This is a genomic window from Pseudomonas sp. A-RE-22 (assembly GCF_019956035.1).
Taxonomy (GTDB): domain Bacteria; phylum Pseudomonadota; class Gammaproteobacteria; order Pseudomonadales; family Pseudomonadaceae; genus Aquipseudomonas; species Aquipseudomonas brassicacearum.
The window spans coordinates 401,461-444,565 of sequence record NZ_JAHBCZ010000011.1; the positions used below are offsets into that span (position 1 = coordinate 401,461).

The window sequence follows — 43,105 nt, forward strand, 5'->3', positions numbered from 1 at the left end:
CCCAAGACCACCGAACAGGTCCAGGCCATCGTGCGCTGGGCCAACGCGCACAAAATCGCGCTGGTGCCATCGGGCGGACGTACCGGGCTTTCCGCCGCAGCCGTGGCGGCCAACGGCGAAGTGGTCGTGTCGTTCGACTACATGAACCAGGTGCTCGACGTGAACCTCACCGACCGCACCGCGGTCTGCCAGCCTGGCGTGGTCACCGAACAACTGCAGAACAAGGCCGAAGAACACGGCCTCTACTACCCGGTAGACTTCGCTTCGGCCGGTTCCAGCCAGATTGGCGGCAATATCGGCACCAATGCCGGCGGGATCAAGGTCATTCGCTACGGCATGACCCGCAACTGGGTGGCGGGCATGAAGGTCGTCACCGGCAAGGGTGACCTGCTGGAGCTGAACAAGGACCTGATCAAGAACGCCACCGGCTACGACTTGCGGCAGTTGTTCATCGGCGCCGAGGGCACCCTGGGCTTCGTGGTCGAAGCCACCATGCGCCTGGACCGTGCGCCGAAAAACCTCACCGCCATGGTGCTCGGCACGCCGGACTTCGATTCGATCATGCCGGTGCTGCACGCCTTCCAGGGCAAGCTGGACCTGACCGCCTTCGAGTTTTTCTCCGACAAGGCCCTGGCCAAGGTCCTCGGTCGCGGCGACGTGCCGGCACCGTTCGAAACCGAGTGCCCGTTCTACGCCCTGCTGGAATTCGAAGCCACCACGGAGGAAGTCGCCAACCACGCCCTGGAAACCTTCGAGCATTGCGTGGAGCAAGGCTGGGTGCTGGATGGCGTGATGAGCCAGAGCGAAACCCAACTGCAGAACCTGTGGAAGCTGCGCGAATACATCTCCGAAACCATCTCCCACTGGACGCCGTACAAGAACGACATCTCGGTAACCGTCTCCAAGGTTCCGGGTTTCTTGCGGGAAATCGACGCAATCGTCGGCGAACACTACCCGGACTTCGAAATTGTCTGGTTCGGCCACATCGGCGACGGCAACTTGCACTTGAACATCCTCAAGCCGGAAAACCTGAGCAAGGATGAGTTCTTCGCCAAATGCGCGACCGTGAACAAATGGGTCTTTGAAACCGTCGAGAAGTACAACGGCTCGATTTCCGCCGAACACGGCGTGGGCATGACCAAGCGCGACTACCTGACCTATAGTCGTTCACCTGTGGAAATCGAGTACATGAAAGCGGTGAAGGCGGTATTCGACCCGAACGGCATCATGAACCCGGGCAAGATTTTCGCGATTTGACGCCTAAAAACACCTGATGAATCCCAGAAGCAGGAGTCGGTAATGAGCTATCAGCACCAGTATGTCGACGGTACACGTATTCATTTCCCGGTAGGGAAAGTGGTGTGCATTGGCCGTAACTACGCCGAACATGCAAAGGAACTGGATAACCCGGTGCCCACCGAACCCTTGCTGTTCATCAAGCCGGGCAGTTGCGTGGTACCGCTGGAAGGCGGTTTCAGCATTCCTGCCGACCGTGGCTCGGTGCACTACGAGGCGGAAATCGCCGTGCTGATCGGCAAGCCGCTGTCCACCAAGCCCAGCGTTGAAGAAGTACTGGACGCGATCTCCGGCTTCGCCCCGGCCCTGGACCTGACCCTGCGGGACAAGCAGGCCGAACTCAAGGCCAAGGGCCTGCCGTGGGAAGTGGCCAAGTCCTTCGACGGCGCGGCGGTGCTCGCACCGTTCGTGTCGAGCGGCACCTTTGCCGACCTGGCCGACATCCCCGTTCGCCTGACCATCAACGGTGAAGTGCGCCAGGACGGCAACAGCAGCCTGATGCTCAACCCCATCGTGCCGATGATCCAATACATGGCCGGCTGCTTCTCGCTGCAGGCCGGCGACGTGATCCTCACCGGCACCCCGGCGGGCGTCGGGCCGCTGAATGCAGGCGATGAACTGGTACTGGAGTTGCCGGGGGCGAGCCGCTTCGAAGGCAGCGTTCGTTAACGGCTACACCTGCGCCCCCCCTGTGGGAGCGAGCTTGCTCGCGATGAGGCCATCACATCCAGCATTGATGTTGGCTGATACACCGCTATCGCGAGCAAGCTCGGCTCCCACAGGGGATGGGTTGAGTTCCACCCCATCATTTATCGTTTTTTTCACATGCCATCCGGATAATTCCTGGGAATGCGGCATCTGAGCCAGCCACTCCCCTAGCCGAATTTTCTGGAACGCATTCCCCGATGGCCAAACCCCAAGCACTGTCCGCCACCAAACCTGCCCGCCGCTCCCGCTTCGCCCTGCCCTGGTATGCCTGGTCGCTGCTGGCGGTGGCCGCTGCCTATGGCCTGGCGTTTGCGATGCATTGGGACGACCGCGGCCTGCTTTGGCTATCGGAACGCTTCCAGAGCCCAGCCGAGCGCCAGGCGAGCATCTGGCTGCCAGACTACCGCGCCGTGATCGACGCCAAGCCACTACCCGGCATGGAGAAGGACGAGGCGTCTGACGTGACCTACAACCCGCAGACCAAGACCCTGTTCGCCGTCATGGGCAAAAACCCGTTCCTGGTGGAACTGACCCTGCAAGGCGATGTGCTGCGCAAGATGCCGTTGGTGGGTTGGAGCAACCCCGAGGGCGTGGCTTATATGGAAAACGGCCTGCTGGCGATCACCGACGAACGCAATCACACGCTGACCATCGTCCACGTTGGTGTCGATACCCGCGAACTGAACAACGCCGACTTCCCCCACTATGATCTCGGCCCATCCAAGAACCAGAACAAAGGGTTCGAAGCGATCGTCTGGGACCCACGCAACCAGCAACTGGTGCTCGGAGAGGAACGCCCGCCAGCGCTGTTCACCTGGAAAAGCGATGGCAGCCAGTCGCTCAAGGGCGACAAGCAGATCCATGTCAGCAATGAACTGGACCTGCGCAACCTCTCGGCACTGGCGATCGATCCGCGCACCGGGCACATGCTGGTGCTTTCGGCCGACTCCCATCTGTTGCTGGAACTGGACGAAAAAGGCGAGCAGGTCAGCTTCATGACCTTGCTGGGCGGCTTCAACGGTTTGAAAGACACAATCCCTCGTGCCGAAGGCGTCACCGTCGATGAGGCCGGCAATATGTACATGGTCAGCGAGCCGAATCTGTTCTATCGTTTCGAAAAACAGCGCTGACAGCACTAACTCTGTGGGATAAATCTTCCTTCGTTGTAGGGTGTGGCACACAGCCATTAAGCTTCAGTTCAGGCAGCCGTGGTATTTCCACGCACCTGTTCTTATCCGAGCCCACCCTGACATGCGTCGACTCGCCCGCCCAAAACCCTTGATCCTGATACTGCTGACGCTGGCGCTGATCTTCCTGATCGCCGCTGGCCAGCACCTGCGCCTGTTCGAGCGCGCCTGGTTCAACGTCAACACCCTCTTCAAACCCATCAACGAGCAAGCCATCGCACTGGACCAATACCAGGTCACAGTCGAGGCACAGGTAATCGAAGGCTTGAACGATGACGTTTCGGCGCTGACGTTCGATCCGGTACGCAAGAGCTTGTTTACAGTTACCAACCAGAATTCCGAGCTGATCGAGCTGTCACTCGATGGCAAGATCCTGCGGCGCATTGCCCTGATCGGCTTTGGCGATCCGGAGGCGGTGGAATTCATCAGCGAAGACATCTACGTCATCACCGACGAGCGCCAGCAGCGGCTGATCAAGATTCGCCTGGAAGACGACACCCAATTCCTCGACGCCGCCGAAGCCGAACAGATGACCCTGGGCGTGCATATGAGCGGCAACAAGGGGTTCGAAGGACTGGCCTACGATTCGGTGGGCAAACGCCTGTTCGTGGCGAAGGAACGCGACCCGATGCTGATTTATGAAGTGCATGGGTTTCCTCACCACAATCCGGAAAAGTCCTATGCAGTTCATGTGATCAACAACCCCCAGCGCGATGCCGGGCTGTTCGTACGCGACCTCTCAAGCCTGCAATACGACGAACGCAGCGGCCATTTACTGGCGCTGTCCGAGGAGTCGCGGTTGATTATCGAATTGGATATCGACGGCCGGCCATTGAGCACGCTGTCGTTGAGCAAGGGCCGCCAGGGCCTGCAAAAAACCGTGCCCCAGGCCGAAGGCCTCGCCATGGACGACGATGGCAACCTGTATCTGGTGAGCGAGCCGAATCTGTTCTACGTGTTCAAGAAGTCACAACCTTGATCCACTTACCCTGAACTACCAAAAAAACCCAATGTGGGAGCGAGCTTGCTCGCGATAGCGGTGTATCAGCCATGAAGGTATCGACTGACATACCGCCATCGCGAGCAAGCTCGCTCCCACAGGGTCCGGTGTTGAATCCAATAACTGATCGCCCGGTTTATTCAGCCCGCAGGGTCTTCACCCCTTCAGGGGTCCCCAGCAGCAGCACATCCGCCGGACGCGCGGCGAACAAACCGTTGGTGACCACGCCCACGATGGCGTTGATCTGGCTTTCCAGTTCCACCGGGTTGGTGATCTGCAGGTTGTGCACGTCGAGGATGATGTTGCCGTTATCGGTCAGCACGCCTTCGCGATACACCGGGTCGCCGCCCAGCTTCACCAGTTCGCGGGCCACATGACTGCGGGCCATCGGGATGACTTCCACTGGCAATGGGAACGCGCCAAGCACCGGCACCAGTTTGCTGGCGTCGGCGATGCAGATGAAGGTCTTGGCCACGGCCGCGACGATCTTCTCGCGAGTCAGGGCCGCGCCACCGCCCTTGATCAGGTTCAGGTGCGCGTCGCTTTCGTCGGCGCCGTCGATGTAGAACTCCAGGTCGCTCACGGTGTTGAGCTCGTACACCGGGATCCCGTGGCCCTTGAGGCGCGCGGCGGTTGCTTCGGAGCTGGCGACCGCGCCGTCGAACGCGCCCTTGTGTTGCGCCAGCGCGTCGATGAAGCAATTGGCCGTAGAGCCGGTGCCAACCCCGACGACGCTCTTGTCATCCAGCTTCGGGAGGATGAGGTCGACGGCGGCCTGGGCCACGGCCTGTTTGAGTTGATCCTGGGTCATGCGGGCTCCGAAAGCGGGCAGGAAGTAAAGAGGGCCGCGAGTATAACCCAACAAAACCTTGGGATTCGTGTGGTCGCCCAGCTAAAAGCCGGGTTAGACTCCTTGGCCCTGCCCAACCCGCTCAGTGATGCTTTCCGATGCTTGAACAGTACGTCAAAAAGATCCTCACCTCGCGCGTTTACGACGTTGCCGTAGAAACCCCGCTGCAGACCGCTCGCCAGCTCTCCGAGCGGCTGGGCAACAGCATTTTGCTCAAGCGCGAAGACTTGCAGCCGGTGTTCTCGTTCAAGATTCGCGGGGCCTACAACAAGCTGACCCAGCTCAGCGACGAAGAGCGCGCACGCGGCGTGGTCACGGCTTCGGCAGGCAACCACGCCCAGGGCCTGGCCCTGGCGGCCAAGGTGCTGGGCGTCAAGGCCACCATCGTGATGCCCAAGACCACCCCGGAAATCAAGGTCGAAGGCGTGCGCTCACGTGGCGGCAAGGTGGTGCTGCACGGTGACTCGTTCCCCGAAGCCCTGGCCTATTCGCTGAAACTGGTCGACGAAAAAGGCTACGTCTACATCCACCCGTATGATGATCCCCACACCATTGCCGGGCAGGGCACCGTGGCGATGGAAATCCTGCGCCAGCACCCGGGACGCCTGGATGCGATCTTCGTCCCGGTGGGCGGTGGCGGGCTGATTGCCGGGATCGCGGCCTACGTGAAATACCTGCGCCCGGACATCAAGATCATCGGCGTCGAGCCGGACGATTCCAATTGCCTGCAAGCGGCGATGGCCGCTGGCGAGCGCGTAATCCTGCCGACCGTCGGGCTGTTCGCCGACGGCGTCGCCGTGGCGCAGATCGGCCAGCACACCTTCGATATCTGCAAGCACTACGTGGACGAAGTCATCACCGTCAGCACCGACGAGATCTGCGCGGCCATCAAGGATATCTACGACGATACCCGCTCGATCACCGAACCTGCCGGCGCCCTGGGCGTGGCCGGGATCAAGAAGTACGTCGAGTCACGAGGCATTAGCGGCCAGACCCTGGTGGCCATCGACTCCGGCGCCAACGTCAATTTCGATCGCTTGCGCCACGTTGCCGAACGCGCCGAACTGGGCGAGGGCCGCGAAGCGATCATCGCCGTGACCATCCCCGAGAAACCGGGCAGCTTCAAGGCGTTCTGCGAAGCCGTCGGCAAGCGCCAGATCACCGAATTCAACTATCGCTACAACACCGGCAGCGAAGCGCACATCTTCGTCGGCGTGCAGACCCATCCGGAAAACGACCCGCGCAGCGCGCTGATCGCCAGCCTGACCGAACAAGGCTTCCCCGTGCTGGACCTGACCGACAACGAACTGGCCAAGTTGCACATTCGCCACATGGTCGGCGGACATGCGGCACATGTCATCGACGAAGTGGTACTGCGCTTCGAATTCCCGGAACGACCGGGTGCGCTGTTCAACTTCCTCAACAAGCTGGGCGGGCGCTGGAACATCTCGATGTTCCACTACCGCAACCATGGCGCGGCGGATGGCCGTGTAGTCGCCGGGCTGCAGGTGCCGCACGATGAGCGCCACCTGGTGCCGGCCGCCCTGGAAGAAATCGGCTACCCGTACTGGGATGAAAGCGATAACCCGGCCTATCAACTGTTCCTGGGTTGATAAAGCCGGGCTAGGCTGTGAGCAAGACTTGAGGAAAATCCAACAATGGAAACATTGACTGCGCTGAAGATCGCTCACGTCATCGCCACCGTACTGCTGCTGGCGGGTGCCCTGGGGCTGGCCGTCTGGGTCTGGCGCACGCGCCGCAACGGCGATGCCACGGCGGCGGCGCGCACGCTGCAACGTCCGCGGCTGTTCATCTGGCTGGTGATGATCCTGGCACTGGCAAGCCTGCCCTTCACGGGCTGGTGGATGGTGCATCAGGTTGGCTGGTCGCTGGGGCAGACCTGGCTGCTGGCTTCCAGCGTGCTCTACACCGTGGCGGCGCTGGCGGGGTTCTGGCTGGTGGTGCGACTGAACAAATTGCGCAAGACGCCGGGAGGTAGCGGGAAGTTTACCTTTGCCTTGGCGCTGTTCAGCGTTGTCTGCTTTATCGCCATTGCGGGGTTGATGGGGGCCAAGCCGGTTTAAGACCTGGGACCGGGTTGGCTTCATCGCGAGCAAGCTCGCTCCCACAGGGGATTTGCATCGATCGCACAACCCCTTGTGGGAGAGAGCTTGCTCGCGATAGCTGTTTCAGCCGCGCAACGAAATCACCGGCCAACCCCGCTTCTGGGCCTCGGCCCGAAGGTTCGGATCCGGATCCACCGCCACCGGATGCGTCACCACCTCCAGCAGCGCCAAGTCATTCATCGAGTCGCTGTAGAAATAGCTGCCGTCGAGCGAATGCCCGGTTTCTTCCAGCCAACGATTCAGCCGGGTCACCTTGCCCTCGCGAAAGCACGGGACATCCGTGCTGCGCCCGCTGTAGCGCCCGTCGATCATCTCGCACTCGGTGGCGATCAGGGTTTCGACGCCCAGGCGCTCGGCAATCGGCCCGGTGACAAAGCGGTTGGTGGCGGTGATGATCACCAGCTTGTCGCCGGCGTCACGGTGCTTTTCCAGCAATTCTATGGCCTGGGGCAAGACGATCGGCTCGATGCAGTCGCGCATGTAGTCCAGGTGCCACTGGGCCAGCACGTGCATTTCGGTACGACCGAGAATTTCCAGGCAAAAATTCAGGTACTCGGCGTTGTCGAGCTTGCCGGCCAGGTAATCCTGGTAGAACTCGTCGTTGCGTGCCTTGTAGGTCACAGCGTCCAGGAAACCGCGCTCGCACAGGTAATCGCCCCACGCGTGGTCGCTGTCGCCGCCCAGCAATGTGTTGTCCAAGTCGAATAAAGCCAGCCGCATTGCAGTTACTCGCTGAAAAATCTGAAGAAAGGCGTCCAGAATACGGACTTTTCACAAGAGTGCACATAAGCTAGGCGGGCTCGTTGCTGCTTTCACAACCTTTGTGGAACAATGCGGCGACATGCGTTTGCGAGGTTGTTGCCGTGATCGACCCCGATGGTTTCCGCCCCAATGTGGGGATCATTCTTACGAATGATGCAGGGCAGGTGCTATGGGCTCGCCGTATCAATCAAGACGCCTGGCAGTTTCCCCAGGGCGGGATCAACCCCCAGGAGACGCCGGAAGAGGCCTTGTACCGCGAGTTGAACGAAGAAGTGGGGCTTGAGCGAGAAGATGTCGAAATACTCGCCTGCACCCGAGGCTGGTTGCGCTATCGTTTGCCGCAACGCCTGGTCAGGACGCACAGCCAACCGCTGTGCATCGGCCAGAAGCAGAAATGGTTTCTCCTGCGCCTGATCTCCAACGAGCAGCGGGTGCGGATGGATTTGACCGGTAAACCGGAGTTCGATGGCTGGCGCTGGGTCAGCTATTGGTATCCGTTGGGCCAGGTGGTGACATTCAAGCGCGAAGTGTACCGACGCGCTCTCAAAGAGCTTGCCCCGCGCCTGCTGACGCGCGACTGACGACGGAGTTCGACCCCGAGCCATGCTCAATACGCTGCGCAAGATCGTCCAGGAAGTTAACTCCGCCAAGGATCTCAAGGCGGCGTTGGGGATTATTGTATTGCGTGTCAAAGAGGCCATGGGCAGCCAGGTCTGCTCGGTCTACCTGCTGGATCCCGAGACCAATCGTTTCGTGCTGATGGCCACCGAGGGCTTGAACAAGCGCTCCATCGGCAAAGTCAGCATGGCCCCCAATGAAGGCCTGGTCGGTCTGGTCGGCACACGCGAAGAACCCCTGAACCTCGAAAACGCTGCGGATCACCCGCGCTACCGCTACTTTGCCGAAACCGGCGAAGAGCGCTATGCCTCGTTCCTCGGCGCACCGATCATCCACCACCGCCGCGTTGTCGGCGTGTTGGTCATCCAGCAAAAAGAACGCCGCCAGTTCGATGAGGGTGAAGAAGCCTTCCTCGTGACCATGAGCGCACAACTGGCCGGGGTTATCGCCCACGCCGAGGCCACCGGCTCGATCAGCGGCCTGGGTCGACAGGGCAAGGGCATCCAGGAAGCCAAGTTCGTCGGCGTACCGGGTTCACCGGGCGCGGCGGTGGGCACGGCGGTGGTCATGTTGCCGCCCGCCGACCTGGACGTGGTGCCAGACAAGACCATCACCGATATCGACGCCGAATTGGGCTTGTTCAAGACCGCCATCGAAGGCGTGCGCGCCGACATGCGCGCCCTGTCGGCCAAGCTGGCGACGCAGTTGCGCCCTGAAGAGCGCGCGCTGTTCGACGTTTACCTGATGATGCTCGACGATGCCTCCCTGGGCAGCGAAGTGACCACCATCATCAAGACCGGCCAGTGGGCCCAGGGCGCACTGCGCCAGGTGGTGACCGACCACGTCAACCGTTTCGAACTGATGGACGACGCCTATCTGCGCGAGCGGGCCTCGGACGTCAAGGACCTTGGCCGCCGGTTGCTGGCCTACTTGCAGCAAGAGCGCCAGCAGACCCTGGTCTACCCCGACAACACCATCCTGGTCAGCGAAGAGCTGACCCCGGCCATGCTCGGCGAAGTGCCCGAAGGCAAGCTGGCGGGGCTGGTCTCGGTATTGGGTTCGGGCAACTCCCACGTGGCGATCCTGGCCCGGGCCATGGGCATCCCGACGGTGATGGGCCTGGTGGACCTGCCGTACTCCAAGGTCGACGGCATCCAGATGATCGTCGATGGCTACCACGGCGAGGTCTACACCAACCCCAGCGACGTGCTGCGCAAGCAGTTTGCCGATGTGGTCGAGGAAGAAAAGCAACTGTCCCTGGGCCTGGATGCGCTGCGGGACCTGCCGTGCGTGACGCTCGACGGCCACCGCATGCCGCTGTGGGTCAACACCGGCCTGCTGGCCGACGTGGCCCGGGCGCAGAAACGTGGCGCCGAAGGTGTGGGCCTGTACCGCACCGAAGTGCCGTTCATGATCAACCAGCGCTTCCCCAGCGAAAAGGAACAGCTGGCGATCTACCGCGAACAACTGGCCGCGTTCCACCCGCAACCGGTGACCATGCGCAGCCTGGACATCGGCGGCGACAAGTCCCTGTCCTACTTCCCGATCAAGGAAGACAACCCGTTCCTCGGCTGGCGCGGTATTCGCGTGACGCTCGACCACCCGGAAATCTTCCTGGTCCAGGCCCGCGCCATGCTCAAGGCCAGCGAAGGCCTGAACAACCTGCGCATCCTGTTGCCGATGATCTCCGGCACCCATGAACTGGAAGAAGCCCTGCACCTGATCCACCGGGCTTGGGGCGAGGTGCGCGACGAAGGCACCGATGTACCGATGCCGCCAGTGGGCGTGATGATCGAGATTCCGGCGGCGGTGTACCAGACCAAGGAACTGGCGCGGCAGGTGGACTTCCTGTCGGTGGGTTCCAACGACCTGACCCAGTATCTGCTGGCCGTGGACCGCAACAACCCGCGGGTCGCGGACCTGTACGACTACCTGCACCCGGCGGTGCTGCAAGCCTTGCAGAACGTGGTGCGTGATGCCCATGCCGAAGGCAAGCCGGTGAGCATCTGCGGCGAAATGGCCGGCGACCCGGCGGCGGCAGTGCTGCTGATGGCGATGGGGTTCGACAGCTTGTCGATGAACGCCACCAACCTGCCGAAAGTGAAGTGGATGCTGCGCCAGATCAACCTCAGCAAGGCCCAGGAGTTGCTCGCGGAGGTGATGACCATCGACAACCCGCAAGTAATCCACAGCTCCTTGCAACTGGCGCTGAAGAACCTTGGGTTGGCGCGGATGATCAATCCGGCTTCGAACAAGACCCTCTGACCCCTATCGCGAGCAAGCTCGCTCCCACAGGGGATCTCGGTTGTTCACAAAATATGTGTTCACTGAAGATCCACTGTGGGAGCGAGCTTGCTCGCGATGAGGCCGGCAATCACACAGCAAAAACTAAACCCTGACTTCCACCTCCCCCAAATGCCCCCCATGCGGCCCGAAACTGCGCTCGACCATCTGCCGCGTCCCGTCGGCATGGACAATCAGCGCCGTACTGGCCCGCGTCCCGTAGGCCGGGCTGGCGATGAACACACTCGATAGCAGCATCTCGGTCGCCACTCCCACCCCCGTATCAGGCAGCTCAGCCACCGAAGCAGGTTGCGGGTCGTTCAACAGCGTAAGCAGTGCCTCGGGCCGCGGATCGTCCAGCACTTCGCCCAGCGCCGCGCGGGCCTTGAGCAACTTGGGCCAGGGCGTGTTCAGCCCAGCGTTCGACAAGCCATAGAGCCCCTCGCCCACCCGCTGCGGCTGGGCATCGCGGGCGTTGTGGTGCCAGAGCTCGACGCCATCGCCGAGCAGCAGGTTGAACCCACCATACTCGCTGGCGCGGGGCACGATTTCGCTCAAATACTCGGCAATCGACAGATTTCCGGTCAGAAACCGCGCCACCAGTTCGCCACGCGACTTGAATGCCGGCAACTGGCCCGGGTCACGGATGTTGGTCAGCGCCGCAAAGCGCCCCTCGGCGCCAATGCCGAGCCAGGTGCCGCCGGCCTCCAGGTCGCGCCCGGCATGCACATGGGGCGCATCAGGCCACTGGGCCACGGGCAAGGTCGGCCGGGCATAGAACTCGTCGCGGTTGGCCGCCACGATCAGCGGCCGGGCATGGCCGGGTCGCCAGGCAAATACGATCAGGCACATCAGGTTGTCCTGTTTAAAAATGAAGCTGAACGACACCGCTTTTGTGGCGAGGGGATTTATCCCCTCGCCACAGGGACAGCGATCATTAGCCACTCTACTCACACATCCATCATGCATCCATCGCCTTCAGTGGAGCCAGGGACCATGGATCCGTTACCATGCCGCTCTTATTTCGGGGATGGGTGGGGAGACGCTGGTGGAATTTGTGCTCTATCTGCTGCTCGGCGCCTGCGCCGGCGTGTTGGCCGGGTTGTTCGGCGTGGGGGGCGGGATCATCATCGTCCCGGTGCTGGTGTTCAGTTTCACCCTGCAGGGCTTCGACCCGCAGGTGTTGACGCACCTGGCCGTCGGCACCTCGCTGGCATCAATCATCTTCACCTCGGTCAATGCCGTGCGTGAGCACCAGCGCAAAGGCGCGGTGCGCTGGCCGATTTTCGCCTGGATGACCGTCGGGATCCTGATCGGTGCCGGATTCGGCGCGATCACCGCCGAAGCGATTTCCGGCCCGCACCTGCAAAAGATCATCGGCGTGTTCGCCCTGATCGTTGCCGTGCAACTGGCCCTGGACTTCAAGCCCAACGCCAGTCGCAGCGTACCGGGCAAGGCCGGACTGACCCTGGCCGGCACGGTGATCGGCTGGGCCTCGGCGATTTTCGGCATCGGTGGCGGTTCGCTGACCGTGCCGTTCCTGACCTGGCGCAGCGTGCCGATGCAGCAAGCGGTCGCAACCTCATCGGCCTGCGGACTGCCCATCGCCGTGGTCAGTGCTTTAAGTTTCATGATTCTGGGCTGGCACGATCCGCTGCTGCCGGCCCATAGTCTCGGTTTTGTGTATTTGCCGGCGCTGCTGGGCATCGCCCTGACCAGCATGGTCTTCGCCCGCTTCGGTGCGCGGCTGGCCCATCGCCTGTCGCCGCGCTTGCTCAAGCGGCTGTTCGCCGCCCTGCTATTCTGCGTCGGCTTGAGTTTCCTGCTCTGACGCAATCCTGGCTTAATCCCGAGGTGGCAGCGTCGCCCGGGTATTTTTGACGTTTACGAGGAATATCAATGCTGCCTTACCCGCAGATCGATCCGGTGGCCCTGGCCATCGGCCCGCTGAAAATCCACTGGTACGGCCTGATGTACCTGGTCGGCATCGGCGGCGCCTGGTTGCTGGCGTCGCGTCGGCTCAACCGTTTCGACCCGACCTGGAACAAGGAAAAGCTCTCCGACCTGGTGTTCTGGCTGTCCATGGGCGTGATCGTCGGCGGGCGCCTGGGCTACGTGCTGTTCTACGACCTGAGTGCGTACCTGGCCAACCCGACGCTGATCTTCGAGGTCTGGAAGGGTGGCATGTCGTTCCACGGTGGGTTCATCGGCGTGATGCTGGCGGCGTTGTGGTTCGGCAAGCGCAACAACAAATCGTTTTTCGAGCTGATGGACTTCGTCGCGCCGATGGTGCCGATCGGCCTGGGCGCCGGGCGCATCGGCAACTTCATCAATGCCGAATTGTGGGGCAAGCCGACCGACGTGCCGTGGGCGATGATCTTTCCGCCGTTCAGCGATCCGGCGCAGCTGCCGCGCCACCCGTCGCAGCTGTATCAGTTCGCCCTCGAAGGCGTGGCACTGTTCCTGATCCTCTGGCTGTTCTCGCGCAAGCCACGGCCAACCATGGCGGTGTCGGGCATGTTTGCGCTGTTCTACGGGATCTTCCGTTTCATCGTTGAATTCGTCCGCGTACCGGACGCCCAGCTCGGCTATCTGGCGTGGAACTGGCTGACCATGGGCCAGGTGCTGTGCCTGCCGATGATCGTCGGCGGCCTGGCGCTGATCTGGCTGGCTTATCATCGTGCGCCGGCTGCGGCGGCCAAGGTTTAAAATTCGAACCCCGGGGCGCTGGCCCCGGGTTCAAGGACACAGGTAACCCATGAAGCAATATCTCGATCTGGTGGCCCACGTCATCAAGAACGGCACCAAGCAAGCCAACCGCACCGGTGTGAACACCATCAGCTTCCCCGGCGCCATGCTGCGCTATGACTTGAAAGACGGCTTCCCAGCCATCACCACCCGCAAGATGGCCTTCAAATCGGCCATCGGCGAGATGTGCGGCTTCCTGCGCGGCGTGAACAATGCCGCCGAATTCCGCGCCCTGGGCTGCAAGGTCTGGGACCAGAACGCCAACGAAAACGCCCAGTGGCTGGCCAACCCGTTCCGCCAGGGCGAAGACGACCTGGGCGAGATCTATGGCGTGCAATGGCGCAAGTGGCCGGCCTACAAACAGATCCCCCTGAGCAACCCGGCGGCCATCGAGCAGACCCTGGCCCAGGGTTACCGGAAGATCGCCGAAGGCGAAGAAAACGGCCAGGCCTACGTAGTGCTGTACAAGGCTATCGACCAGGTTCGCCAGTGTGTCGACACCATCATCAAGGACCCGGGCAGCCGGCGCATCCTGTTCCACGGCTGGAACTGCGCCCAGCTCGATGAGATGGCCCTGCCGCCGTGCCACCTGCTCTACCAGTTCCACCCGAATGTCGAGACCAGGGAAATCTCCCTGACCCTCTATATCCGCTCCAACGACCTGGGCCTGGGCACGCCGTTCAACCTCACCGAAGGCGCCGCGCTGCTGAGCCTGATCGGTCGCCTGACCGGCTATACACCGCGCTGGTTCACCTATTTCATCGGCGATGCCCACGTCTACGAAAACCACTTGGACATGCTCAACGAACAGCTCACGCGCGAGCCGTTCCCGATGCCCAAGCTGGTGATTTCCGAGCGTGTGCCGGAATTCGCCAAGACCGGTGTGTACCAGCCTGAGTGGCTGGAGCTGGTGGAACCGAGCGACTTCTCCCTCGAAGGCTACCAGCACCACGCGCCGATGACCGCGCCGATGGCGGTCTAAAAGAATCCCACCATCACTCCTGTGGACGGGCCTGTGGGAGCAAAGCTTGCTCGCGATGGAAACGCCTCGATCCGTCAGAAGATCGCGTTATCGTTCATCGCGAGCAAGCTTTGCTCCCACAGGATCGCACCAAGCTTTGCTCCCACAGGCTCGCTCATAGGCGGCTCTGTGTACTCGAATTGGCGGCAAGGGCTCAATGCCCGTGGCTGCGCCCCACATGCGAATGCTCCACCTCCGGCGCCACCGCTCCACTGACTTCCAACCGCTGCAAGATCCCGCATTGATCCAGGTCCGGCCCTTCACCGCAGCGATGGCGTAGGTCGATCAGTTGCGTCTGCAACGCCAGCAGGCCGTCGATGCGGGCCTTGACGTGTTGGATGTGTTCGTCGATCAGCGCGTTGACGCTTTCGCACTGGTCCTGGGGGCTGTCACGCAGGGCCAGGAGGCTGCGGATTTCTTCCAGGGTCATGTCCAGGGTCCGGCAATTGCGGATGAACGTCAGCCGCTCGGCATGGGCCTGGGTGTAGACGCGGTAATTGCCGTCGCTACGGGCCGGTTCCGGCAGCAAGCCTTCGCGCTCGTAGTAACGGATGGTTTCGACCTGGCAGTCGGTGATTTTCGCCAGTTCCCCGATCTTCATGCTGCGGCCTCCCAAATAGGTGCTTGACCCTATAGTGGCTACAGGGTCTTTACTGCGCAACAGACACTTTTCACGGACGTCACCCGATGAGCGATTCCCTTCACATCCACAAACCCGACCACGGCCATGACCACGGGCATTCCTGCTGCGCATCGAAAGCAGTCCCGTCGCAGGTCATCCTCGACAAAACGCCGACGGACGGTGCGCGGCTGAGCAGTTTCCGCATCGAAGCCATGGACTGCCCCACCGAACAGACGCTGATCCAGAACAAGCTCGGCAAGCTCGAAGGCGTGCAGCAACTGGACTTCAACCTGATCAACCGCGTGCTGGGCGTGACCCATGATTTGCCTAGCGACGCGCCCATCATCAAGGCCATCGAATCCTTAGGGATGCAGGCCGAGCCGATGACGCCAGGCAAAGAGAAAGCCAACCCTGACTTGCCCGCCCCGGCCAAGCCCTGGTGGCCGCTGGCGCTGTCCGGCGTGACGGCCCTGGGTGCCGAGTTGATCCACTTCACCAACGCCGCGCCAAACTGGGTGGTCGCGCTGGTGGCGTCGGTGTCGATCCTCAGCGGTGGCCTGGGTACCTACAAGAAGGGTTGGATCGCCCTGAAGAACCGCAATCTGAACATCAATGCCCTGATGAGCATCGCCGTGACCGGCGCCGTGCTGATCGGCCAATGGCCGGAAGCGGCGATGGTGATGTTCCTGTTCACCGTGGCCGAGCTGATCGAAGCCAAATCCCTCGATCGGGCGCGCAACGCCATCAGTGGCCTGATGCAGATGGCCCCGGAACAGGCCACCGTGCAACAGGCCGATGGCAGCTGGCAGGCGCAAGACGTAAAAGTCATCGCCCTCGGTGCGCGGGTACGGGTTCGCCCGGGCGAAAGGGTTGGCCTGGACGGCGACGTGGTCGCCGGTCGTTCGACCATTGACCAGGCACCGATCACGGGCGAGAGCCTGCCGGTGGAAAAAACCATCGGCGACAAGGTATTTGCCGGCACCATCAACCAGGCCGGCGAATTGGAATACACCGTGACCGCGGCGGCCGACCACTCCACCCTGGCGCGAATCATCCACGCCGTGGAACAGGCCCAGGGCTCCCGCGCGCCGACCCAGCGCTTCGTCGACCAGTTCTCGAAAATCTACACCCCGGCGGTGTTTGTCCTGGCCCTGGCTGTAGCCATCATCCCACCGCTGTTCATGGGCGCGGCGTGGTTCGACTGGATCTACCGGGCGCTGGTGCTGCTGGTGGTCGCTTGCCCGTGCGCACTGGTGATTTCCACCCCCGTGACCATCGTCAGCGGCCTCGCCGCCGCTGCGCGCAAAGGCATCCTGGTCAAGGGCGGCGTGTACCTGGAGGGCGGCTACAAGCTCGACTACCTGGCCTTGGACAAGACCGGCACGATCACCCACGGCAAGCCGGTGCAAACCGACTATGTGGCGCTGGACCCGAGCGTGGAAACCACCGCTCCGGCCCTGGCCGCCAGCCTCGCTGCCCGCTCCGACCACCCGGTTTCCCGGGCGATTGCCAACGCGGCTGTGGATAAACCACTGACACAGCAGGTTGTGGATAACTTTGAGGCGCTTGCCGGGCGCGGCGTGCGCGGCGACATCGGCGGGCAGACTTATCACCTGGGCAATCACCGCCTCGTGGAAGACCTCGGCCTGTGCTCCCCCGAACTGGAAGAGAAACTCTTCGCCCTGGAAAAACAAGGAAAGTCCGTGGTGCTGCTGCTCGACGCTACACGCCCCTTGGCGCTGTTTGCCGTGGCCGACACCGTGAAGGACTCCAGCCGCGAAGCCATCCGGCAACTGCATGACCTGGGCATCAAGACCCTGATGCTCACTGGCGACAACGCCCACACCGCCGACGCGATTGCCGCGCAGGTAGGCATGGACCAGGCTCGGGGCGACCTGCTGCCCGAAGACAAGCTGCAAGCCATCGAAGCGTTGTACGCCCAGGGTCACCGCGTCGGCATGGTCGGCGACGGCATCAACGACGCCCCGGCCCTGGCCCGTTCGGAAATCGGTTTCGCCATGGCGGCGGCCGGCACCGACACGGCCATCGAAACCGCCGATGTTGCCTTGATGGACGATGATCTGCGCAAGATCCCGGCTTTCATTCGCCTGTCGCGGCAGACTTCAAGCATCCTGAAACAGAACATTGCCTTGGCGTTGGTGATCAAGGCGATCTTCCTCGGGTTCACCTTCGCCGGGTTCGCCACCATGTGGATGGCGGTGTTCGCCGACATGGGGGTGAGTTTGCTGGTGGTGTTCAATGGGCTGCGGTTGTTGCGCAAATGAAGCGCTCAGGGGGCTGAAAGGACGCCTCGCGAGCAAGCTTTGCTCCCACAGATCTTTGCGAATACAGAATCTGAATTCACCACGGATCTGCTGTGGGAGCAAAGCTTGCTCCCACAGTTGGATCTTTGTGAAGACAGAACTTGAATCACCACATATCTGCTGTGGGAGCAAAGCTTGCTCGCGATGGGCTGCACAGCAGCCCCCATGATTTAACGCCAACTCAATCGCGCTTCGGCTCGCGGATCTTGTACCAGGCCACATACAGCGCCGGCAGGAACAGCAGCGTCAGTAGCGTCGCGATGATGATCCCGCCGATCATCGCATAGGCCATCGGCCCCCAGAACACTTCCCGGGCGATCGGGATCATCCCCAGGCTCGCCGCAGCCGCCGTGAGCAGGATCGGTCGGCGTCGGTGCTCGGTGGCTTCCACCACGGCATCCCAGGGCTCGTAGCCGTCACGTTCGTATTCATCGATCTGGGTCACCAGGATCACCGAGTTACGGATAATGATGCCAATCAACGCGAGGATCCCCAGGATCGCCACGAAGCCCATGGGCGTGCCCGTCGGCACCAGCGCCAGCACCACGCCGATCAATCCGAGAGGCGCGACGCTCGCCACCAGGAACAGTTTCTGCACGCTATGCAGCTGGATCATCAAGAAGGTCGCCATCAAGAACAGCATCAACGGCACGACACTGGCGATCGGCCCTTGGGCCTTGCTGCTCTCTTCCACCGTACCGCCCGTGGCGACCTTGTAGCCCACTGGCAGGCCGGCAGCGAACTTGTCGATGGCCGGTTGCAATTGCTTGACCAGGTCGGTGGGCTGGATCTCGTCGCGCACGGCAGCCTTGATGGTGATGGTCGGCTTGCGGTCACGACGCCACACCAAGGGTTGCTCCAGTTCATAGCGCACCGTGGCGAACGCCAGCAACGGAATCGAAATGCCGCCCGGGGTGACGATTTGCAGGTTCTGCAGGGTTTCCGGCGAACCACGCTCGGCATCTTCGGCACGGCCGACCACGTCGATCAGGTAAATATCGTCGTTGACCTGGGTCACGGGCGAGCCGCTGACGATGCTGTTCATCAGCCTGGCCACATCATCGGAAGACAAGCCCAGCTGCCGCGCCTTGTCCTGGGCGATGTCGATGCGCAGCACCTTGCCCGGTTCGTTCCAGTCGTAAATGATTTCGCCAATGTGCGAGTTCTTGTCCAGCTCGGTGGCCAGTTCGATCGCATGCTTGCGCACCTGGTCGATGTCCTTGCCGCTGACCCGGTACTGGATCGGCCGGCCCACCGGAGGACCCATTTCCAGGGCCTGCACGTAGCTGCCAATCCCGACGAAATCCTCACGCAGACGCTTTTGCAGGCGCTCGGTGAGCGCCGTGCGCGACTCCAGGCCCTTGCTGACAATCACCAGTTGCGCGTAGTACGGGTTCTGCAGTTGCTGGTCCAGCGGCAGGTAAAAGCGAATCGCGCCTTCGCCGATGTAGGTGCTCCAGCGCTCGATGTCCGGGTCGCCCTTGAGGGTCGCTTCCAGGCGATCGACCGCCCGGCGGGTCTCGTCCATCGAGGCGTTCTGCGGCAGGTTGAGGTCCACCAGGATTTCCGGCCGATCCGAGGACGGGAAGAATTGGTTCTGCACAAAGCGCATGCAAAACACCGACAGCACGAACAGCAGCACGGTAATGCCGATGGCCCACCAGCGATTGCGCATCGCCCACAGCAGGCCGCCATTGAACGCCCGGCCGATCCGCCCCGGCTCGGCGCTGTGGGGTTTCACGTTGGTGCTGAGGATGTGCACGCCGATCACCGGGGCAAACAACACCGCGACGATCCATGACACCAGCATCGCCACGGCGATGACCGCGAACAGGGTGAAGGTGTACTCACCGGCGGAACTGGCGTTCAGGCCGATGGGCACGAAACCGGCCACGGTCACCAGGGTCCCGGTGAGCATCGGGAACGCTGTCGAGGTATAGGCGAACGTCGCGGCCTGGTCCTTGCTGTCGCCTTTTTCCAGGCGCGTGACCATCATTTCCACGGTGATCATCGCGTCGTCCACCAGCAGGCCGAGGGCGATAATCAACGCACCGAGGGAAATCCGCTGCATGGTGATGCCGCTGTATTCCATGAACAGGAAGACCATCGCCAGCACCAGCGGAATCGAGCAGGCCACCACCAGTCCGGCCCGGACGCCGAGGCTGACGAAGCTGACGACCAGGACGATGATCACCGCCTCGAACAAGGCACTGGTGAAGCCGCCGACCGCCTCTTCCACCACTTCGGCCTGGTCCGACACGGTATGCACGCCAACGCCTACCGGCAGGTCAGCGGTCAGCTCGCTCATGCGCGCATGCAACGCCTTGCCGAAATCCTGGATGTTGCCGCCCTTCTTCATTGCGATGGCGAGGCCGATGGCCGGCGTGCCGTTGAAACGGAACATCGGTGTGGCGGGGTCGACGTAACCGCGGCTGATGTCGGCGATGTCGGCCAGCCGATAGAAGCGGTCATTGAGCCGCAGGTTGACGTTGGCCAGGTCTTTTTCCGACTGGAACTGCCCGGACGTGCGCACGGAAATCCGCTCGGGCCCGGCGTCGATGACCCCGGCCGGGGTCACGGCGTTCTGGGTTTGCAGGCTTTGCACGACTTGGCGCTGGTCGATCCCCAGGGCGGCGAGTTTGCGCGTGGAAAAGTTCAGGTAGAGCACTTCGTCCTGCTCACCCACCATCTCGACCTTGCCCAGGCCCGGGACGTCATGGATCTCGGCGCGCACCTGTTCGACGTAGTCGCGCAACTGGCGCATCGACAGGCCGTCGCCAGTGAAGGCGTACACCGAACCGTAAACATCGCCGAACTCGTCGTTGAACCCGGGCCCTTGCAGGCCGTCAGGAAAATCGCCGCGAATGTCGTTGATCTTCTTGCGCACCTGGTACCAGATCTCGGGGATTTCCTTGGCCCCGGTGGTGTCGAGCAGGTACACGAACACCGTCGATTCTCCCGGTCGGGTGTAGCTTTTGACGTAGTCGAGGGAATCGAGCTCTTCGAGTTTTTTCTCGATGCGATCGGTGACCTGCCTGAGGGTTTCTTCCTGGGTCGCGCCAGGCCAACGGGTCTGGATGACCATGGTCTTGATGGTGAACGATGGGTCTTCTTCGCGCCCCAGGTTCATGTACGAAAACACGCCCATCAACAATGCCACGAACATCAGGTACCAGACGAACGACTGATGCCGCAGGGCCCATTCGGACAGATTGAAAGGCCCTTTCATCGTGCTTCCTCGTCGAGTTTCACTTTCTGCCCCGGCTGGAGACTGTTCACCCCGGCGCTGACCACGCGATCGCCGGCCTTGATGCCGTTGGCCACCAGCACGGAGCTGGCCGAACGTTCGAGAATCCGCACGTCACGGGGCGAGACGGTCTGGCTGTGCGGGTCGACCAGCCAGATCCGCGCCTTGCCGTCGATCTCTTGCAACGCGCTGAGTGGAAGCTCGATGCGCGGTTCGATGGTCGAGCTCAGGGTCACGCTGATGGCCGTGCCCAGGCGAAAGCCTGGCGGCGTATCGGCCAATGTCAGGCGCGCGCGGCGGGTGCGGGTGGCGCTCTGGGCCTGGGGTTCGATCTCGCGCACGGTGGCGGTGGTATGGATGCTCGGGTCCAATTGCGCGGCGACCTCGAACACCACGTCCGCGGGCAGGCGCTCGACCAGACCGGCCGGCAGGTCGATCACTGCCTCCTTGATGTCCGGGCGGGCCAGGGTCACCACTTGCTGGCCGGCGGTGACAACCTGCCCGGCTTCGGCATTCCAGGCCGTGACGACGGCATCGTGGTCGGTGTGCAGCTCGCTGTAGTTGAGCTGGTCGCGGGCCTGTTCCACCGAAGCCCGGGCCTGTTCAAGGGAAGCGCCAGTGGTTTTCAAATCGGTCTGGGCGATGTCCAACTGCGCCTGGGCACCGACGCCACGGTCGAACAATTGCTGCTGGCGGCGGGCATTGGCCTGGGCATTGATGTACTGCGCCTCGATCCGCGCCAGATCGCCCTGGGCGGCGCGCAACTGGTTCTGCTGGTCGGTAGGGTCGAGCGTGGCAAGCAGGTCGCCCTTCTTCACCTCCGCGCCGACGTCGACATTACGGCTGGCGATCCGTCCTGGCACGCGGAAACCCACGTCGCTCTCGTAGCGCGCCTGGATATTCCCGGCGAACCGCCCAAGCGCCTGCTGGTCGAGGGCCCTGACTTCAACGGACAACACCGGGCGCACCGGTTCGGGTGGTGCTTCTTCCTTGGAGCAGGCGGCCAGCAAGAGGCCGGCCGAGACCATCCATAAACGCTTCATGGCTGGGCTCCCGGCCGGTTTTTTTCAGAGGTGTTTTCAGCGATCTCGACGCGTACGCCGGGGTGTAGCAATTGCCCGCCTGCGGTGATGATTTTCTCACCGCCCTTGAGGCCATCGCTGATGATGACTTTGCCGGTCAGGTAACGGCCGACGGTCACCGTCTGCAACTGCGCCTTGCCCTCACCGTCCACCAGCCACACGGCCGGGTCGCTGAGGTTCTTGGTCAGGGCCGACCAGGGCAGCTCGAAGGCGGTCTTGCCGGCGGATTTGGCCGTGGCACTGACCACCGAGCCCAGGTGCATGCCTTCGGGTAAATCATCGAGGGTGACCTTGACCTGCACGGTGCCGGTCTGGGCAGACACCGCCGGGGTGATCTCGCGCACCGTGCCGGTGGTCTTGATGGCCGGGTTATCCAGCAGACTGATGGTGATCGCAGGGTCCGACGGCGGTTCGCTCAACAGCGATTCGTAGATGTTGAACACCGCGTCACGTTCGCCATCCCGGGCCAGGCTGAAGATCGGCTCCGTGGCCTGCACCACCTGCCCGACTTCCGCCTGGCGCGCGGTGATGATGCCCGGGGCCTCGGCAATCAGTGCGGTGTAGCTCAGTTGTTCGCGGGCGTTGGCTAGTTGGGCCTGGGCAGCGGTCAGCGCACTTTGGCTGCTGCGCAGTTGAGCCTGGGCGGCGTCGTATTCGCTCTGGCTGGTGTAGCCCTTGGGCAAGAGTTTCTGCTGGCGCACGAACGCCGCCGCACTCTGCTTGACCCGCGCCTGCTCGGCGGCCACCTGGGCCTCGGCGGAGTCGACGTTGGTCTGCAGGTCCCGAGGATCGAGCCGGGCCAGCACTTGCCGGGCCGAGACCCGGGCGCCGACATCGACCTTGCGTTCGATGATCTTGCCACCCACGCGAAACGACAAGTCAGCCTGCACCCGTGCCTGGACATCGCCGGTCAGGGTCACAGAAGCGGCGTATTCGCTGGGCACGGCTTGCTGCACGAAAACCCGTGGCAGGGCTTTTTCCACAGGCTTGTCATCACCGCATCCGGCCAACAGCGCACAGAGGCCCAGGCCAACTACCAGTTTGATTCGGGGACCAGCCATGCAGACTCCTTTGCGCTGTACGGACGTACCAGTGACGATACGACTGTGAGCTTAGAACAGGGTTCAACGAATACAACAGGAGCACAAATCAGGCAAACTGATCGTCTCCTATGGACCCCTGCAGCAGGAGTCTGCTCATGCTCAAGACCCTGGCGGTGGCCAATTACCGCTCCATCAACAAGCTGGTAATCCCCCTGGGTCGGCTGAACCTGATCACCGGTCCCAACGGCAGCGGCAAGTCCAATCTGTACCGCGCCCTGCGCCTGTTGGCAGAGACAGCCCAGGGCGGAGTGGTCAACGCCCTGGCCCGCGAAGGCGGACTGGACTCGACCTTCTGGGCCGGGCCGGAAGAAATCAGCCGGCGCATGCGTAACGGCGAAGTGCCGATCCAGGCGATTGTGCGCCAGGGCACCAAGCGCCTGCGCCTGGGCTTCGCTGGGGAGGACTTCAGCTATTGCATCGCCCTGGGCTTGCCGGAGCCCAGTCTTTCAGCATTTTCACTGGACCCTGAAATCAAGCGCGAATGCATCTGGGCCGGCCCGGTGTTTCGGCCGGCCAGCCTGCTGGTGGACCGCAACGGGCCGATGATCCGTGCCCGCGAAGGCCGCTCCTGGGATGTGCTGGCCCAGCACACGCCGACCTTCGACAGCCTGTTCGACCAGGTCGGCAGCCTGCGTACTTCGCCGGAGGTCCTGCAGATGCGCGAGTTCATTCGTCGCTGGCGCTTCTACGATCATTTTCGCAGCGATGCCGACGCCCCGGTGCGCCAACCGCAACTGGGCACCCGCACGCCAGTGCTGCACCACGACGGCCGCGACCTGGCCGCCGCGCTGCAGACCATCCTTGAAATCGGTGACGTCGAGGCCTTGCATGCCGCCATCGGCGACGCATTCCCCGGTGCCCACCTGCACATCGAGAAACTGCAAGGCGGACGTTTCGCGATCGCGTTTCAACAGCATGGCCTGCTGCGCCCGTTGTCCGCCGCCGAACTGTCGGACGGGACCCTGCGCTATCTGTTGCTGGTAGCCGCCCTGCTCACACCACGACCGCCCTCGCTGATGGTGCTCAACGAACCGGAAACCAGCCTGCACCCCGATCTGTTGCCGGCCTTGGCACGGCTGATCATCCGGGCTTCAGTCAATTGCCAGGTCTGGGTGGTGTCCCACGCCACGCGCCTGATCGCCGCCCTGGAGCAGGATGAGGGTTGCAATTGCATCGTGCTGGAAAAGGAGCTTGGGCAGACCGGGATTGTCGGGCAGCGGGTGTTGGATGAGCCAGCGTGGCATTGGCCGGACTAGCCAGCGCCTGATAAACCGAATCGCGAGCAAACTCGCTCCCACACCCCGAATTTGCCGCGAAGGACAAAGACGACTACTTTTCTTTTCGCCGAAAGACGGATTTTTTAAGTACCCCTCCAAGGGAGCACTGTTTTTCACCCGGCCGAACCATCACAAGGAAGAGAACATGGCTGACGTAAAAGTGCCGCAGCGACTGGAACCGCAGGAAATAGTGAAATTGTTGGTGGCGTTGCGCAGGGCGTTGAAGAGCGGGGTGGCCTGAGGGGAACGATCACGCCGACGCTGTATCAGCCGTCGGCGTTTGAAGCCGTGACAAGGTTTACCGCGCGAATCAGAACGCCGGCAGTACCGCGCCGCTGTATTTCTTCTCGATGAACGCCTTCACTTCAGGGCTGGTCAGGGCCTTGGCCAGTTTCTGGATGGCCGGGCTGTCCTTGTTGTCCGGACGGGCCACCAGGAAGTTGACGTAAGGCGAATCCGCACCTTCGATCACCAGTGCGTCCTTGGCCGGATTGAGACCCGCTTCCAGGGCATAGTTGGTGTTGATCAGGTCCAGGTCGACCTGGTCCAGCACACGCGGCAGCATGGCCGATTCCAGTTCCTTGAACTTGAAGTTGTGCGGGTTCTTGGCGATGTCTTTCGGGGTCGCCAACGCGTTTTTCGGGTCTTTCAACTCGATCAGGCCTGCCTTCTGCAGCAGGATCAGCGCACGGCCGCTGTTGCTGCCTTCGTTAGGCAACGCGATGGTCGCGCCATTTGGCAGATCAGCCAGCTTTTTGTACTTCTTCGAGTAGCCGCCGAACGGTTCGACGTGAACGCCGATCACGGTCACCAGATGGGTGCCTTTGCCTTCGTTGAAGTTCGTCAGGTACGGCAGGGTCTGGAAGTAGTTGGCGTCCAGGCGCTTCTGATCCACCTGCACGTTGGGTTGGACGTAGTCGGTGAAAACCTTGATTTCCAGGTCCACGCCTTCCTTGGCCAGGGCTGGCTTGATCAGCTCGAGGATTTCAGCGTGGGGTACAGGCGTGGCCGCCACGACCAGTTTTTCCGCGGCCTGGGCCAGGCCCGAGGCCAGGGCCGCCGCCAATGCGGTGAACAACAGAACCTTTTTCATGCAGTGTCCTTATCGAATATCACTGTCGTCATGGACGACGGCCAACGTGGGAGTGCCAGCGAAGTGCTATCGCTGGCGTGAGGCGGAAGATACCGATATTTTTTATGCCTTAAAAATATTTTTTATTGGTGTACATATATCGATATTGCATATCGACAAAACATACCCACGTACCTTCGTCATGCAAATCGGATGTCCGAGCCTCGCTTCCTGACTTCACCGTAAATATCTTCGGGGGCTTCAGCTCGCTCATGATTGCTGAACCATTCGTCCGCCTGTCGAAGATACCCTTTGGCCTTTTCAATGTATTTTTCCCTCTCGATTGTATAGGTGACACCTTTAACCGGGTAATTGGCGTAGCCGACTACATCCTTGGCCGTCAGCACGTTTGCAAGATCGTCTTGCAGGCCGATGAAGTTGCGCTGGCCTTCCCGAACCAAAGGGCTCGCGGCCTTGGAGTAGCCGCCAGCACGTGTCGCGCGCACATTGCTGCGACCCAGCGTCACCACGTCACCGAGCGAATCAACGGTTTTGCGCAGGGCTAGCGATGTCCCCCTTCCCAGCAATTTGCCGGCCAGCGCAGCCCCGCCGGAGACGGCGCCCAAGGCAAGGCTGGTGTAGCTCAGGATTTGAGCGGCAACGGCGTCCGGAGCGGCCTCTTCCAACACCACCGATGCAATCGATACCGCGCCTCCCACCACCTCCAGCGTCAAGGCCGCCGCAGCCGAAAAAGACACCCCTACCAATGGCGCGGATGCGCCAAGTGTCGCAATGGTGAATGCAACAGAGGCTATCGCGAAAGCAGCAGTAAGGCCGATCTTGATCCAGCCCCAGGTAGAAATATGACCGGTCGGATCGCTGAGATTGATCGGGTCTGCGAGGCAATAGGCATAGGGGTTCAGGCCACCGCCATCAAACGGACTCCAACTGTCGGGCCTATGAAATCGCATCAGTACCGGATCGTAGGCCCGATAGCCATTGCCAAGCAGGTAGCAGCCAGTGACCGGATCCAGCGGTTCGCCGCCGAAACCGAACAGACTGCCCAACCCGTCTCCCCCCTGGCGCTGGCCATAAGGCGAATAGGCGTGATGGGGATTGTCGTCGCCAGAAAGTGCTTGCAGGACATTGCCGCAGCCATCGGTTCTGAATAACGCTGTCTCTTGCCCCTGCAACAACGCCAACAACTGTCGTTCTTCGCGAACGATGCTGCGACTGCCCTTTTCCGTTACCTCGCTGGATAACTGCTCTTCTCGGTAGAACCGGCGATACGGCTCCTGCCCCGTCAACTCAACGGCATGAAGCCGGTCCGAAGCATCGTACCGATAGCGCGCCAATGTCGACCTTGAGTCAGCCGAACTCACGCGCTCCAGGCGGCCCAATTCATCGTAGGTCAGCTGGCGACCCCATGAGTCGTTGAGCAAGTTGCCGTCGTCGTCATATCGGAAGGTCGAATTGGCGGACACATAATCGCGATGACTGTGGGTAACAGCACTCAGTTGCGTTTTGTCAGCCAGGTCATATCGGTACGTGGCGGTGTTCTCGCCGCCCGCGAAACGCGTGACGACCCGCCGGATATTATCGAGATAGTCATAGGTGTAATCCTGCGACGTGATGATTTTGCCCTGTACGTCCACGGGCGCCTGCGGGCCTTGACAGGCGTAACGGGTCAATCGGCCCCGCAAATCATAGGCAAACGTCTCGACACGCAGCACCCCGTTTGACTTGAGCGTACGCCGGCTGAGCTTATCCCCCGGGCCGAACGACTGGGCGACCTCGACGACGTCATTGGCCGAGGAGGCGGAACGTCTAAGGATTTCGCGGCCAAACTCGTCGTATACCAGATCGGTGACCATCGAAAGGCCTGATCGAGGATCGGTGACGGTGATGCACTTGACGAGCCCTTGGGCGTCGTACGAATAGGTGGCGGTGATGCGTTCTTGAGCGGAGGCGCTGACTGAGCCTTGTGTGACGCCCGACAGGCGTCCCGTTTGATCATAAAGACAGATGCGGGCCATGCCGTTGACGTCGGTATGGCCAATCGGCTTACCCATCAATGAATAGGTTTGCTCACTATCGAACCGGTCAAGCGCAGTGACCCAGGATTCTCGGCTGAGCCGGCCTGAAGGACCATATTCCATACGCCGCTGCACCAGCGAATTGGCCGCTTCCTGAAGCAAGCCGGTGTGCGGATCAAACCGATGCTTCGTGGCGACGGATGCCTGGCTGCCGGAGCGGCTGGTGATGCAATCATCGAGCATTGGATCAAGTGTGAACCGCAGCTCTTTCCCGGCGGGAGTGCGCTTGCGCGAAGCGTTCCTGCTGGAACCCGCATAGCTCATTCGTTCGCTGCGACCGCCGCATTGATTGTCGGTAATGCGCATCAACCCATCGTAGGCACGAGTTCCCAGTACATAGCCGTTCGCGCTGATTTGCGTGGGGTGATCAGCCTGACTTTGCAGCGCGTACTTTTTCTCGATGACAGTACCGTCCGGTAGCGTCGTACTCAGCACACGGCCAGCCAAATCGTATGTGTAGCGGGTAACCGCACCGTCGGAAGCGATTTGCCTGATACACCGTCCCAAGCCATCGTAGTCATAGACAGTGACCTCCCGCACAACGCCTGACAGATCCATACGTTCGACGCGCGCTGGTTTCTCCAGAGCGTTAAGGAATGTACAGGTCTTGCCGCCACCATCCGTCCAGTGGGTACGAGTGCGTGCCACAGGATCGATCTCATCATGAACGATCACTTGCCCACGACGATTGGTACGGTTCTGATGCCCCCACTGGTCGTAGTCGTAAAGCGTTTCCAGCGTTTTCGGCTCGCCGTTGAACCAATCGATTTGTTTATCCGACTGCAGGCGACCGAGGCCGTCGTATCGGGCCTCATAAACGACCCGCATCGGCGCGCCGGGCATATCGACTTCCTGTTTCTCGACGTTCAGGGTGCGACCCAGTCCGTCGCTGCGGGTCACTGTCAGGCCGCCGCGGGCGTCCTTGACAGTGACGGTGGCATGACCGCCGGGCGCCGACTGATAGATGAACTCACGCGACGCAGAGTGGCCGCTGTCGGGCATTACCGTTTCACGGGTCAACTGCCCCAGTGAATCGTATTCCATGCTGACCACGCAGCCACCGGCCTCACTGGTCTTGATCAACCATCCGCATACGTCATGCCAGTCCTGTCGTAGATGGCTCAGTCCTTGGGCGCTAAAAGTCTGGTCGGTGCGAACGTTATCGTTTTCATGTTGGTAGGCGTAACGATATTCGCTCCGCACGCCACCTACCGTTTCAACTTTGCTCTGCAACCGCCCATGAAAGACGTCACTAACGTTGTTGATGTATTTCAACCGACAGTCCACCCGTGGCTCGCTGATGCCCTCTTCGTAGAGTGTTTCACTGGCGAGCCGAACACAGGGACGCCCAGCAAGCAGTGAGGGCGATTGGCTGTAGGTGTAATGAACGACGGTGGTAGGTGCGGCGGCGAAATCAGGCGAAGGGTGTATCGACTTGCGCTTGAGGAAACAAGGCACGCCTATGGGGCTGGGTGGACAATCCACGCATCCTTGTGCCGGGAAGTACTCATAAATCTCCCGGGCACCGCATGGACTGGTTTTTTCCAACAGGTTTCCATGCACGTCATAAGACGTCCGGGTGGTCTCCGTCCGGACGTTGCTGCGCCCCATATCCTCAGTCGCGCTGGTGTTGAAAAAAAAGCTGTCATGCACGGCGCGTTGCATCTGGAACTGTGGAGGCTGATTGCTGAAAGCCTTATCGGGCACATCGTGATATTGGATCTCCCGCAGTTGCATCGTGCTGCCGCAGATCGTCCTTTGTGAAATCATCGAATGGAAGCGGTTGTAGGTACGAATAATTCGTGAGTATTCGCGTCGACCGTTTCTATCAAGGATCCACTGAATCTGAGTGCAGGAGTATTGATAATCGCTACTGACGCTATAAAGCACGTCACGCTCAGCGGACCAGCGAAAACCTGAGGCATTGCCAAGGAAGTTTCTAGGCGAATACTGGTATGTATTGATAATCGCCGGCTGGTCTCCGCCGGGAAACATGACCGATTGGGTGACGTACGGCATGTCGGGGACTGGTGCACCGTCGGGTAGCCTATGCCCCTGACTCTTGTACGTGAGACTTTCCTGGGCACCGTTTGGCTGATGAACTTCGCTCATCACCAAGAAGCCATTGATCGGGGAATAGCCAAAGTTCCAATTCAACTCGGTATTTTCAGCGGTAACCAGCGTGATGCCCTGGAGCTCTCCAAGCCGTAGCGCAAGCAGGTACTGAAGCCTCTTGGAGGGAATATCCGGCCACACGGTAATTGACGGTGGCTCCGGGCTGTTCAGGGCATAGTCGATATGCAAGACACGTCGACGCTGATGATGGACCGTCGCCAACTGTCGCGTTCCGGACAGGAGATGATACTGGTAGAGCGTTTCCTTGCCATCGGGCCAATACTCGCGCTCCAGCAGCCACTCGTTATAGGTCGCGCTGGGGCGTGAAAGAATTTCAATCCTGCCATCGATGTGCTTAATAAGCATTTCATTGTCTTGTATCGTGACGAGTAGGTTATCGAGCTTCTTATCAAGGAAAGTTACCTGGCCACCGCTGATAAATAGCTGATAGGTCTCTCCGTTCGTCAATGTCAATTTACGTCGACGTTGATCGTAACTGCAGGTACGAAGAGACCAGCCGGTTCCGAGGCCCAGATTCCTATCATTGAAGCAATCGTATGAAAGGGTCAGTGAGACCTTCGGGCCACCGGCTGCCTCAGCCGGCACCGCGTCCAGCGCCACACTGCAGCTGTAGGTACCGGTACGGGGGTCCACACCCGAACGGACAAAACTATCGAACTTGAAGGCAGCCGAAGTCAGCTGCCCGGAAGGAGAGGTTGAGTTACTCATGGGATCGTCCTTGAAAACGTCTTTTTATTTATCGATGAATCCGGACCAAAAGCGGATCATCGGTTAGCTCCAAGCGCAGTTGGTGAAGATTTCCATACATATCTTGAAATTCCATAAGCGTGCTGGATACAGGGTCTCGGACCCACACATCCCCCCCGTGTTTGCCGTAGGCAAGTACCAAAGCAACCTGCCCTTCTTCGCTGCGACTCCTCCCCAACGCATCAGGTCGCTCCCACCTCGGAGCCCCGCCTGTTCGCATATACCTGCCATTGCCATAGCCAACCAGGTAATAACCTGTGTATCGGCGATCCGAGCTTCCTATCCGCAGATGAGTGCCGATATTGAAGCCCGTTACGAACTCAATTCGCTGCTGATCAATGATCAGTTCCAAGACAAAAACCTCCACCTTTTCAATGTCACGCGAGGTGGAGGCGTAGGGGGCCGAAGTGCGATTGAGCGAATACTGTTCCGCCCGATAAACCGCCACGGGAAGCGAATACAATTGAAGAGATGCCAGTTCGGTTTTCGTATCAAACTGGAACATCTCGCCGTCCGCCCGCGTTATTCGCGGCCGCACTCTAATAGGTGTATACGAAGTGCTGCTGACATAAAAATCCACTACATAAACGAACGGTCCCGGCGGTACCGAACCAGGCACAGGGCCGTTGTGAGGCAGTTCGCGAAATTGACTATCTTGGAACTCCATGTACTCCCATGCATGGGTACCCTCCGGGCCGTATCTGTTTTTTTTGGACAAAGGCAACCCACTCGATGCATCGACCAAAACGATGGAGTCAAGTTCGGACTGGGTCAGGGGAACTCTTCTATGAAACGCATCTGCCACCGCGACAACTACCCTGACCTTCAGCTGTTGATAGCCATTCCCATATAATCGGTTACCACCCGACACTGAAAAAATCTTGAACTCTTGCAACTCGAACCATGCAGGAGCATTTGCCACGACAGACGTATCATTTCCAAACTGCATTTCAAACCTCGACCTTTAGTTAATTAATTCGCAAGCCAAAACTGCTTGCGCCATTCAATTAACGGCCACACTCCCCAGGCAATCAAGCGGATAAATCAAACATATTATTTATATGAATATATATAACTTTTCGACTAGCAAATCTTTATCAAAGCAATACTTTTAATGCTCACATAACAAATCGCCCCGATGGCGCAGCCATCGGGGCTAAATAAAATCAGCGGGCACATGGATAAATCAGAGTTCAGCAAACCACTCTTTCAACTGCTCCAGTTGCTGATGATTGCCGGACCTGACTAACGTTAGAGCCATCTGCTTTACCACCGCCAAAGGTTCCGTCAGGGCTGGCAAGTTGAGATGTTCTGGCAAGATGTAATCCCCAGTGCTCACCAACAACGCAAAATGAATGACATTCTCCAGTTCGCGGGTATTGCCCGGCCAGCTGTGCTGTTCAAGTGCGAGTTGCGCCGCTTCGCTGATCAGCGGCACTGTCAGGCCCAGGCGTTGGCTGTAGATGCCCAGGAAATACTCGGCCAATGACAGGATATCGCCCACTCTCTCACGCAGGGCGGGCAATTCGAGCCGGCCTTCACTCAGGTAGTGATAGAGCCGCTCATGGAATTTCCCGGCGGCCACTGCTTGCGCCAGGTCGATGCTGGTGGCCGCGACCAGGCGGACATCCACCGGACTGGGCTGATGCGCGCCGACACGGGTGACTTCGTGGTTCTCCAGGGCCGCCAGCAACTTGATCTGGATCGGCAGCGGCAAATCGCCGATTTCGTCCAGGTAAAGGGTGCCGCCGTTGGCCGAGCCGAACCAACCGGCCCGGCTGCTGGCCGAGCCACTGTAGCTGCCGGCGGCATAACCGAACAGTTCGGCGTCGGCGTAGGTCGGGCTGATAGCGCCGCAGTTGACCGATACAAACAATCCACCGCGATCGCTTTCGCGATGGATATGCCGGGCCAGCAGTTCCTTGCCGCTACCGGTTTCGCCGCGTATCAGCACCGAAATCGCACGGGGTGCCAGTTGCTCCAATTCCTGGCGCAACTGCCGTGAACGGGGGTCGACGAACACCAGCGCCTTGGCGCGAATGCTCAGGGGGCTTTTTTCCGCATCGGGAAAGGTCAACAAGGGCTGACCGAAGGTTTCATGCAAACTCATGGCTGGCTCCCGCCCCAGACCGCCGGGAGACGGGGGGCGCTAAAAATTCAGGCGCGACGCAGGGCGTGATGCTCCATGCGGTTTTGCAGACGATAGAGATAAGCGAAACCCTGCTCCCAGCGCTGGTGACCGGACTTCACGTTGATATGCCCCGCCCCGGACAGAATCCCGGCCTCGGCTCCCCAATTGCGCGCCAGTTCCAGGGCACGCGGGGCGCTCACGGCGGCGTCGTTGTCGGAGCTGACCACTTGACTTGGGAACGGCAACAGATCAGTGGGAATCGGCGCGAAGTTGCGCAGCGCCGGAGCGCAGGCTGGCCGCTCGACATCCGCCGGCGCCACCAGCAACGCCCCACGGACTTGTCGCAGGAACTGCACCGGCGCGGTGGCGGCCCAATGAGCCACCGTGATGCAACCCAGGCTATGGGCGATCAGGATCACTGGCGTGCTGTCGGCGGCCACGGCCTCGGCCAGCGCCGCGACCCAGTCTTCACGCCGGGGCGTGACCCAGTCGGCCTGCTCGACCCGGGCGCTGTTGGGCAAGCTGTTCTGCCAATGGGTTTGCCAATGATTTTCCGGCGATCCTTGCCAGCCCGGCACAATCAGGTAGCGAATCGATTCGTTGCGCATGGGTGCTCTCCTGCGTGTCTGTTCCCGGACGAGTATAGGGAGGAGAGCTATATTACTTAAGGAATAAGAAGCTATTTGTTAAGACCTGAAAAGAATATTAACTCGAACCTGTGGGAGCGAGCTTGCTCACGATAGCGGTATGTCTGGTACATCCATGCTGACCGACCGTTCGCTATCGCGAGCAAGCTCGCTCCCACAGGTAATGCGTCGGTCTCACTCGCCACGCCCCTTGCGCAACAACACATCCAACTGGTCGATCACTTCCGCCCAGTCCGCATCCTCGAGGATCTCGTCGCGCAACATTTGCCGCTGGCCCTCGCTCCAGAAAAACGCATCGGCCAGGTGCAGCCCAGGCTTGAGGGGTGAATGGCTGGTGATAAATTGATCAATGCCCTGAGCGTCATCGGGCAAGCCAAGTTGCTTGAATAATGAGGAAAGAGGGTGAATTGGGGTTTCCATACGGGCCTCCTGAACATAATGGAGATGGCGGGGTGTTTCTCCGCAGTCTAGCCCCTCGCCGACCGCCAGACTGATCAAAATTCAATCAACCCTCGACTCGACTAGACTTTGGATAACGTCCCGACGAATACACGTTGCGGAGGATCCCGTGAACATTCACTGGTTGACGGTTGCGCTGCTGGCGATCAGCGGGCCTGCGTTCGGTGCCGATGGCCTCGCGCTGCCATATACCGACCCGATGGCTTTCTGGCTGATCGCCTTTGGCGTGGGCTTGCTGGTCTTCGAGGCGGCCCTGCCCAATTACGGCGTCGCGGGGCTGGGCGGGATTGTCCTGTGTGTGATTGGCGCGGTCATCATGACCAACGCCGAAGTCCCGGTTCCGCTGATGCTCGGCCTCGGCCTGGTCAGTGCTTTGCTGCTGATAGTCCTGTTGGTCCGTGCGTTGAAAACACGACCGCGCCGACCTTTCAGCGGCGATGCCGCGCTGTTGGGCAGTGTCACGACCGTGACCGCGTTGCAGGCCGGCAATCATCATCATGGCTGGGTCCAGTTGGAAGGCGAACGCTGGCAGGTGGTAAGCGCGACGCCGCTGCGGCCTGGGCAAGCGGTGCGTGTCATCACTCGCAAGGGTTTGCTGCTGGAAGTGGCCCCCGCTGATTCGCAAGGAGTCTGAGATGGGTATGCAAATCGGTTTTACGATGCTGTTGTTGCTGTTGATCGCGTTGGCGGCTTCGACATTCCGGATCCTGCGTGAATATGAACGGGCAGTGGTGTTCCAGCTCGGACGGTTCTGGCAGGTCAAGGGGCCGGGGTTGATCCTGCTGATTCCAGTGGTGCAGCAGATGATCCGCGTCGACCTGCGCACCATTGTCCTCGACGTGCCGCCCCAGGACGTGATCACCCGCGACAACGTCTCGGTGAAGGTCAACGCGGTGCTGTATTTCCGCGTGCTCGATCCGCAGAAAGCCATCATTCAGGTCGAAAACTTCCTCATGGCCACCAGCCAACTGGCCCAGACCACCTTGCGCGCGGTCCTCGGCAAGCATGACCTGGACCAATTGCTGGCCGAGCGCGAGCAATTGAACGGCGACATCCAGCAAGTGCTCGACGCCCAGACCGACGCCTGGGGCATCAAGGTGGCGAACGTCGAGATCAAGCACGTGGACCTCAACGAATCGATGATCCGCGCCATCGCCCGCCAAGCCGAGGCCGAGCGGGAACGCCGGGCCAAGGTGATCCACGCCGAAGGCGAGCTTCAAGCCTCGGAAAAACTCATGCAGGCCGCCGAAATGCTCGGCCGCCAGCCGGGCGCCATGCAGTTGCGCTACATGCAGACGCTGGGCTCGATCGCCGGGGATAAAAGCTCCACCATCGTCTTCCCCTTGCCGATTGAATTGCTCAAGGGGATGGCGGAGTTGTCGCCCAACAAGGCTTGATGCATTGCCCACTGTGGGAGCAAGGCTGGCCCGCGATGGCGGCGATGCGGTCTTTCAGAAATCGAGGCGCCTGTTTCGCGAGCAAGCTTTGCTCCCACAATGGGGAAGTGCGGCGTTTCCCTAGAACCCCTCGCCATAGCGCAATGTTTCGAGAGCTTCATAGGGCCCCTGCGCCCAGCGCATGACCCGCTCACGCAACAACGCCGAAGCCTCCCGGCGCTTGTCCTCGCTATCGCCTACAAACGCTTGCGCCGGCTGCTTGGCGTGCTGTCCGACCGCTGCGAACACTTGCCCGCATTGCTCATCATCGAGCCGGAAAAACGCCGCCAGCCTGCCCGTCATCGCCTCGGGCAGTTCGGTGTAGTTGACCGCCATTGCGCCAAATACCTGACAGTGTTCCAAACCCGTCGCCAACAACCGTCCCACCCGACGCGAGATGAAATCTTCCGGGCTGCCGAACGGCAATCCATCGTCCAGGACCGTTGCCCCGATCATTCCCGGCACCATGTGCATGCCGGGACGCCGCAGGTGGGAGACGGCGATTTCCAAGGGGTCGCGGTACAGGAACAGCCAGGGCGTGTCGGGGAAACACTCACGCAACAGCGCCAGCTCACCGATGTTCCAGGCGTCGAGTTTGACCACCAGGCGTTGCTCCACGCCTCGGCGGCGCTGCCCATAGGCGGACATCAAGCCCTTGAGCGCCACGCACTGCTCGGCAGACGACAGATCACTGCGCAGCAACGTATCCAGAGGCGGTGGTTCCGAGATGACGATGTGATCGTCCAATTGGGCAAGCATCTGGCTGATCAAGGTCGAGCCGCAGCGGGAGGCATGGAAAATGAACGCACTGGGCGCCAGGCCCGGGCTTTGTCGTTGCCACTGACCGAACACGTCCAAGGGTGTCTGGCGGCGGAACGCCTGGTTGAAGGGCAAGCGCAGGGCGTCTTCCACGGCGTCGCCGAAGAATGGCTGCGACAGTCGCGCGTCGCCGAACCAGCACCAATCGACCCGCCACTGCCCGGCCTCTTGCCATACGCGGATCGGCAACCAGCCATGCAGATTCAGGTCTTCCATTGGTCTCTCCACTGCTGGCGACCGGTGCGCATCGCAGCCCGCAACTCCTCCCGGGTGAAATGAAGCCCTCGTTCGGCCCCCAGCGCCAGCGCGGAGTCAATGAAAGCTTCCGGCTCATGCAGGTTCTGCAAGGTTCGGGCGAGATGAGGATCCGTTTCTACACGCTGCCGAAAAAGGACAAAGTCGCTTGGCCCGACGCCCACAGCGGGTGTGGTGGGCAGCCCATCGGCAATCTGCTGTGCCAGCCAAGGCCCAGGACGACAATCGAGCACCAGGTGAACCCGCGAATGAGCGCTTCGATTCACAACTCGATGAGGTCGCGCCAGGTCGAGGAACCAGCACTCGCCCGCCGTCATCGGAATGATTTGCCCATTCAGGAAGAAGTCCACGCCAGGCGAGCTGAGCAGCGGCACGTGCAGGCGCAGGTCGGCGTCCGGCCCGTCCAGGTCATAGTCGCGATGTTCGTGGATGCACCCGCCGGGCCCGAGCCGCAGCAGCCGGGCCGAGACGATCTCCAGGGGCCAGTCGCGCAACGCCTCATGCCAACGGCCATCCGTTGACCAAGGCGCGCGGTGCAGGGGCTGACCGCGCCCGGGCGACAGCTCGGTGACGGCATCCGCCGCCGAGATCAGCGCCACCCCGCTCCAATCGCCACTGTAATAGGCACTGTTGAAATGCCCCTGCCAGCGCTCGTCTTCAACGGCGGCCAGTGCCTGCAACAGCAACGGCAGGTTCACCGCCACCGGCAGCCGGGAAAACGCCGGGCGCGTCATGCCAGCGCCCGGTTATTGAGTCACCGCGGCCGTCGTCGGCACCGTGATGTCGCCTTGGGCCCAGGCTGCTTCACGATTAGCCAGCGCCGAGGCAATCGACTGGACTGCGGTCGATTGCACTTCGTTTGGCAGCGGGTCCAGACCGGCGCTGGCGAAGATCTGCCCATAAGCGTTGCGCAGGTCGGCGTAGGCCAGGTCCCGGCGCAGGTCGGCCTGCAGGGTGTTCAGTTCACCCTGGATCAGATCCAGCTCGCCAATGCCGGCAGCCTCGTGACGGTTGCGCAGTTGACCGACAATCTGCCCGTCGATGTCCGCCAGTTGCTGGCTGGTCTTGAACTGGCGCAGCGCTTCGCGATAGTTGGCATTGGCCACGTACAACTGCGCCAACACGGCAATCGACATCGCCTGGCGCCGCGCCGACGCCACTTCTTCACCGGCCTTGGCCACGTCGATGGCCGCCGGGGCGGAAATCACGTTGAACAGGTTCCAGGTGACTTTCACGCCATAGTCGGCCCAGCCCTGTTCCACCAGGAACGAGTTGCTGTCGTAATGCCCGCCGGCGGAAAACTCCAGCCCCGGCAGCAGGCGCAGCATGGCCTTGCGGGTTTCGGCGGCGGTGATGCGGGTCTGGTAATCCTGCTCGCGCAGTTCCGGACGGCTGGCCAGGGCTTCCTGTTCGAGACGGGCCAGGTCGACCTTGAGTTCCGGGATGGCGTATTCATCCTGGGTCGCCAGGGTCAGCTCGGTGCCCAAGGGCAAGTTGATCAGGGTCGCCAGTTCGGTCTTGGCCAGGGACAGCGCCCGACGCTGCTCTTCGAGCTGGCGAGTAGCCTGGATCAGCGAGCGCTGGTAGCCCAGGGCCTGCACCGGGTCGCCAATGCGCTGTTCGCTCATGCTCTGGCTATTGTCCCGCGCCGTCTCGACCCGGGCCATCAGGCTGTCGATCTGCTTGAGCAGGCGCTCGGCGGCCATGGCGCGCCAGTAGGCTGAACGCACGTCCTGGACGATGGTGTTGATCACCTTGCGCCGGCGCTCCTGCACGATCAGGCGCTGGTCCCCGGCCTGCTTGGCGCTGATGTAGCTGACGCCGAAATCGAGCACGTTCCAGACCATGGTCAGGTCCGCCACCTCGCGGTCGCGGTCCTGGGAGGTCGACGGCTCCAGGGACTGGGTGCCGGTTTCCACGCTCTGGCTGCTGGAGGCGTTGACGTTGTTGCGGCCCACATAACCGGCGTCCAGGGCCATGCGCGGCAGCATGTCGAAACTGGCCAGGTCCAACTGACGCTTGGCCAGGGCTTCCTCCATGATCTTCAAGCGGCCTTCGAGGTTGTACTTCACTGCCCGGGCCATGGCCTGGTGCAGGGTCAGCGGGCCGCTGAGCGGCTCCTGATCCTTGTACATATTCTGCAGGTCGGTTCGAGCGCGCTGTTCGCTGACGCTACGCTCGATCGGATCGCTGGTGACCGCACAACCACTCACCACCAACGCCAGCAAACTCATACCGAATAACTTCTGACTTCTATTCATTCCCTGGATTGCCCCTGGCTGCCCCAATATTTTTTAGAATTCAGGCCTGCACTTGGCTGATGCCGACCTGTTGTAACGCGCTCGCCAGGCTGTCGACCTGACGTTGTTCAGTGTCCTTGAGGTGTTGCAGTTGCTGACCCAGGGTCGGCGCCCCGAACGTCCCGCGCAGCCCTTGGGAAACATCGCCGCCCTGCATCGACTGGCTGTCGAAGGCGTCCATTGATTCGCCCTCGGAGCCGGAGTCCTGGTTGAACAGGGTCGACAGCGTGCTGCTGCCGAACACCCCGCCATCACCACCACCAAAGCCCAGGAACCCCTGGCCGCTACCGTCGCCGGCGGCGTCAGTGCTGAAGACCTGGGCGATATAGCTCGGCGCCAGCGCACCATGGTTGATGAAAATATCCCCGATCGGCCGCAGGCCACCGCCCACGTCCCGTTGCTCGAACAGCGGCGGGAAGCCCAGCGGCGAACCGAGGTTGCCGGTCGGCGGGGTAAAGACGATCGGTTGCAACGGCACCTCGGAAGGCGGGATAACCGTGACCGGGTCGGCGGTCAGGAACTCCGGTGGCGGCTTCACATCGTTGGGCACCACAGTGTCGATCGCATAGTTGTTGGATACCGCCACGCTGGCCCCGGCGTTGCCCGTCAGGTCGCTGACGTTGCTGGTGTCCAGGGCAATGAAATTGCTCGGGTCGGTGAGGTTCACCGTCGGTGTGAACGTCGCGGTCCAGGTCCTGCCACCATCGCTGGTGATCAGGTTGGTCAGTTCACCGTTGGTGACGCTGAGGTCCGACAGGTCAAAATCCGTCACCGCTTCGCTGAAGGTGAAGGTCACCTGGGTCGTCTCGCCCACTGTCAGGTTCGGGTCGGCGACAACGATGGTTGCCGTCGGCCGGGTGGCGTCGAGTGCGTAGTTGGCGGAAATCGCGATGCCCACGCCGGAGTTGCCGGCCAGGTCCTGCACATTGCTGGCGTCGAGCAAGATCAGGTTGGTGGCATCGTTGACACCAGCAGCAGGTGTCAGGGTCGCGGTCCAGGTCAGGCCACCGTCACTACTGGCAAGGTTGGACAACACGCCATTGGCGACACTGAGATCCGATAAGTCGAAACCGGACACCGCCTCGGTGAAACTGATAGTCACGGTGGTGCTCTGGCCGATGCCCAGGGTGGTATCGCCCACGGTGATGGTGGCGCCAGGGCGAACCGTGTCGATTGCGTAGTTGTTGGAGTCCACCACGCCGACACCGCTGTTGCCCGAGGCGTTGACCACGCCGCTGGTGTCCAGGCTGATCAGGTTGCTGGTGTCGGTGATGCTGGCGCTCGGCGTGAACGTGGCCGTCCAGGTGACGCCGCCGTCGGTGGACGACACATTGCTGAGCGTGCCGTTGCTGATGGTCAGGTCGCTGTTGTCGAAACCGCTCACCGCTTCCGAGAACGTAATGGTGACCTGCGAGGTTTCTCCTACCCGCAGCGCACTGTCGGCCACCACGATCGTGGCCGTCGGCACCTGCGTCTCGACCGCATAGTTGGCCGAATCTGTAGTACCGGTCCCGGTATTGCCGGCCGCGTCGCTCACGCCGGTATTGTCCAGGGTGATCAGGTTGCTGGTGTCGGTCACGCCCAGGGTCGGCGTGAAGGTTGCGGTCCAGGTCAGGCCGCCATCGCTGCTGTTGACGGCACTCAGGGTGCCGTTGGCGACGCTCAGGTCAGCGTTGCTGAAGCCGGTCACCGCCTCGCTGAAGGTGATGGTCACCTGCGCGGTTTCACCCGGTTTCAACACCGAATCGCTCAGCACGATAGTGGCGGTTGGGCGCACTGTATCGACGGCGTAGTTGTTGGAGTCGGTGGTACCGACATTGACGTTGCCTGCCAAGTCAACGATGCCGCCACTGTTGAGCGAGATGACGTTGCTGGTGTCCGTGACGCCACTGGTCGGCGTGAAGGTCGCAGTCCAGGTGATGCCGCCATCGCTGCTGCTCAGCCCGGAGATCACGCCGTTGGCGACCGTCAGGTCAGCACTGGTGAATGCCGTCACGGCCTCGTTGAAGGTGATGGTCACCAGCGAGGTCTCGCCAGCGGCAATGGCGGTGTCGGCCACGACGATGGTCGCGGTTGGACGCACCGTATCGACGGCGTAGTTGTTGGAGTCGGTGGTGCCCACACCGGCGTTGCCCGCGCCGTTGATCAATCCGGTGTTATCCAGGGTGATCACGTTGCTGGTATCGGAAATACTCGCGCTCGGTGTGAAGGTGGCCGTCCAGGTGACGCCGCCATCGGTGCTGCTCATGGTGCTGAGCGTACCGTTGCTGACGGTCAAGTCCGCGTTGTCGAACCCGCTGACCGCCGAGTTGAACGTCACGGTGACCAACGTCGTCTCGCCGATGCTCAATGTGGTATCGGCAATCACGATGGTCGCCGTGGGCACGTTGGTGTCGACCTGGTAGTTGTTGGAGTTGGTGGTGCCGGTACCGGTGTTGCCCGCCGCATCGCTGACGCCGGTGTTGTTCAGGACAATGAGGTTGGACGTGTCGCTGACCCCGAGGGCTGGCGTGAAGGTGGCGGTCCAGGTGATGCCGCCATCACTGCTACTGACGGCACTCAACGTGCCGTTGGCCACGCTCAGGTCCGAATTGTCGAAACCGGTCACCGCTTCGGAGAAGGTGATGGTGACCAGCGACGTTTCGCCAACGCTCAGCGCCGTATCGGCGACCACGATGGTGGCGGTCGGGCGCAGCGTGTCGACGACGTAGTTGTTGGAGTCGGTGGTACCGCTGCCGACGTTGCCCGCACCGTCCACCACGCCCGTGTTATTGAGCGTGATCAGGTTGGTGGTATCGCTGATGCCAGCGCTCGGCGTGAAGGTCGCGGTGTAAGTGATGTTGTCGCTGGTGCTCAGGCCGCTCAGGCTGCCGTTGGCGACGGTCAGGTCCGCCAGGGTGAAACCCGTCACGGGCTCGCTGAAGGTGATCGTCACCAGCGATGTTTCGCCAACGGCGATGGCCGTGTCGGCGACCACGATGGTGGCGGTCGGACGCACGGTGTCGATGGCGTAGTTGTTGGAATCGGTGGTCCCGCTGCCAGCGTTGCCGGCTGAGTCCGTAATGCCGGTGTTATCCAGGGTGACCAGGTTGGTGGTGTCGCTGACGCTGGCACTTGGCGTGAGCGTGCCGGTCCAGGTGATGCCGCCGTCGCCGCTGCTCAGGCCGGTGATCGTACCGTTGGCGACCGTCAGGTCGGCGGTGGTAAAGCCTGTCACCGCTTCGTTGAAGGTGATGGTCACCAGCGAGGTTTCGCCGACGCTCAAGGCGTTGTCGGCCACGACGATAGTCGCGGTCGGACGCTGGGTGTCGACGGCATAGTTGTTGGAACTGGTGGTGCCGCTGCCGGTGTTGCCCGCCGCGTCCGCCACACCGGTATTGGCCAGGATGATCAGGTTGGTGGCATCGCTGGTGCTGGCGCTCGGGGTGAGCGTCGCGGTCCAGGTGACGCCGCCGTCGCTGCTGCTCAGGCCGCTCAATGAGCCATTGGCAACGGTGAGGTCAGCCAGGGTGAAACCGGTCACCGCCTCGCTGAAGGTAATCGTCACCAGCGATGTTTCGCCGATGTTCAGCGCAGTATCGGCCACCACGATGGTGGCGGTCGGGCGTGCGGTGTCGATGGCGTAGTTGTTGGAGTCGGTGGTCCCGCTGCCGGCGTTCCCGGACAGGTCGGCAATGCCGGTGTTATCCAGGGTGATCAGGTTGGTGGTGTCGCTGACGCTGGCACTTGGTGTGAGCGTCCCGGTCCAGGTGATACCACCGTCGCTGCTGCTCAGGCCGGTGACCGAGCCATTGGCAACCGTCAGGTCGGCGGTAGTGAAACCACTCACCGCTTCGCTGAACGTGATGGTCACCAGCGAAGTTTCGCCGACACTCAACGCGGTGTCGGCCACCACGATGGTGGCGGTCGGGCGAACGGTGTCGACAGCATAGTTGTTGGAGCTGGTGGTGCCGACACCGGCGTTGCCATTCAGGTCTGCAATACCGGTATTGTTCAGGACCACCAGATTGGAAGCGTCAGTAATCGCAGCGTCCGGTGTCAGGGTGGCCGTCCAGGTGATGCCACCGTCGCTGGTGCTCAGGCCGCTGAGCGAGCCGTTGGCGACAGTCATGTCAGCCGTGGTGAAACCGGAGACGGCCTCGGAGAAGGTGATGGTGACCGTGGAGGTCTCGCCAATCCTGAGGGCGGTGTCGCTCACCACGATGGACGCCGTGGGCGCCACGGTGTCGTTGACGATGTAGTTGTTCGAGTCGGTGGTGCCCACCCCGGCATTACCGGCCAGGTCGGCGACGCCGGTGTTGTTCAGGGTGATGATGTTGGTGGTGTCGGCGATGTTGCTGGCCGCGGTCAACGTACCAGTCCAGGTGATGCCACCGTCGCCACTGGTCAAGGTGCCGACGCTGCCGTTCTGCACCGTCAGGTCCGCTGCGGTAAGGCCGGTGACGGCTTCGGAAAAGGTGATGGTCACCGTCGACGTACCACCGGAGTTCAGGTTGGTATTGGCCACCACGACGGTCGCGGTGGGCGGCGTCTCGTCCGGCACATAGTTGGTGTTGATGGTGCCGCCATCCCCGTAGACGTTGGCCACCGACGCCGGCGAAACGCCAGCGCTGCCAGCGCTTGTCCCACCCACGCCGCTGCCGCCGACGTTGCCGGCCAGGGCAGCGAAGTTGGCGGCGGTGATCAGGATCGAGCCTTTGTTCCAGATGGCGCCGACACCGACACCACCCGCACCACCCGCCTGGAGATAGCT

Annotated in this window: 32 protein-coding genes (1 of these 32 cut by a window edge); 15 read left to right on the forward strand and 17 right to left on the reverse strand. The window is 61.4% G+C overall.

The annotated features are described in order from the left end of the window. The 4 genes from KGA89_RS08095 to KGA89_RS08110 all read left to right on the forward strand — a co-directional run. Positions 1-1,257, forward strand: the 3' portion of a protein-coding gene (locus tag KGA89_RS08095; RefSeq protein ID WP_223471162.1) for an FAD-binding oxidoreductase. 138 nt of this gene lie to the left of the window's left edge; 1,257 of the gene's 1,395 nt are visible here — the last part of the coding sequence; its start codon lies off the left edge, out of view; it ends in the stop codon at positions 1,255-1,257. Between the two features lie 42 nt (positions 1,258-1,299). Further along, a complete protein-coding gene (locus KGA89_RS08100) occupies positions 1,300-1,965 on the forward strand; it encodes a fumarylacetoacetate hydrolase family protein (RefSeq protein ID WP_223471164.1) in 666 nt (221 codons plus the stop codon). A gap of 236 nt (positions 1,966-2,201) precedes the next feature. Continuing rightward, positions 2,202-3,134, forward strand: coding sequence for an SdiA-regulated domain-containing protein (locus KGA89_RS08105; protein ID WP_223471166.1), 933 nt, complete (start codon positions 2,202-2,204; stop codon positions 3,132-3,134). 121 nt (positions 3,135-3,255) lie between these two features. Next, positions 3,256-4,170, forward strand: coding sequence for an SdiA-regulated domain-containing protein (locus KGA89_RS08110; protein WP_223471168.1), 915 nt, complete (start codon positions 3,256-3,258; stop codon positions 4,168-4,170). Between the two features lie 157 nt (positions 4,171-4,327). On the opposite strand, the gene rpiA is transcribed toward KGA89_RS08110, so the two are convergent. Further along, positions 4,328-5,002, reverse strand: coding sequence for a ribose-5-phosphate isomerase RpiA (gene rpiA / locus KGA89_RS08115; RefSeq protein ID WP_013692033.1), 675 nt, complete (start codon positions 5,000-5,002; stop codon positions 4,328-4,330). Between the two features lie 137 nt (positions 5,003-5,139). Between rpiA and ilvA the strand changes: the two genes are divergently transcribed. Together ilvA and KGA89_RS08125 are read left to right on the forward strand one after the other, a co-directional pair. Beyond that, complete coding sequence (ilvA, locus tag KGA89_RS08120) at positions 5,140-6,654, forward strand: threonine ammonia-lyase, biosynthetic (protein ID WP_223471170.1); 1,515 nt, start codon at positions 5,140-5,142, stop codon at positions 6,652-6,654. 45 nt (positions 6,655-6,699) lie between these two features. Continuing rightward, positions 6,700-7,125, forward strand: coding sequence for a DUF2269 family protein (locus KGA89_RS08125; RefSeq protein ID WP_223471172.1), 426 nt, complete (start codon positions 6,700-6,702; stop codon positions 7,123-7,125). A 105-nt stretch (positions 7,126-7,230) separates the two neighbouring features. On the opposite strand, the gene KGA89_RS08130 is transcribed toward KGA89_RS08125, so the two are convergent. Further along, positions 7,231-7,887 carry an HAD family hydrolase gene (locus KGA89_RS08130; protein WP_214511010.1) on the reverse strand — a complete coding sequence of 219 codons (657 nt, stop codon included), beginning with the start codon at positions 7,885-7,887 and terminating at the stop codon, positions 7,231-7,233. 143 nt (positions 7,888-8,030) lie between these two features. Here KGA89_RS08130 and KGA89_RS08135 point away from each other — a divergent pair, with 143 nt between their 5' ends. Together KGA89_RS08135 and ptsP are read left to right on the forward strand one after the other, a co-directional pair. Then, a complete protein-coding gene (locus tag KGA89_RS08135; RefSeq protein ID WP_003186867.1) occupies positions 8,031-8,510 on the forward strand; it encodes an RNA pyrophosphohydrolase in 480 nt (159 codons plus the stop codon). 22 nt (positions 8,511-8,532) lie between these two features. Beyond that, complete coding sequence (gene ptsP / locus KGA89_RS08140; protein ID WP_003196632.1) at positions 8,533-10,812, forward strand: phosphoenolpyruvate--protein phosphotransferase; 2,280 nt, start codon at positions 8,533-8,535, stop codon at positions 10,810-10,812. A gap of 123 nt (positions 10,813-10,935) precedes the next feature. Here ptsP and KGA89_RS08145 read toward each other — a convergent pair whose 3' ends face one another. Beyond that, positions 10,936-11,682: an NRDE family protein gene (locus KGA89_RS08145; protein WP_223471173.1), complete on the reverse strand. Its 747-nt coding sequence runs from the start codon at positions 11,680-11,682 to the stop codon at positions 10,936-10,938. Between the two features lie 196 nt (positions 11,683-11,878). Between KGA89_RS08145 and KGA89_RS08150 the strand changes: the two genes are divergently transcribed. From KGA89_RS08150 to KGA89_RS08160, 3 genes are all read left to right on the forward strand, one after another. Continuing rightward, the gene (locus KGA89_RS08150; protein WP_223471175.1) at positions 11,879-12,661 is read left to right on the forward strand and encodes a sulfite exporter TauE/SafE family protein; all 783 of its coding nucleotides are present in this window, start codon (positions 11,879-11,881) and stop codon (positions 12,659-12,661) included. A 68-nt stretch (positions 12,662-12,729) separates the two neighbouring features. Then, positions 12,730-13,539, forward strand: coding sequence for a prolipoprotein diacylglyceryl transferase (lgt, locus tag KGA89_RS08155; RefSeq protein WP_003196626.1), 810 nt, complete (start codon positions 12,730-12,732; stop codon positions 13,537-13,539). Positions 13,540-13,588: 49 nt separating this feature from the next. Then, complete coding sequence (locus tag KGA89_RS08160) at positions 13,589-14,560, forward strand: thymidylate synthase (protein WP_223471177.1); 972 nt, start codon at positions 13,589-13,591, stop codon at positions 14,558-14,560. A 193-nt stretch (positions 14,561-14,753) separates the two neighbouring features. Here the strand turns inward: KGA89_RS08160 and cadR are convergent, their stop codons facing one another. Next, positions 14,754-15,200, reverse strand: a complete 447-nt coding sequence (gene cadR / locus KGA89_RS08165) for a Cd(II)/Pb(II)-responsive transcriptional regulator (RefSeq protein ID WP_003196623.1) — start codon at positions 15,198-15,200, stop codon at positions 14,754-14,756. Between the two features lie 86 nt (positions 15,201-15,286). Here cadR and KGA89_RS08170 point away from each other — a divergent pair, with 86 nt between their 5' ends. Then, a complete protein-coding gene (locus KGA89_RS08170) occupies positions 15,287-17,506 on the forward strand; it encodes a heavy metal translocating P-type ATPase (RefSeq protein WP_223471179.1) in 2,220 nt (739 codons plus the stop codon). A gap of 220 nt (positions 17,507-17,726) precedes the next feature. Here the strand turns inward: KGA89_RS08170 and KGA89_RS08175 are convergent, their stop codons facing one another. Genes KGA89_RS08175 through KGA89_RS08185 form a run of 3 tightly spaced genes read right to left on the reverse strand, consistent with a single transcriptional unit; the run spans position 17,727 to position 22,935 of the window. Continuing rightward, on the reverse strand, positions 17,727-20,774 hold the full coding sequence (locus tag KGA89_RS08175; RefSeq protein WP_053161701.1) for an efflux RND transporter permease subunit: 3,048 nt from the start codon (positions 20,772-20,774) through the stop codon (positions 17,727-17,729). Next, entirely contained in the window at positions 20,771-21,835 is a 1,065-nt protein-coding gene (locus tag KGA89_RS08180) for an efflux RND transporter periplasmic adaptor subunit (RefSeq protein ID WP_053161700.1), read from the reverse strand. Before KGA89_RS08180 ends, KGA89_RS08175 begins: the two co-directional genes overlap by 4 nt. Next, complete coding sequence (locus tag KGA89_RS08185) at positions 21,832-22,935, reverse strand: efflux RND transporter periplasmic adaptor subunit (protein WP_053161698.1); 1,104 nt, start codon at positions 22,933-22,935, stop codon at positions 21,832-21,834. Before KGA89_RS08185 ends, KGA89_RS08180 begins: the two co-directional genes overlap by 4 nt. 137 nt (positions 22,936-23,072) lie before the next feature. Here KGA89_RS08185 and KGA89_RS08190 point away from each other — a divergent pair, with 137 nt between their 5' ends. Next, positions 23,073-24,233, forward strand: a complete 1,161-nt coding sequence (locus tag KGA89_RS08190) for an AAA family ATPase (protein ID WP_053161696.1) — start codon at positions 23,073-23,075, stop codon at positions 24,231-24,233. A 331-nt stretch (positions 24,234-24,564) separates the two neighbouring features. Here the strand turns inward: KGA89_RS08190 and KGA89_RS08195 are convergent, their stop codons facing one another. The 6 genes from KGA89_RS08195 to KGA89_RS08220 all read right to left on the reverse strand — a co-directional run bounded on the left by KGA89_RS08195 (position 24,565) and on the right by KGA89_RS08220 (position 33,503). Beyond that, on the reverse strand, positions 24,565-25,347 hold the full coding sequence (locus tag KGA89_RS08195; RefSeq protein ID WP_003196610.1) for a MetQ/NlpA family ABC transporter substrate-binding protein: 783 nt from the start codon (positions 25,345-25,347) through the stop codon (positions 24,565-24,567). A 179-nt stretch (positions 25,348-25,526) separates the two neighbouring features. After that, entirely contained in the window at positions 25,527-30,266 is a 4,740-nt protein-coding gene (locus KGA89_RS08200) for an RHS repeat domain-containing protein (protein ID WP_223471181.1), read from the reverse strand. 28 nt (positions 30,267-30,294) lie between these two features. Next, positions 30,295-31,254 carry a hypothetical protein gene (locus KGA89_RS08205; RefSeq protein ID WP_223471182.1) on the reverse strand — a complete coding sequence of 320 codons (960 nt, stop codon included), beginning with the start codon at positions 31,252-31,254 and terminating at the stop codon, positions 30,295-30,297. A gap of 237 nt (positions 31,255-31,491) precedes the next feature. Next, positions 31,492-32,415: a sigma 54-interacting transcriptional regulator gene (locus KGA89_RS08210; RefSeq protein WP_003196603.1), complete on the reverse strand. Its 924-nt coding sequence runs from the start codon at positions 32,413-32,415 to the stop codon at positions 31,492-31,494. A 47-nt stretch (positions 32,416-32,462) separates the two neighbouring features. Continuing rightward, positions 32,463-33,044 (reverse strand): alpha/beta hydrolase, encoded by a 582-nt coding sequence (locus KGA89_RS08215; RefSeq protein WP_053185010.1) that lies wholly within the window; start codon positions 33,042-33,044, stop codon positions 32,463-32,465. A gap of 213 nt (positions 33,045-33,257) precedes the next feature. Beyond that, complete coding sequence (locus tag KGA89_RS08220) at positions 33,258-33,503, reverse strand: DUF2789 domain-containing protein (protein WP_223471184.1); 246 nt, start codon at positions 33,501-33,503, stop codon at positions 33,258-33,260. Between the two features lie 148 nt (positions 33,504-33,651). Between KGA89_RS08220 and KGA89_RS08225 the strand changes: the two genes are divergently transcribed. Both KGA89_RS08225 and KGA89_RS08230 read left to right on the forward strand, forming a co-directional pair. Next, positions 33,652-34,176 carry an NfeD family protein gene (locus KGA89_RS08225; RefSeq protein WP_223471186.1) on the forward strand — a complete coding sequence of 175 codons (525 nt, stop codon included), beginning with the start codon at positions 33,652-33,654 and terminating at the stop codon, positions 34,174-34,176. 1 nt (position 34,177) lies between these two features. After that, positions 34,178-34,939 (forward strand): slipin family protein, encoded by a 762-nt coding sequence (locus tag KGA89_RS08230; RefSeq protein ID WP_003196596.1) that lies wholly within the window; start codon positions 34,178-34,180, stop codon positions 34,937-34,939. A 120-nt stretch (positions 34,940-35,059) separates the two neighbouring features. On the opposite strand, the gene KGA89_RS08235 is transcribed toward KGA89_RS08230, so the two are convergent. The 4 genes from KGA89_RS08235 to KGA89_RS08250 form a co-directional block, all read right to left on the reverse strand. After that, positions 35,060-36,013 (reverse strand): sulfotransferase, encoded by a 954-nt coding sequence (locus KGA89_RS08235; protein ID WP_223471188.1) that lies wholly within the window; start codon positions 36,011-36,013, stop codon positions 35,060-35,062. Beyond that, the gene (locus KGA89_RS08240) at positions 36,001-36,786 is read right to left on the reverse strand and encodes an aspartyl/asparaginyl beta-hydroxylase domain-containing protein (RefSeq protein WP_223471190.1); all 786 of its coding nucleotides are present in this window, start codon (positions 36,784-36,786) and stop codon (positions 36,001-36,003) included. Before KGA89_RS08240 ends, KGA89_RS08235 begins: the two co-directional genes overlap by 13 nt. 12 nt (positions 36,787-36,798) lie before the next feature. Continuing rightward, the gene (locus tag KGA89_RS08245) at positions 36,799-38,313 is read right to left on the reverse strand and encodes a TolC family protein (protein ID WP_003196589.1); all 1,515 of its coding nucleotides are present in this window, start codon (positions 38,311-38,313) and stop codon (positions 36,799-36,801) included. Between the two features lie 40 nt (positions 38,314-38,353). After that, positions 38,354-43,105: beta strand repeat-containing protein (locus KGA89_RS08250; RefSeq protein ID WP_223471191.1), on the reverse strand; the 4,752-nt coding region annotated here is incomplete at its 5' end.

What these genes read in the sequence shown, in the direction of transcription:
- KGA89_RS08245 (WP_003196589.1), bottom strand. Translation starts at nt 38,313, where the DNA reads ATGAATAGAAGTCAGAAGTTATTCGGTATGAGTTTGCTGGCGTTGGTG.
- KGA89_RS08210 (WP_003196603.1), bottom strand. Translation starts at nt 32,415, where the DNA reads ATGAGTTTGCATGAAACCTTCGGTCAGCCCTTGTTGACCTTTCCCGAT.
- KGA89_RS08130 (WP_214511010.1), bottom strand. Translation starts at nt 7,887, where the DNA reads ATGCGGCTGGCTTTATTCGACTTGGACAACACATTGCTGGGCGGCGAC.
- KGA89_RS08215 (WP_053185010.1), bottom strand. Translation starts at nt 33,044, where the DNA reads ATGCGCAACGAATCGATTCGCTACCTGATTGTGCCGGGCTGGCAAGGA.
- KGA89_RS08105 (WP_223471166.1), top strand. Translation starts at nt 2,202, where the DNA reads ATGGCCAAACCCCAAGCACTGTCCGCCACCAAACCTGCCCGCCGCTCC.
- KGA89_RS08185 (WP_053161698.1), bottom strand. Translation starts at nt 22,935, where the DNA reads ATGGCTGGTCCCCGAATCAAACTGGTAGTTGGCCTGGGCCTCTGTGCG.
- KGA89_RS08180 (WP_053161700.1), bottom strand. Translation starts at nt 21,835, where the DNA reads ATGAAGCGTTTATGGATGGTCTCGGCCGGCCTCTTGCTGGCCGCCTGC.
- KGA89_RS08170 (WP_223471179.1), top strand. Translation starts at nt 15,287, where the DNA reads ATGAGCGATTCCCTTCACATCCACAAACCCGACCACGGCCATGACCAC.
- KGA89_RS08100 (WP_223471164.1), top strand. Translation starts at nt 1,300, where the DNA reads ATGAGCTATCAGCACCAGTATGTCGACGGTACACGTATTCATTTCCCG.
- KGA89_RS08145 (WP_223471173.1), bottom strand. Translation starts at nt 11,682, where the DNA reads ATGTGCCTGATCGTATTTGCCTGGCGACCCGGCCATGCCCGGCCGCTG.
- rpiA (WP_013692033.1), bottom strand. Translation starts at nt 5,002, where the DNA reads ATGACCCAGGATCAACTCAAACAGGCCGTGGCCCAGGCCGCCGTCGAC.
- cadR (WP_003196623.1), bottom strand. Translation starts at nt 15,200, where the DNA reads ATGAAGATCGGGGAACTGGCGAAAATCACCGACTGCCAGGTCGAAACC.
- ilvA (WP_223471170.1), top strand. Translation starts at nt 5,140, where the DNA reads ATGCTTGAACAGTACGTCAAAAAGATCCTCACCTCGCGCGTTTACGAC.
- KGA89_RS08160 (WP_223471177.1), top strand. Translation starts at nt 13,589, where the DNA reads ATGAAGCAATATCTCGATCTGGTGGCCCACGTCATCAAGAACGGCACC.
- KGA89_RS08190 (WP_053161696.1), top strand. Translation starts at nt 23,073, where the DNA reads ATGCTCAAGACCCTGGCGGTGGCCAATTACCGCTCCATCAACAAGCTG.
- KGA89_RS08230 (WP_003196596.1), top strand. Translation starts at nt 34,178, where the DNA reads ATGGGTATGCAAATCGGTTTTACGATGCTGTTGTTGCTGTTGATCGCG.
- KGA89_RS08125 (WP_223471172.1), top strand. Translation starts at nt 6,700, where the DNA reads ATGGAAACATTGACTGCGCTGAAGATCGCTCACGTCATCGCCACCGTA.
- KGA89_RS08175 (WP_053161701.1), bottom strand. Translation starts at nt 20,774, where the DNA reads ATGAAAGGGCCTTTCAATCTGTCCGAATGGGCCCTGCGGCATCAGTCG.
- ptsP (WP_003196632.1), top strand. Translation starts at nt 8,533, where the DNA reads ATGCTCAATACGCTGCGCAAGATCGTCCAGGAAGTTAACTCCGCCAAG.
- KGA89_RS08220 (WP_223471184.1), bottom strand. Translation starts at nt 33,503, where the DNA reads ATGGAAACCCCAATTCACCCTCTTTCCTCATTATTCAAGCAACTTGGC.
- KGA89_RS08195 (WP_003196610.1), bottom strand. Translation starts at nt 25,347, where the DNA reads ATGAAAAAGGTTCTGTTGTTCACCGCATTGGCGGCGGCCCTGGCCTCG.
- KGA89_RS08205 (WP_223471182.1), bottom strand. Translation starts at nt 31,254, where the DNA reads ATGCAGTTTGGAAATGATACGTCTGTCGTGGCAAATGCTCCTGCATGG.
- KGA89_RS08235 (WP_223471188.1), bottom strand. Translation starts at nt 36,013, where the DNA reads ATGGAAGACCTGAATCTGCATGGCTGGTTGCCGATCCGCGTATGGCAA.
- lgt (WP_003196626.1), top strand. Translation starts at nt 12,730, where the DNA reads ATGCTGCCTTACCCGCAGATCGATCCGGTGGCCCTGGCCATCGGCCCG.
- KGA89_RS08240 (WP_223471190.1), bottom strand. Translation starts at nt 36,786, where the DNA reads ATGACGCGCCCGGCGTTTTCCCGGCTGCCGGTGGCGGTGAACCTGCCG.
- KGA89_RS08200 (WP_223471181.1), bottom strand. Translation starts at nt 30,266, where the DNA reads ATGAGTAACTCAACCTCTCCTTCCGGGCAGCTGACTTCGGCTGCCTTC.
- KGA89_RS08110 (WP_223471168.1), top strand. Translation starts at nt 3,256, where the DNA reads ATGCGTCGACTCGCCCGCCCAAAACCCTTGATCCTGATACTGCTGACG.